Below are 55,894 nucleotides of genomic sequence, written 5' to 3'. Positions count from 1 at the left end.
GAAAACAGGATGCCGCCATACTTTACCTCTGACTGCAGGACCCGAGGCAAGCGCGATTTCCCGTAGTCGGGTGACGATCACGAACTGATCGCCGCGATGAAGCTCGATCTCCCGCAGAAGGGTCTGGATCCGGTCATCCATCATGCCGCACCCGAAGCGATGACAAACGGCTTGAACTCCGGCGCGGGTTCGCGATTCGAGTAGATATAGAGCAGGACACCGTTCGGATCCTTTACGGCGAAGCCACGATCTCCCCATGGGTGATCCTCGATCGGCAACGCCGGGGCAAGGCCTGCTGCCCTGATCCGGCTATACTCGCCGTCGACGTCTGCGACGCAGAAATTGTAGGTGAGGCCTTCGGTGTTGCACACAGGCTGCCCCTGTTGCGGTTCCATGAACTGGAGGGACAGGCCTTGGCCGAGTTCCAGGCTGATGTACCAGCTGCAGTCAAACGTCAGCCGTGCGGCGAAATATGTCTGATAGAAGTCTCGCGACGCGGCGATCTGGGTGGTCGTGATGCAGGGCGAGGCAGTGGTCGGGCGCACAGGTGGGCTCCTCCTGAGTCATGGCGTTCGTGGGTTGCGTGGTCGGGCCGGGCGGCTAGGCGGGCGTGCCGGAACAGAGTTCGACAAGGCAGCCGTTGAGATCGCGAACATAGCCGACCACTTGCCCCCACGGCTTTTCTTCCGGCGGCTTCACCGGCGATGCTCCGGCCGAAACAGCCTTTTCATAGGCCTCGTGCGGTGCAGAGCAGACCAGCGCGATTTCGAACCCGGCGGCAAGATCGCCTGCGGTTCGCGCGAACAGCAAGACCATTCAGCTCCGCCATGGTTTCGCTGGCAAAGGCCAGAGCCGTCACACCCGTCTCCATCTCCGCATAGAGGCTGCTTTCGTGTACGAACCTGCGCTTCAGACCAAAGGCAGCCTCATAAAACGAGACCGTTGCCGGCACATCGGGAACATAGAGGATTGTGTATCCGAAACGGACGGCCATGGTTCGTCTCCAAGGGTTACTCGCCGCCGAAGTCGGCAACGCGCTAAGCGCGCTACCCGAAGCAGCGCGAACGGTTACGGGCGATCATCATTCATTGCCAGGCTCTGATCTTGAACAATTCGGACATCAGTCCGAGATCGTCACCAGTGTGACTTCGGGCAAGCGCGCCGGCGAGAACCCGCCCAGGCGCCGGAAGACCCGGGTCATGTGGGATTGGTCGGCGAAACCGGCTTCGAACGCGGCATCCGCAGGACTGAGATGGTGATCCCGCAACAGCCGCAAGGCGCGATGGAACTGGATGATGGCGGCAAACGCCTTCGGCGTGAGCCCAGTTGCGCGAAGGAGAACGCGTCTGGCGGTGCGCTCGGAGACACCGTGCATCGCGGCAAGCTCGGCGATGCGCAGCCGCCCGCCCGAGGCGTGCAGCGCGCTTATGATGTTGCGGCCGAGCGGCGCCACTTCAAAGTCGCTCTCGGCATCACGCTTGCGGACAAACCGCACCAGGCGGCCGGCAAGCTCCTGCTGGTCCGATGCCGGCACGCAAAGGGCGGCCATGTCGGGCCATTGACCCAGAACCGCTGCGCCGATCAGGGCGTCACCGTGCAACCGGATCGGCTCCAGGCCCAGAATTCTCTGGAAATGGCCAGGTCGCAGGCGCACGCCGACGAAGGCGGCGCCGGGTTCCAGCGGAACATCGCAATAGCCCGTGGTTGGACCGGTCACGATCGGCGTCAGCTCGCGGAGTGGCAGGGAAATCGGAGGATGATGTCGCATCGCCCATCCGGCAGGACCCGGTAGCTGCCCTCGTTGCGACTGACAGACGCCCAGACGGCTTCGATCCCGGCATTGGCGTCGGCCAGATGGGGAAGTTCCGTATAGCGGCCAAGCGTCATGATGCTCTATCCAAGTGCGCTTGATCGCCTTTGAATAGAGGGCGTCGGCGACCGGCAATCCTTACAGGTAGAGCTGCCGGATATCCAGCCACAACGGCCAAACACTGGCCGCGCCCTGATTGGCCGCGACCATGATCCTGGCTTCGACGACGTCAGGCAGCCGCGGGGTCGAGCACGCCCATATCGATGTCGGTCAACTCGACGCGACGTTCGAGCGCGAGGCCAGCCTCGTCGAACAGGTGGCAATCGACTGCCTTGATGCCTGTCTGGATGGTCTCCTCCGGTCGCACAGCTGCTGTTCCCGGCAGCATGGCACAGAAGTTCTCGCCCTCACCACCGATAGCCGCATAGGCGACCGTATGGGCGCCGAGCCGTTCGATGACCGTTGGCGTCACCTTGAGGGTCAGGTCGCCGGACCCGAGCATGATATGCTCCGGCCGCACGCCAAGCGTCAGCGTGCGCCCGGCAAGGCCGCTTTGCGGGGTGACGGGGATGACCGCCGTCTGCCCCTTGTAATCGACCTCGACGCCGGCATCGCTGACGCCCTTGCAGGTGACCGGCAGGAAGTTCATCTTCGGGTTGCCGATGAAGCCGGCAACGAAGGTATTGGCCGGCTTGTGGTAGAGCTCGAGCGGCGCGCCGGTCTGGGCAATCTCACCGGCATTGAGAACGACGATCCGGTCCGCCATCGTCATCGCTTCGACCTGGTCGTGCGTGACGTAGATCATCGTTGCTTTCAGTTGCCGGTGCAGTTTCGCCAGTTCGATGCGCATGTCGGCCCGAAGGGCCGCATCGAGGTTTGAGAGCGGCTCGTCAAATAGGAAGATCTTCGGCTCGCGCACGATCGCCCGCCCGATCGCGACACGTTGGCGCTGGCCACCCGAAAGCATGCCCGGCTTCTGCTGCAGCCGCTGGTCCAGGTGCAGGATGCGCGCGGCATGCTCCACCTTGGCTTTCAATTTCTCCTCGGCCATCTTTTCCACGCGAAGCGGAAAGGCGATGTTCTCGAAGACCGACATGTGCGGATAGAGCGCGTAGGACTGGAAGACCATGGCGATCCCGCGCTTGACCGGCGGCAGATCGTTGACGCGCTTGTTCTCGATCAGGATGTCCCCCGAGCTGGTCTCGTCGAGACCAGCGATCATCCTGAGCAAGGTCGATTTGCCGCAACCGGAGGGCCCGACGAAAACGACGAACTCACCGTTCCTGACTTCGAGATCGATGCTTTTCAGCACCTCGAACGTCCCGTAGAATTTCTGAACCCGATTGAGATTGAGCTGTCCCAAGAAACTGTCTCCGGCCACCGGCGAGAAGCGGCTCATTTATAGCAGAGTTAGGTGGGGCCGCGAACCGATCTTGTCGGCGCGCGGCCCCGGTGGCCTTACTTGTACTCTTCGAGGCTGGAAGCCGCCTTCTTCAAGGCGTCGGCCGGCTCGGCCTTGCCGGTCACGACCGACTGAACCATCTCGATGATGACGTTCTGGAAGCCCTTGTAGTCGGTAAAGAGCGGCTCGGGACCACCATAGGTGATGCCGTCGATGAACGGCTTCCAATAGGGATCCTTCTTGACGAACTCATCGACCATCGGCGACGGACGCAGCGGCGTCAGGCCGGCGCCGCCCTGAAGCTCGTATTCGCCCTGCGGTCCTGGCGAGGTGATGAACTTGGCGAATTCGATCGCCTTCTCCTCAACGCCCGAGCCCTTGAAGATCGCCAGGCTGTCGGTGATGAGCAGCGTGCCCTCGCCCTTTGCTTCTGGGCCGAGCGGCAGCGGTGCTACGCCCCAGTTGACCTTGGTTTCCTTCAGGCGCGTTGCGGCACCCGAGCCCGCCTGGATCATGCCGACCTTGCCGTCAAGGAAGATGGCGCGGATTTCGTTCTGTTCGTAGGCGGTGGCGCCTTCAACAGAGAAAGGCGTGATGTCCTTGTAGGCCTGCAGCGCTGCGAGCACCTGCGGGCTGTCGATGACGATCTTGTCGCCGTCGATGACCTTGCCGTTGTTGGTGTACACCCAGTGCATGAACTGGTGCATGGTGTTGTCGAAGGTCTTGGCCGGCAGGCCGTAACCGGCAATGCCGGTCTTTTCCTTGATCGTCTTGGCGAATTCGATCTCTTCAGCCCAGGTTTTCGGCGGCGTTTCCGGATCGAGGCCGGCCTGCTTGAACAGGTCCTTGTTCCAGTAGAGCGCCTTGGTCGAGAAGGCGATCGGAACGCCCCACTGGTTGTCGTCGAAGGTCACGGTATCGACGATGTTGGGGTAGTAGGTCTTCTTTTCGTCGTCCGTCATCGGCACGGGAACGATAAGGTCGTTCTGTGCAAATTCCTTCAGCGTGCGCGACCCGACATAGGCCATGGCGACCGGTGTGCCGGCGGCGGCAAGGGTCGTTGCCTTGTCCTGGCACTGGGCCCAGCCGACGACTTCAGGCGTTACCTTCCAGCCCGGGTTCTTCTCTTCCCACTGCTTGATGTACTTCTGGTGGACCGCATCCATGGTGTCGCCGCAGTAGATCCAGCTGATCTCCTGGTCGGCCGCCTTGGCGGTCACGGCGCCCAGCGCGGTCGAGCCGAGCAGGGCAAGGGCGAGCACCCCCGTCTTGAATTGAATAGACACGTTTTTATGCTCCCGTTCTCTGGTGGTTGACTTAAGTCTTATTGTTTCACCGCGCCCGCGGTGAGCCCGCTGACGAGATAGCGTTGCAAGAGGAAGATCACGACGACGGCCGGCGCGATGCCGACGAAGCTTGCCGCCATCAGTTCGTTCCAGACCACCTCCTGGCGTCCGAAATAGGCAAACAGCCCGACGGGAAGCGGCATGTATTCGCTCTTGGAATTGAAGGTCAGCGCGTAGATGAACTGCTGGGCATAGGCACCGATGAAGGTGGTGATCGCCACCACGGTGATGCCGGGCATGGCGATCGGCAGGATCACCCGGCGCAGCGTATAGAAGTGGCTGGCGCCGTCGACGAAGGCGGCCTCGTCCAGTTCACGCGGGATGCGCATCATGTAGGTGCGCAACAGCCAGATCGCCGACGGGATCAGGAAGGCAACGCCCGGCACGATCATGGCCAGATAAGTGTTGAGGACGCCGAAGGTGCGCATCAGCCGGAAGAGCGGGATCAGCAGCACCGCGCCCGAAAACATGTTGACGGCAAGGAATGCCCCCAAAAGCACGCCGGCGCCACGGAAGTTGAAGCGGGCGAAGGCATAGGCAGCGGGTATGACCAGCACCAGCACGATGGCCGTGACGATGGTGGAGATGAAGAAGGAATTGAAGATGTAGCGGGCAAAGCCCGGCACGCTCTCCCACATCGTAAAGTAGGCGGCGAACGAGCCGTTTTCCGGCCAGAAGCGATAGGGTGACGAGAACAGCAGCCCGAGCGGCTTCAGCGACACCAGAAAGCCCTCGACGAAGGGCGCCAGGATAAAGCACAGGAACACGAAGATACCGGCATAGATTCCGACAAGCTCGTACCAGCGGTAGCGATTGATCAGGGCAGGCTGGCTCATTTCTGTTCCCCCTGAGAAAGGCGGCTCGTCACCCGGAAATAGGCAAAGCAGAAGATCGACAGGAAGATGCAGATCAGCACGGCGCGCGCTGCCCCTTCGCCATACTTCTTCGACCCGATCGCGGTGCGATAGGTGTCGATGATCATCGTCGTCGTCTCACCGTTGGGTCCACCCTGGGTGAGGATCCAGATGATATCGAACGAGTTGAAGGTCGCGATCAGCGACAGCATCGACATGGTGATCAGCGACGGCACGAGCAGAGGCAACGTGATGCGGCGGAAGCGATAGAAACGCCCTGCCCCATCGGTCCACGCGGCCTCATAGAGATCCTGCGGGATCGCCTGCATGGCTGCCAGCATATAGAGCGTCACTAGCGGCACGCCGATCCACACGTCCGTGATGATCGTCGCCCAGAAGGCAGTCTCTCCGCGGGCGAGGAAGGCGATCGGCCCGTTCGACAACCCCATGTTCTGCAGCACGCCGGAGATCATCCCGAACTGGCCGTTGTACATCCAGCCCCACATGAAGATGCCGATGGCCATCGGCACGATCCATGGCGGCATGGTGAGCAGGCGGAAAAGCGCCCGGCCGGGCACGGCCGCGTTCAGCATCGTTGCGCCGAAAACGCCGATGATCATCTTGATCGACACCGAAAAAAACGTCCAGATGAAGGTCCGGAAGATGACCTCGGCGAAGGTCTCGTTGAAGATCTTGTCATAGTTGGTCCAGCCGACCCAATTGGTCGTCTTCTTCAGCGACGCGTCCGTAAACGACAGGATGAAGGTGTCGACCAGCGGATAGGCGACGATCACCGTGACGTAAAGAACAGCAGGAAGAAGCAGGATCCAGGCGAAGATGACTGTGCTGCGTTGAACACTCATCCGTCGCCTCCCCTTACGCCGCGCGGGAATGCAGGGCTTCGTCGAAACGGTCCCATATGGGCCGGAGGTCTATGACGCTCTTCTTGCGCCGAGCCTCGTCCATGGAGAGCGCCAGAATGCCGGCTTCCAGCGCATCGCGCGTCGAAACCGGCAGAGGTCGGCCGTCGCGGACGTGGCCGATGATGTCGGTTGCCATCTGCTCGTCGGCACCATAGTGCTGCGACAGTTCGGTGGCCTTGTACTTGTTCTCGATGACCTTCTTGCCGGTCAGCATCTCGTGCACGTCGAAGTAACCGCGGATGAAATCGCCCTCGGCCATGCCGCGCGAGCCCATGATGCAGAAGCGGCGGAACTGATCCGGCACGTTGAGATTGGTGTGGAAGTTCATGCCGACGCCGTTGGCGTATTCGACGATCGCCACCTGGTAGTCGATGATGTCGCCGTCGCTGTCGAAGACCTTGTCGGACCCCATCCAGCCGCTCGGCTTGCGATGGAAGAGTTCGAGGTCGTTGATGCCTTCGCGGGCCGGGTCGTTGGCAGGGATGAAGCTCTTGCGGCCGCCGAAGCTTGCGACGCGTTCCGGCCGGGCTCCGACGACGCCATTGTAGAGGTCGAGGTCGTGGCAGCATTTCTCCAGCATAAAGCTGCCGGAATAGCGCTCGTAGCGGCGCCAGTCGCGCATGAAGAAGGCGCCATGGTAGGGCTCGATGTGCTCGGAAGCCTCGATCGAGACCACCTGCCCTAGCTTGCCTTCGGCAAGCGCCTGGCGGAGGTCGCGGTACATCGGCGCGTAGCGCAGCACGAGACCGACCATCAGCCGCTCATGGCCAAACTTCGCCATCAGCGCTGCGAGTTCCAGGCTTTCCTGGATCGTGGTGACGATCGGTTTTTCGCTGAAGACCTTCAGGCCGGCTTCAAGGCCGATCCGGATGTGGTCGAGGTGCATGTGGTTGGGCGAGCCGATCATCAGGAGATCGAGCTTCTCGTTGGCGATCAGTTCTTCGGGCGTCGCGTAGGCCTTGCCAGGCGAGATGCCTTTTTCGGTGAGCGTGGCCAGACCGGCCGGGTTCGGATCGACGTATCCGGCGATTTCGAAGCTCTCGTCCATGGCCTTGAAGACATAGCCGAGATAACCCAAACGGAATCCGAGTCCGATGATGCCAACTTTCATGCTCGTCCTGTTCCCCTGCCTTTTGGCGTAATTTATTTTCGCAGACTGGGACAGTTTTTTCAGGCCGTCAACTCAAATCCGCATATTTTGTAAAATTGTGAAATTCATTTTCATATCTCAGGCAAATGCCGACAAAGCAGGCATTCTACAGACAACCAAGAAGGGTGCACGCATCGCAACTCTACGGCAGGAGGAAAGCGGTCCAGACCACTGCACGTTGCGTGAGGGGTCGCTGATCCACTTAGCTCCTCCGTCGGAGACGATCGCGCAAGCGTAGCAGTGTCAGCAAGGTCCGCGCCAGAACGGGTGACGGGATCTTGGGATGATCGCCGACCGTCCCCTTGCGCGCTAACGGCGCCCGCGGATCGATCAGGAACGCGACGATCAGCGCGTTGCCGATGCCGACGAGGTCCAATGGTCCGTCCGACTGGTGGAGCCCCTGATCTCCCTCGTCAAACCGGACGCCCCCGACTTCCACCGAACCGGAGAACACATAGAAGTAAAGGTGCCTCCCCTCCTTCCGGGGAAACGCCACCTTTCCCGTCGCCTCGAGCCTGAGATCGAAGAAATCGATGGCGTTGCGGAAGTAGAATGGCGCTCCCTCCCCCTCGGCCCCAACGAGATGCCGCCAGCAATTGAGGGGCGCCGGCTCGATCGGACCGTACTGAATGTTTGGCGGGAGATCGACGCTATGGGGGCGCACGAGAATTTGCAGCATGCGCAGCGGAGGATCACCAGACAAGGTTTCCTCCGAATGCCAGAAGCTTTGCCCGGCGTTCATCACCATCAGATGCGCGCGATCGGTGACCAGTCTGCCGGTCGCCCGGTCGTCGTGGCGCATGACCCCTTCCGGCACCCATGACAGGATCTCGTCGTTCCTGTGCTCGTGCATGGCGACCAGCCTGCCAGGATCCAATATCGTTTCAGCGACCATCGCGAGCGGTCCGTAGCCATGATCGCGCGGCCATGGCAACAGCCAGCCGGGCATGTTGAGCCTGACCTTGAATCCACCCATGTCCCTGACAACAGGACTTTTGGCGCCGCGGTAGAGCATCGGCCATCCTAACACGGGTGACCGCAGTTTGCTGCGACAGCCGGCCGATTGCCCGGCCGCGCGTCGCCACCGCCTGCGCCTAGCGCCCCATCCGCGCAGCAAGCTTCCGCTCCGCCGCCTGCAACCCATCGTGCAAAAGCACCGCAAGCGTTGCGACGATCAGGCCGCCCTGGACGACGAAGGAAAGGTTGTTCGATTGCAGCCCGGCGATGATTACTTCGCCGAGTGTTTTTGCGGCGACCGTCGATCCGATCGTGGCGGTTGCCAGGCTGATGACGACCGAAAGCCGGATACCCGCCAGGATCACCGGCATCGCCAGCGGCAACTCCACCTTGAGAAGCCGCTGGCCGCTGGTCATGCCGGCGCCGCGCGCCGCCTCCATGACGGAGGAAGGCAAGGTCGTCAGCCCCGTCAGCGCATTCTCGAAAATCGGCAGCAGGCCATAGAGAAAAAGCGCGATCAGCGTCGGCTTTTCGCCGAAACCGAAGATCGGAACAGCGAGCGCAAGAACCGCGACGGGCGGAAAGGTCTGACCGATATTCACCAGGCTGCGCGACAGCGGCAGGAATTCTGCTCCGGACGTGCGCGTGACGAGAATGGCAAGCGCAAGCGCAACCAGCGCGGCCGCTGCCACCGCCAGCGCCACCGTGCGCAGATGCAAGAACGTCAGCTGCAGCAGGCTTCCCTGGTTGTAGATGACGGGGGCGTTGTCCTGCACCAGCGGCCGCAGCAGCGGCTCGAACCAATGGGGCTGCAGCAGGAACGCGACGAGAACCAGGAAAACCGCGATGCGAATGAGAGTGGCGAGCTTCGGCATCAGGCTGGACCGGCCGCGCGTTTGGCCAACCCCTCCAGGCTGACCCTGCCGATTACGGCGCCGTCGGGACCTGCCACCGGCAACGCATCTCGTCCGGACCAGAGGAGTTCGGCCAGGGCTTCCCTTTGGCTGGCATCGCTCGATATCGGCGCGCCTTCGGCGGCCCCGGGCTCAACCGCGCTCGAGACCGGCGCGATCGCGAGCAGGCGGTAGGGCCGTTCGCCCGCCCCGATCAGGCTTTCGACGAAGGGCGTGGCCGGTTTCAGCAGCATTTCGGCGGGGGTCGCGTACTGCACCACTTTGCCCTTGTCCATGACGGCAATGCGATCGGCGAGGTGAAAGGCCTCTTCCATATCGTGGGTGACGAGAATGATCGTCGTCTGGAAGTGTTTCTGGATGGCAAGCAGGTCGTCCTGCGCCTTGGCGCGGATGATCGGATCGAGCGCCCCGAAGGGCTCGTCCATCAAGAGCACCTTCGGCTCGGCGGCAAGCGCCCGGGCAACGCCCACACGCTGCTGCTGGCCGCCGGAAAGCTCGTGTGGGAAGCGTGGACCGAAATCGGCGGGATCGAGTTGGAAAAGGCGCAGGAGTTCTTCCACCTTCGCATCGATGCGCGCCCGTTCCCATCCGAGCAAGGTCGGCACGGTCGCGATGTTCTGGGCTACGGTGCGATGGGGAAACAGACCGTGCCCCTGGATTGCATAGCCGATCCGCCGGCGCAACTCATAACCGGGCAGCGAACGATTGTCCTCGCCATCGAGACGGATCGCGCCCGAGGTCGGCTCAACCAGCCGGTTGACCATGCGCAAGAGCGTGGTCTTGCCGGAGCCGGAGGTGCCGACGACGACGGTGACGGTGCGCGGCGCGATCGTCAGGCTGACGTCGTCGACAACGGTGCTTTCGCCATATCGCTTGGTGATGTTCTCGATCTCGATCATGCGGCCTCTGCCTGCCTGGTGTTGGGTGTGGCCATCTCGATCACCGCGTCGAGTACGATCGCCGCGGCGAACGCCAGCACGACCGTCGGGACGGCGCCGAGCAGCACGAGGTCCATCGCGGTCTGACCGACGCCCTGAAAGACGAAGACGCCGAAGCCGCCGCCGCCGATCAACGCGGCAATGGTCGCAAGGCCGATATTCTGGACGAGCACGATGCGGATGCCGGTGAGGATCACCGGGAAGGCCAGCGGAAATTCGATGCCGACCAGCCGCTGCCAATCGGTCATGCCGATGCCACGCGCGGCATCATTCGCGTCCCGCGGAACGCCTGCCAGACCGACGACGGTGTTGGCGACGACAGGCAGCAGCGAATAGAGAAAGAGCGCAACAAAGGCCGGGGCAACACCGATGCCACGAATGCCGATCGCAGCCGCACCCGGCACATGGAGGGCGATCCAGCCGAGCGGCGCGATGAGAATGCCGAAGAGCGCAATCGACGGGATCGTCTGGATCGCGTTCAGGACGCCGAGCAACCCATCGCGCAGCCGCGTGACGCGGTGGCAGAGGATGCCGAGCGGGATGCCGACGAGGGTCGCAGCCACGAGCGAACCGAGCGCCAGGGTCACATGCTTGCGGCCCTCCGCCCAAAACGTGTCCACCCGGCTTGCATATTCCTTGAGAATCGACAGGCCGTCCCAGGCGCCGGCAAGAAGGATGGCCGAAGCAAAGGCCAGCACGACGGCGAGAACGACGATGCGCACGAAGGGCGCCGGGCGCAGTCGCGTCAAGGCGTCGGCAGCGAGCAGCCCGAAGGCAAAGAGCATGATCCAGAAGCCCGAAGCCGGCGAGACGCGGGCATAGGTGTTGGCTTCGGGTGTCAGATGCGTGGCGGCAACGCCTATGCCGAGCGCCAGCGCGGCGAGCGCGACAAAGGCGGCAGCGAGACGCAGGTAAGCGGGCGATCGGACCAGCGCGACGATGACCGCGCAGACCACGATGCCCAACAGCACGGCACTCCACCCCGAAGGCAGGCCGTCGGCCACCGACTTGACCTCACCGGCGACGATACGGTTGGCACGAAACGTTGCAAAAGGCGCTATGAAGGCGCCGCCGAGCGCCAGGGCCGCAATGATCGCTCCGAGCTTGTCAAAGCGGAGTGCTTTCAAACCACATTCCCTCCCCGCCTGTGCCGGCGCATCTCCGGCACCTGCAGGCCTATCCCCGGAACGCCAGCCATCCGACCAGCGTCCCGGATCTCCGTCAACTTATTTCAGAAAGCCGTTCTTCTTCAGGAAGTCCTCGGCGACCGCCTTGGCCGGTTCGCCGCCGACCTGCACGCGACCGTTCAGGTCTTGCAGCGTCACCAGGTCCAGTTTCTCGAACACGGGCTTCAAGAGTTCCTCGATCTGCGGGTTTTCCTTGAGCACCGCTTCGCGAATGATCGGGGCCGGCTGATAGACGGGCTGGACGGCCTTGTCGTCTTCCAGGACCACGAGGCCGGACGGGGCGATGCCGCCGTCGGTGCCATAGACCATGGCTGCGTTCGCACCGTTGGTCTGGTTCGCCGCGGCCGCGATCGTTGCCGCGGTATCACCGCCGGAAAGCGTGATCAGTTGGTCCTGCTTCAAGGTGAAGCCGTAGGTGGTTTGGAACGCCGGCAGTGCGGCGGCGGAATTCACGAATTCCGACGACGCCGCAAGCACGACCTTGCCGCCGCCAGCGATGTACTTGCCGAAATCGCTCAGCGTCTTCAGCTTGTTTTCGTCAGCGACTTCCTTGCGCAGGCCGATCGCCCAGGTGTTGTTGGCCGGCGATGGCGTCAGCCAGACGATCTTGTTGGCATCGTAGTCTAGCTTCTTGGCCGTCTGGTAACCCTTGGCAGCATCCTTCCAGACCGGATCGTCGGCCTTTTCGAAGAAGAAGGCGGCATTACCCGTATATTCCGGATAGATGTCGATCTCGCCGGCGGTGATCGCCTTGCGTACGACCGGCGTCGCCCCAAGCTGGACGCGATCGACCGTCTTGATGTTGTTGGCGTTGAGCACGGCAAGGATGATGTTGCCGAGCACCCCGCCCTCCGTGTCGATCTTCGAGGATACGACCACATCGGCGCTCGCCGCGGCGGCAGTCAAGGTGAAGGCAAGGGCAGTTCCGATAAGCAGTCTGGTCAGGCGCATAGGTTTCTCCTCGGATTTCGATGCGCAAGTTTGATCACGGAACGTCCGCTCCGTCGGGGCAAGCCATTCCATATATGTCAGCCCCCGGCAAAAAATAGGGTTGCATCCAGAGACTGTGGCAGGCGAATATTTTCCTACATTGATAAACACGATCGAAAGCATAGACTACCGTTTTTGGCGGTAGCTGATTGGGCGTTGCAATCGCCGGCGTTGTCGGCCACTCTGATCGCGGCCCGCCAGAAACATCCGCTTTCACTCTTGGTTGCGATGCCGCTCGACCCGAACCGCTTGGGGGCTGGTGGCTTGGGTTCGCCCGGCGAACGTTCGGGGACACGATGTCGATCTATTTTCTGACGCTCATTATCGGCGTGGTCGCTGGCCTGCGCACCATGACCGCACCCGCCGCCGTCAGTATTGGCGCAGCCGCGGGATGGCTGCCGCTCAGCGGTACCTGGGCGGCCTTCATGGGCTTTCGCTTCACACCTTACATCTTCGGCCTTCTGGCCCTAGTTGAGTTCGTCACCGACCAATTGCCGAGCACACCGAGCCGAAAGGTGCCGCAACAGTTCGGCGCCCGCATCGTCAGCGGCGCCTTCTGCGGGGCCGCGCTCGGATTGACCGGACATGCTATGCTCCAAGGAATGGTCGCCGGCGTCATCGGTGCCGTCATCGGCACGCTCGGCGGCTATGAAGCCCGCAAGCGCCTCGTCGCGGCCATCGGCGGCAAGGACCTGCCGATCGCCCTTCTCGAGGATGCTGTTGCCGTTCTCCTCGCACTCTGGGTGGTGTCCTCGGTCTCATGACGAAACATTTCGACGCAATCATCATCGGTGCCGGCCAGGCCGGCCCATCGCTTGCCGGCCGGCTGACGGCAGCGGGCAAAACCGTCGCGCTGATCGAGCGCAAGCACTTCGGCGGCACCTGCGTCAACACCGGCTGCATGCCGACCAAGGCGATGGTCGCGAGCGCCTATGCCGCGCATCTGGCGCGACGGGGCGCGGACTATGGCGTGACGACCGGTCCCATCACCATCGACTTTACCCGCGTCATGGCGCGCAAGGACACGGTGCGGTTCACGTCCCGGGGAAACATCGAAAACTGGCTGAAAGGCATGGAGAACTGCACCGTCTTCGAAGGCCATGCGCGCTTCGAAAGCCCGCATGAGATCCGAGTCGGCGACGCGCTGCTCTCGGCCGACCAGATCTTTCTGAATGTCGGCGGACGCGCCGCAACCCCGGATTTCCCTGGTGTCGCCGAGGTGCCCTATCTCACCAACGTCTCGATCATGGATCTCGACACCCTGCCCCGCCACCTGATCGTCGTCGGCGGCAGCTATATCGGACTCGAGTTTGCGCAGATGTTCCGTCGCTTCGGCTCCGAGGTTACCGTAATCGAGAAGGGGCCGCGGCTAATCGGCCGGGAGGATGCGGACGTTTCCGACGCCATTCTCGCGATCCTCGAAAAAGAGGGCATCCAGTTTCGCCTCAATGCCGAATGCATCCGCTTTGCCAGGAGCGGCGACGATGTCGTCGCCGGCGTGGATTGCACGGCGGGCGCACCCGAGATCGTCGGCTCTCACCTGCTGCTGGCAACCGGCCGCCGGCCGAACACGGACGACCTCGATCTCGGCCGGAGCGGCGCCAAGACTGACGCCCGCGGCTATGTTGAAGTCGACGAGACGCTCAGGACCAACGTGCCGCACATCTTCGCGATGGGCGACTGCAATGGCCGCGGCGCCTTCACCCATACGGCCTATAACGACTTCGAGATTATCGCCGCCAATCTGCTCGACGGAGAGGCGCGGAAGGTCAGCGATCGCATTTCAACCTACGGCCTATTTATCGATCCGCCGCTCGGCCGCGCCGGCATGACCGAGACCGAGGCGCGCAAGTCGGGGCGCAAGCTGCTCATCGGTACGAGGCCGATGACCCGCGTCGGCCGCGCCGTGGAAAAGGGCGAGACCGAAGGCTTCATGAAGGTGATCGTCGACGCCGACAGCAAGGAGATCCTCGGTGCATCGATCCTCGGAACGAGCGGCGACGAGGCAGTGCAGAGCATCCTCGACGTGATGTATGCGGGCAAGCCATACACGACGATCACGCACGCGGTTCATATCCACCCAACCGTGTCGGAACTGATCCCGACGGTCTTTGGAGACATGCACCCGGCGACCTGAGCGGCCGGGCAATTGATGCCGCGCGCTTAAACGAGCGCTGCGCGTGCGAGCTGGTAGAAATAGGTCGCGCCGCGCTCAAGGATGTCGTCGTTGAAATCGTAGCGGGTTGTGTGCAGCCCGCTGCTGTCGCCATTACCGATCAGCACATAGGCGCCCGGCACCTTTTCCAGCAGGAAGGAGAAGTCCTCGCTGCCCATCAGCGGCTCGGGCAGTTCGACATAGGCATCCGCGCCGAATGTGTCGGCGATCACCGCACGCGCATTCTCGACCGCCTCGGCATCGTTGATCGTCGCGGGATAACCGACCTGCCAGTCAAAGACGGCTTCGGCGTTGTAGCTTTCCGCCTGCAGGCGGGCGATCTGCTCGACGCGCTCCTGCAACTGCTTGCGGACGACAGGATCCATCGCGCGCATGCTGATTTCCAGCACTGCGGTATCCGGAATGATATTCGAGGCCGAACCCGCCTGGAACGAGCCGACCGTCAACACGGACGGCTGGTGCGGCGACACATTGCGCGACACCAGCGTCTGCAGCGCCATCACCACGCTGGAACCGACGACGACCGGGTCGACCGTCAGTTCGGGCTGGGCGCCGTGGCCGCCCTTACCCTTGATCGCCAGCGTCAGCACGTCGATCGATGCCGCCATGGCACCGGCGCGGCTGGAGAACTGGCCGACCGGAAGACCCGGCCAGTTGTGAAGCGCATAAACCCGCTCGCAAGGGAAGCGCTCGAAAAGGCCGTCTTCGATCATCAGCTTGCCGCCGCCGAAGTTTTCCTCGGCCGGCTGGAAGATCAGATGAACCGTACCGTTGAAGCTTTCGTCCTTCGACAGCGCCCAGGCGGCACCGAGCAACATGCTGGTGTGGCCGTCATGGCCGCAGGCATGCATCGCGCCCGGATGCTTGCTCTGGTAAGCAAGACCGGTTTCCTCCTGCATCGGCAGCGCGTCCATGTCGGCGCGAAAGCCGATGGCGCGGTTGCTGTTGCCACGCTTCAGCGTCGCAACGATGCCGGTTGTCGCAAGACCGCGGGTGACCTCGAAGCCCCAGGACTGCAGCAGTCCCGCAACGAACTCGGAGGTCTTCACCTCGGAAAGGCCGATCTCGGGCATTTCGTGCAGCTTGTGGCGGATATCGACGAGTTCGGGCAGGAACTCGGAAAAATTGGTGTCGCGCATCGGGGCCTCCTCAAGCCATCTGCAGGAACTGGCGCAGGCGCGCCGATTGCGGGTCACGCATCATCTGCTGGGGGGCGCCGCGTTCTTCGACCAAACCCTTGTGCAGGAAGATCACTTCGCTGGAGATATCACGGGCGAGTGACATTTCATGGGTGACCATCACCATGGTGCGGCCCTCTTCGGCGAGCTTCTTGATGACGAGCAGCACCTCGTTGACGAGTTCCGGATCAAGCGCCGAGGTCGGCTCGTCGAAAAGCATCACCTCAGGCTTCATCGCCAGCGCCCGGGCAATTGCCGCGCGCTGCTGCTGACCGCCCGAGAGCTGATTCGGATAGTGGTCGCGCTTGGGCGTGATGCCGACCTTCTCCATCAGCAGTTCGGCTTCGCCGATCGCATCCTTCTTGGTCATGCCGAGCACGTGGATCGGCCCTTCGATGATGTTTTCGAGAATGGTCTTGTGGGACCAGAGGTTGAAGCTCTGGAACACCATGCCGAGGCGCGTGCGGATATGTTCGAGCTGCCGCTTGTCGGCTGCATGGAACTTGCCGTCCTTGCCCTTGACGGTGCGGATCACCTCGCCCGAGACGGAGATCTCGCCCTCGTCCGGCGTCTCCAGATAGTTGATGCAGCGCAGAAGCGTGCTCTTGCCCGAGCCGCTGCTGCCGATCAGCGAGATGACGTCGCCGGACTTCGCCTCGAAGGAGACGCCTTTCAGCACCTCGACGGACCCGAAGCTCTTGTGAATGTTCTTCACCGAAAGCGCTGATGCGACCATGTTCATTCCTCTCGCGCGCCGTGGCGCGTCTCCTCTTTATGCCTTCGCCGTGCGGTAGCGCGTGAGCCGCTTCTCGACGACGCCCATGATGCGCGTCAGGATGAACACGACGGTGAAATAGATGATGCCGGCGGCAATCAGCGGTTCGAAGATCAGCAGCGACTGGCGCTGCAGCATGCGGGCGGTGCCCATGACCTCAAGAATGGTGATGGTCGAGGCAAGCGACGTCGTCTTCAGCAGGATGATCAGGTCACCCGTCAAAACCGGCAGGCACGAGCGGAACGCCTGCGGCAGGGTGATGCGGCGCAGGACCATCGACGAGCGCATGCCGATCGATTTTGCCGCCTCGATCTGGCCGCGCGGGATCGCCTTGATCGCGCCGCGGATGACCTCGGCATTGTAGGAAGCCTGGTTGAGGCTGAGTGCAAAGATCGCATACCACAGGCCGTCACGCAGATAGGGCCAGAGGAAGCTATGGCGCACCCAGGTGCCGGGTAGGATTTGCCCGAGGCCGTAATAGATCAGGTAGATCTGCACCAGAAGCGGCGTGCCGCGGAAGGCGAAGGTGAAGACATAGGCCGGAACCGAAAGCACGCGGCGACCGGAAAGCCGGGCGAGCGCCACGAGCGTGCCGATGACAAGGCCGAAGACGCCGGCGACCGCCGTCAGAAGCAGCGTGAGCGGTGTCGCCTTGATCAGCGCCGGCAGGAAGCCGACGACGTTGGAGATCGTTTCCATCAGTTGTGCCCCCGATTGAGGCGGCGCTCGATCTGGGCGATCACCAGGACGGAAACGAGCGTAATTGCCAGAAACAGAATGGCCGTCAGCCCGTAGAAGAAGATGTACTGCTTGGTGCCTGCCGCCGCGCGATAGCCCGTGTAGAGCAGCTCGCTGAAGGAGCCGAGCACGCTGATGATGGCGCTTTCCTTGGTGATAGACAGCCAGAGATTGCCCATGCCGGGGACCGCGTGGCGCATCATCTGCGGGAAGATGATGCGGGTGAAGACCTTGCGCCTGTTCATGCCGATCGAAACCGCCGCCTCGATCTGGCCCGGCGGCACGGAGAGGAAGGCCGAGCGCAGCACCTCGGTCATGAAGGCGCCGGAAACAAAGGCGAGCGCGATGATCGCCGCCCAGAACGAGCTGAACTGAAAGGTTTCGGCAACGAGCCCGAAGTGCTTCAACAGCCGCTCGGCACCGCTCGCGACCGAGAAATAGAGAAGCAGGATGACGAGCAACTCAGGCAGCGAGCGCACGACCGTCGTGTAGATATCGGCAAGGAAACGCGGGATCCGGTGCTTCGACAGTTTGCCGGCAGCGCCCAGGAAGCCGAAGAGAACCGCAACCGCATAGGCGACCACGGAGACCTGCAGGGTCATCACCAGGCCCCAGGCGAAATCGTCGCCCCAGCCCTCGCCGCCCCAGGCAAGCAATTGCCAGTAATAGTCCATCCGTCGTTACCTGTTCCCGATTGTCTCGTCAGCCCCTACGCCGCTGCCCGATCGGTGCGGGCAAGGTGGCTGTAGCGGTTGCTGCGATGGTGCCCCGGCGCTGCGGCCGGTTTTGGCGAATGAGGGCGGCGACGCTGGCCGCCGCCCTCCGAAATTCGGTTTACTTCTTGCCGAAGATCCACTTGTCGACGAGCTTCTGCGTCGTGCCGTCCTTTTCGAGCGCGGCAAGGCCGGCATTGACCTTGTCGAGGGTCGCAGCGTCACCCTTGCGGACGGCATAGGCGACGCCTTCGCCGAGCGTGACGTTCTTCGGCACTTCGACCTTGACCTCGTAGTCGGCGCCTTCAGGCGTCTTCAGGAAGGTCTGGATGTAGAGGTCGGGGATGAGCACGTAGTCGACGCGACCGGCGATGAGGTCGGCGACCGAGTTGTCGGCGGTGTCGTAGCTCTTGGCTTCGGCGCCGGTCAGGTACTTGGCGACATAGGCCGACTGCACGCTCGACGTCTGCACGCCGATGATCTTGCCCTCGACGCTTGCCGGGTCGATGATCTTGCCAGAACCGTCGGCGGCGTCGGCCGTCTTGATCTCGCTCGTGTCACCCTTGGAGCCAACGAAGGACGTGCCTTCGGTGTAATAGGGCGTCGAGAAATCGACGACCTGGCGGCGCTCGTCGGTGATCGAGAAGGCGCCGATGATGAAATCGACCTTGTTTTCCTTCAGCGACGGGATGAGACCGTCCCAGGCCATCTGGTTGATGTCGCACTTGACGGCCATCTTCTCGCAGAGCGCGCGGGAGAGATCGGCTTCAAGGCCCTCCCACTCGCCGCCGGCGTTCACCTGGGTGAAGGGCATGTAGGGCTCCGGCGTCATGCCGAGGCGCAGCGTCTCCTCGGCAAACGCGCTGCCGGCAGCCATGGAAAGGGCGATCCCTGCGAACAGGGCGGTCTTCAACGTCTTCATAATGTTCCTCCTCGGGGATTGCGTCGGGTCAGAGCGTGTTGCTGAACCAGCGTAGCGACATGCAGGAAAGACCTGCGTCGATCTTGCCGATCTCCGTCGTCTTCATCGGCACGACCTTGTAGCCGAGCTTGTGGAGCATCTCGATCGTGCGCGGGAAGTCCGAGCCGACCATGACGACGTCGTTGACGCGCAGCGCATTCGCTGCCGGCTCTTCGCCTTCGGGAATGATCACCTGCTTGAAGCGCTCGAAGGCGCCGGACTTGGCGAGGCGCGCGGTCGAAAGCACGGTCTCGTCGTCGAGCAGCGAGCAATCGGTCTTGAAGTGCAGCACGCCTTCAGGCGTGGCGACGATCTCGCTTTTGCGACCGAGCTTGGTCAGGCAGGCCTGAAGTGCTTCGGCGCCAACCTTGTTGGTACGGGCCGAAAGACCGATCATCACGCTTTCGCGGGTGGTCAGAACGTCGCCGCCATCGGCAAAGCCGGTGCCTGGCAGATCGAGAACCGTTTCGAACATGGCGCGAAGCGTCGGCTCGATCTCCGGCGTTTCCTTGACGCGGGTTTCGGCACCCGGACGCAAGAGGATCGCGCCTTCGGTGAAGACCAGCGCCGGATCTTCGACGAAGATCGAGTCCGGGAAGGCTTCGAGCGCCGGCAGCACCGTCACCTTGACGCCCGCGTCCTTCATCGCCGCGATATAGGCATCGTGTTCTGCCTTTACACCTTCGAAGGTGGGGTTGCCGCGGTCATCGGCGCGAAGGCCGTTGACGACCGACTTCGACGGGGTGCGGACGATGATGTTGTTGAACTGGTAGACGGGGCGTGACTGCGACATTTGTAGACCTTTGGCTTGGATGAGGTGCTTCTATCGATCGGACATGGCGGCGTAAAGCGGTTGCTTGTTCACGTTTTCCCGACGTGACAGGTGAACGCCAGCGAGCATGCAGCGCACGGAGCCGCCCGCGAGCTCGATGGTCGGAACGTCGAAGGCGAGAACACGGGCAGAGACTTCGAGCGCCTTGATCTGGTCGGCGCGGAGCGAGGCGAGCGCGCGAGCCGACATGACCACGACGCGGCCATCGGCACCGTCGAGTTCGATGGCATTGCCGGCGAAGTTCTCGATTTGCTCCAGCGTCAGATCGATGACCTGGCGGCCGGTTTCCTCAAGCCGCAAGCAGATCTCCTGGCGACGGGCGAGATCCGGGATCATGCTCGTGCCGATCAGCGCAAACTCGGTGCCGATGCACATCAGCACGTTGGTGTGGTAGATCGAGTTGCCCTGGCGATCGACCGCGCCGAAGATCATCGGCTCGAAATTGAAGTGGGTGCAGAAGCGTTCTAGCGCCACTTCATTGGTGCGGTTGGAACGTGCGGCATAGGCGACGCGACCGATATGGTCGAGCACCATGGCGCCCGTGCCTTCGAGATAGACGCCGTCCTTTTCAAGGCCGGAGTAATCGATCACGTCCTGAACGCGGTACTCGTTCTTCAGCATCTCGATGATGTCGGAGCGGCGCTCGCTTTGACGGCTTTCCGAATACATCGGATAGATCGCGACATGGCCACCCGAATGGGTCGAGAACCAGTTGTTGGGGAACACCGAGTCCGGCCGCGTCGTCGTCTCGTCTTCGAAGAGATGGACTGCGACGCCGGCGTTCGAAAGCCCGTCGGCCATGCGGCTGACTTCGTCATAGGCGGCCTTGGCGATCGCAGTCGGCTGGCGCGCCGCGTCGGTCGCCTGGAAGGCATTGTCCTTGGCCGTCATCGGGTTGGGGCCGAAGTGGTGCGGGCGGATCATCACGACGCCCTTCGGCGCCTGTACGGACAGTCTCTTCATGTTATGCGGCACTCCGCTCGGCAGGGACCGCCGGCTGCTGCCGGAACAGGCCGTAGAGATCGCGCGGATGGTCCGGCTGGGTCGTCAGGTCGAGCTCGGTGTAGAATGCGGTACCCTGGATCTTGTCGCGCAGGAAGCGCAGGGCCGAGAAGTCTTCGGTAGCAAAACCGACGGAATCGAAGATGGTGATCTGGGCGCTCGAGCGACGGCCTTCGGCCTCGCCGGCAATCACCTGCCAGAGTTCGGTGACCGGGAAGTCCGGCGCCATCTGCTGGATCTCGCCCTCGATGCGGGTCTGTTCCGGATATTCGACGAAGACGTCGGCGCGGCGCAGGATGTCCCCCTGCAACTCCGTCTTGCCGGGGCAATCGCCGCCAACGGCGTTGATGTGAACGCCGGCGCCCACCATGTTGTCGGAGAGGATCGTGGCATTGCGCTTGTCGGCCGTGACGGTCGTGATGATGTCCGCGCCAGCAACCGCTTCTTCCGCCGTGGTTGCGACGACGATGTCGAAGTCCATATCCGAGAGGTTGTTGCAGAACTTGGCGGCGGCTTCCGCATCGATATCGAAGACCTGAAGGCGCTTGACGCCAAGAAGGGCGCGGAAGGCGAGCGCCTGGAATTCGGACTGGGCGCCGAGACCGATGATCGCCATCGAGCGGGCATCAGGACGTGCGAGGTACTTCGCGGCAAGCGCCGATGTCGCCGCCGTGCGCAGTCCCGTCATGATCGTCATTTCGGAAACGAGACAGGGGTAGCCGGTGCTGACGTCGGAAAGAACGCCGAAGGCGGTCACCGTCTGCAGGCCGACATTGGGGTTCTTCGGATGGCCGTTGACGTATTTGAAGCCGTAGTGCTCGCCGTCCGAGGTCGGCATCAACTCGATGACGCCGGTCTTCGAGTGGCTGGCCAGCCGCGGAGTTTTTTCGAAAACGTTCCACCGGCGGAAATCGTCTTCGATGTATTCCGCAAGACCCACAAGAAACGTCTCAATGCCGATCGATTTGACCAGCTCGATTACGTTGCCGACACCGACATACTGAACCACGTTTAAAACTCCATCGGAGAAATTCGATGAAGTCAGCCTAGGCTTGCAAGAAGTGAGTTGAAATTTTAAACCTGCGCAAAATTACAGGACATATTGAGCAATTTGCGCAATCGTAATATACACCTTTCATGCATATCTTCGATGACCTCGACCACCAGCTCATCTCGCTCCTGCGAGAAGACGGGCGCGCGCCCTACTCCAAGATCGCTGCGGTGCTCGGCATATCGAGGGCGACCGTGCAGACTCGCATCGACCGGCTGCTCGAAAGCGGCGCGGTCCTGGGCTTCACGCTGCGCGTGCGGCAGGATTATGACGATCGCGCCATCCGTGCGATCATGATGATCGAGGTGAGCGGCCGAAACACCACCAAGGTGATCAAATACCTGCGCGGCCTGCCGGAACTTTATGCCCTGCACACCACCAACGGCGGTTGGGACCTGGTCGCCGAAATCCGCGCCAACAGCCTCAGCGATTTCGACCGCATCCTGCGCGAAGTGCGCGACGTCGAGGGCGTGTCGAACAGCGAAACGAGCATTCTGCTCAGCACCGTCTGACGCTCCTACCCATCATCTGCGCAGCTCGCGCACGACCAAGACAGGCATGACCATGAGCCATATCCCCCAGATCGACTACGACACCGCCTCGGATGAAATCCGCGCCGCCCACGACGAGGAGGTGCGCGTGCGTGGCCGCATGACCAACATGAAGCGCACGCTTTTACATTCGCCGGTCGCGCACCGGATCTATGCGGAATGGTTCACGCTCCGCGAGGAACTACGCCCTACCCTCGACGACAGGGCGATCTGGTTCCTCTCCCATTCCATTTCGGAGGCCATGAAATCCCCAATCGCCATGGGCTTCTTTCGTCGCGCCTTCGCCAATGCCGGCATCGATTTTCACACGGACGTGCCGAGCGAAGACGAACAGCGCCTGATCGCGTTCGGCCGCGCCATCGTCGCCGACAGCAATGCCGTTACGGAGGAAATCTGGGTTGGCCTCAAGGCACGCTACGACGCCAAGGCGCTGGTCGACCTCGTCGCTTTCTCCGGTATCATGGTGGCGACGGCGCTTTTCAACAATGTCGTCGAAGTGGAGTTCGACAAGGAACTGGAACCCTTCGTCGATTGAGACAGTGAAGAGCAGCGTGACAAACGATATGACAATCAGGCGCGCGACCGTCGCGGATGCGTCAAGCCTTGCGGCGATCAGCCTGGAAGTCTGGCTGAACACGTATATCAGGGATGGCGTCAACGCATTCTTTGCCGATTATGCGCTGCAGCACTTTACCACCGCGCGCTTCGAAGAAATTCTGGGCGACCGCAACGAGACCGTCTGGGTTTCGCAGAACGTTGTCGGTATCGACGGCTTCTTGCGCATGTCCGCGAATTCGCCGGCACCGGTCGATATCGCCTCCGACCTGGAAATCACGACGCTCTATGTCCAGCCCCGTCACCATGGTCGCGGCCTCGGCAAGGCACTCCTGAAGACCGGCCTGCAATTCTGCCTGGACACGGGCCAGCTAGGCACCTGGCTGGCGGTGAACGCCGAAAACGAAAAAGCCACGGCCTTCTACCTCGCGAGTGGCTTTGAGATGGCGGGACAAACCCATTTCACGATCGGCGACAAGGCTTACCCCAACCACGTTCTTCAGTTTCGCTTGGACCGCTGATCGCTTCGAACAGCGCCTTCACACCAAGAAACGGTTGACGTCGATCGCTTGCGTGTATATACACACATTATGTCTCGTTGCTATTGTGCCCTCTTACGCAAAGCCACCCGGCGAGTGACGTCAGTCTATGACGACGCGCTGCAGCCGATTGGTCTTAACCTTGCCCAGTTCAGCCTGCTTCGACACATCGCGCGCGATGAACCGATCTCGATGACCGAGCTTGGCCGCAAGATCGAACTCGAGCGATCGACGGTCAGCCGCAACGTCAAAGTGCTGGAGGGAATGGGATTGACCGCAACTGGAAGCGGAAAGGATCAGCGGGAGGCCATTGTCGAGCTTACGGAGAGCGGCCACCGGATACTGGCTGACGGCGCGCCGCTCTGGCAGGCCGCTCAGGACAAGATCGAGGCGCGGCTGGGAGCCGACGCCGCCGCCCAGCTGGAGGACCTGCTGCTGGCGCTCTAGCGCCTCGTTTCCAGACCAACTTTCTGGTCGCAGTCTGCGACTTGAGGCCAGAAGAATCCGGGCAGCCTAAGCTGCCAGGAACCGGCAGAAAACTGCCAAACAACAGTTCAATCTGCGACCTGCGCTCCGAAAGCCCGCGCAGCGCTGTCGCACGCCCTAAAAACACCGACGAAAGGAAGTCGACGATGCTCGGTCCGGCGCTTGCGCGTTATCTTGCCAGACGCAATATCCACTACGGCTGGGCTGTCGCCGCCGTCACCTTCCTGGTCATGCTTTCGACAGCGGGCGCCATGGGCTCGGCCGGCGTGCTCATCAAACCGCTCGAGACCGAATTCGGCTGGACCAATGCGCAAATCTCGCTGGCGCTCGCCATCCGGCTTTGCCTTTTCGGTCTGCTCGGTCCGTTCGCAGCCTCGTTCATGAACCATTTCGGCGTGCGCCCGGTCGTGTCTACGGCGCTGATCCTGATCATCTCCGGCATCGCCGCCTCGTTCTACATGACGGAACTCTGGCACCTGGTGGCGATCTGGGGCGTCGTGCTCGGCGTGGGTACCGGCATGACGGCGCTGGTGCTCGGCGCGACGGTCGCAACGCGCTGGTTCGACAAACGGCGCGGGCTCGTCGTCGGGCTGATGACCGCCAGCAACGCCACCGGCCAGCTGGTCTTCCTGCCGTTGCTCGCTTCTCTCACCGAAACGATCGGCTGGCGCTCGGCGCTGACGCTGATCATCGTCATCCTGCTTGCGGCCTTCACCCTGGTCCTGCTTCTGATGCAGGATCGCCCTGGGGACCTTGGCCTTGCGCCCTTCGGCGGCAAGCAAATGGTGGCGGCGCCGCCGAAGGCGAAGAGCTTCGGGGAACTGCTGATGGCACCGATCCGGGCGCTTTCCGACGCCGCCAAGACCAACACCTTCTGGGTGCTGTTTGCGACCTTCTTCGTCTGCGGCTTCAGCACCAACGGGCTGATCCAGACCCATTGGGTTTCGATCTGCGGCGATGTTGGTATTGCCCCCGTCGCAGCAGCCAGCCTGCTGGCGCTGATCGGCGTATTCGATCTGATCGGCACCATCGGTTCCGGCTGGCTCTCGGACCGTTATGACAACCGCTGGCTGCTCTTCTGGTTCTACGGCCTTCGCGGCCTGTCGCTGATGTTCCTGCCGTTCAGCGGCTTCAACATCTACACGCTGTCGATCTTTGCGATCTTCTACGGCCTGGATTGGGTCGCGACGGTACCGCCGACGGTGAAACTTTCGGCCGAACGCTTCGGTCCGGAACGCGCCGCCCTCGTCTTCGGCTGGGTCTTCACCGGTCACCAGCTGGGTGCGGCCAGTGCGACCTTCCTCGCAGGCGCCAGCCGGACGTCGCTTGAAACCTATACGCCGGCGCTGATTGCCGCCGGGATGCTCTGCATTGTCGCGGCCCTGCTGGTGCTGACGATCGGTCGGCGTCAACCGGAGGCGCTTACGCCGCAACCGGCCTGAGTCCTTCTGCCAGTTGCATCGAAAAGGGCGGGCTGCCAATGGCAGCCCGCCCTTTTGTTGGACGCTGAGACCCAATGAACGTCAGTGGGCAAACTCGGTCACGAATTCCGGATTGCCGCGGATCGTATTGCTAACGGTGCAGATCTCGTTTTCGGCGGCTTCCGCGATCGCATGGCGGACCGTGTCGTCAAAATCACCCTTGATGTCGAAGACGATGTTGAATTTTGCGACGCGGGACGGCTCGTCATGGGCTTTCTCGCCCGTCACCTTGGCACTCACTTCCGTCAGCCGGTCGAGCACGCCAAAACGGCTGGCGGCGATGCGGGCGCTCAGCACCAGGCAGCTTGCGAGCGACGCATAGAGCAGATCGAGCGGGCCGTAGCCCGCCTGCGACGGGCCGGTGACGATATCGAGTTCACCACCGGTGACCGAGGTCACATGCGGAAAGCCGGTCTTGCCGACCACAGCCGTCGCACCGGTTTCCCGCGTTCTCACCTTCACATCCGCCATGTCGTAAAACCTTCCCAGAACTTATCAAACCGATCGGTAGAAACACGTCGCCCCAGGCCGGAAGGCCCAGGGCGTTTTGATATGTGCGCCTTTTTCTCATCGGCGCAAGGGCGATCGCTGGCGGATCAGTTCTTCTTCACCAGGCGGTAGAAGACATAGTCCGAGATGGCGCCATTGACGTAGCCTTCGACCTTGTCCTTCATCGCGACCTGGGTCGCGGCCTGGAACATGATCACGATCGGCGACTTTTCCTGCACCTTGCGCTGCAGGTCGACATAAAGCGCGTCGCGCTTGGCCGGATCGGCTTCCTTGAGGGCTGCCTTGGTCGCTTCGTTGAGTTCCGCCGGAACCGCCCAGCCGTTACGCCAGGTGGTCGTCGACTGATACTTGTCGTCGGCGTTGTCTTCGTTATAGGCGAAGGCCTTGGCGTTCGAATGCGGGTCCATGAAGTCCGGGCCCCAATAGAGCAGCATCGCTTCGTGGGTGCGCGCGCGGTACTTGGTGATGACCTGGCTACCGGTGCCCGGGATGATCTCGAAGTTGATCCCGGCTTCGGCGAAGGACGCCTGCAGTGACTGCGCCATGTCGGTGAACGGCGTCGAGTTGATGACGTCGAGGGTCACCTTGATCGGCGTCTTGATGCCGGCATCGGCCAGGATCTTCTTCGCCTTCTCGACGTCGTAGCTGTAGGGGGTCTCGTCGAGCGAGCCCGGGAAGCCCTTCGGCCAGAAGGCCTGGTGAACTTCCATCTGGCCCTTGAGGAAGCTGTCGGTCATGCCCTTGTAGTCGACCAGGTAGCGGGCGGCTTCCCAGACGGCTTCCGGCTGCAGTGCCGCGTCCTTCTGGTTGAACGACAGGAAGTGTACGGCGGCCTGCGGATAGGATTCGACCTTCACGCCGTCCTTGCCTTCAAGACCCGAAACCTGGTCCGGGGTCAGGTTCTTCGCCATGTCGACGTCGCCGGTCTGCAGCATCAGCTGCTGGGTTGCGGCTTCGGCCACGTGACGGATGATGACGCCCTTGATAACAGGAGCGCCACCGAAGTAGTTCGGGTTGCTCGCAAGGTTGAGCAGCTCGCCGGCGCGGAAGGCCTTGAGCACGAACGGGCCGGTGCCGGCCGAATTGGCCTTGAGCCACGCATTGCCGAAGTCGCCATCGGCCTCGTTGGCCTTGACGGTTTCCGCGTCGATCACCGAAGCCGGGCGAGCGGCGAGAACGTTGAGAACGAAGGCCGACGAGAAGTCGCCGTCATACTTGACCGTGACCTTGTTACCTTCGGCGGTCACCATCTTGTCGATGTTTTCGGGCGTCCAGCCGAGCTGCGTCAGGATGAAGGCCGGCGCCTTGTTGAGAACGACGACGCGCTTGAAGGAGTAGACGACGTCTTCGCCACGCAGCGGATTGCCGGAGGAAAAGGTAACGCCATCACGCAGCGTGAAGGTGATCGTCTTTGCCGCATCGTCGACCGTCCATTCGGAGGCAAGACCCGGCGCCAGCTTCTTCACGTCGGGCGCATCGTACTGCACCAGGCGGTCATAGGTCTGGGTGACGTATTCGCCCGAGGAGAACTCGTAGGCCTCGGCCGGGTCGATGCTGACGATGTCGTCGATATTCTGGGCAACGACCAACACATCGGCTGGCGTTTCGGCGAGTGCGGCCGGCGCCACGCTCATCATCAGGGACGCCGCGAAGACCGCGGCCTTGAACATTCTCATCATCATTCTCCTATTTTCGATGAGGCTTGGTTTTTGTCGGTGCCGGCTTCAGCGCCGATTGCGGCTGACCGGTCTCGTTGGATTGGGAAGCGCGGGGCCGGAAGAGCGGCAGGGTGCCGGTCCAGATCAACCGCACGGGTGCGTCTGTCTTGTTCCACCAGTAGTGGGGCTGGATGCCGCGGAAGTGCAGGCCGTCGCCAGGCGAAAGCATGGTGTCGTCGCCATCGAGCCCGAAGAGGATCTCGCCTTCGAGCATGTAGACGAGCTCTTCGCCCTCATGGCTGAAGACCTCGGAGCGATGCCCCGGCGGAATGGTGATGACGAAACTCGAAAGCTGGTTGCCGGCGAAATCCGCGCCAATGCGCTCATAGGAAACAGGCGAGCCGCCGACCGAAAACACCATGCGCCCCTCGGCGCGCGAAAGCCCGGTGTCGATCGCCGGTGCCAGGATGAAATGGTTGAGTTCGGCGCCCAGGCCTTGCGCAATCTGGGCCAGTGTGCCGAGCGAGGGCATGGCAAGATCGCGCTCGATCTGGCTCAAATAGCCGACCGAAACGCCCGCTGCGTCGCTGAGCGTCTGCAGGGTCATATGCATCTGCCGGCGGCGCGCACGCACCAGCGCGCCCACCTTCGGCTGCCCTGCCCCGGCCGATTTGCCCGAAGCGGCCTGCGTATCCTCTGACGGATCGCTCACAGCGGTTATTCCTCCCGTTTCCGCCCCAGTAAAATTTTTTTGATTTAAGCAAACTTATTTATATACTCCAAGCAAATTTTTGCGGTATCGACAAGTGAGACCGCAAGCGAAGAGGGATGGTGACGCCACGTGGCAAACGACAGCACGACAGCAGCAGCGCCGGCGCGCCGCGCCGCCAGACCCAGTCGGGGACGGCAGCGCCTTCTTTCACTGGCAGGCTTCCTGGTAACGCTTGCGATAACCTTCCTCGGCCTGCTCGCAATCACCTTCTTCATCGGCCGCATCGTGCCGATCGACCCGGTTCTGGCTGTCGTCGGCGACCGCGCACCCGTCGCCGTCTATGAGCGCGTGCGCCAGGAAATGGGGCTCGACCAGCCGCTGATCACGCAGTTCGTCAGCTACGTACGTGACGTCGCCACCTTCAATTTCGGAACATCGGTTTCGACGGGCAAGCCGGTTATCGAGGACCTCGCTCGCGTCTTCCCGGCAACACTCGAAATGGCGACGCTCGGCATCATGCTCGGCGTGCTGATCGGCGTGCCGCTCGGTGTTTTTGCCGCCGCCCGCCGTGGCTCCTGGCTCGATCAGGGCATCCGCGTCATCGGTCTGCTCGGTTATTCGGTGCCTGCCTTCTGGCTCGGTCTCGTCGGCCTGGCGATTTTCTACGCGAAGCTGAAATGGGTCGGCGGCCCCGGCCGTGTCGACATCTTTTACGACGGCATGGTGTCGCCGGTCACGGGCCTGATCCTTGTCGACAGCATCATTGCTGGCGAATGGGAGATCTTCCGCAACGCCGTCTGGCACCTGATCCTGCCGGCGTCCTGCCTCGGCTTCTTCTCGCTCGCCTATATCGCCCGCATGACGCGCTCCTTCATGCTCGACCAGCTGAGCCAGGAATATGTGACGACCGCCCGGGTCAAAGGCGTGCCGGAGCGCCTGGTCATCTGGCGCCATGCCTTCCGGCCGATCCGCGTGCCGCTGATCACCGTTATCGGCCTGTCCTATGCCGGCCTGCTCGAAGGCTCCGTGATGATCGAGACGATCTTCTCCTGGCCCGGCATCGGCAACTACCTGACCGTCGCTCTGCTCAATGCCGACATGTCGGCCGTGCTCGGCTCGACCCTCGTCATCGGCGCGGTCTTCATCGGCATCAACAAGATTTCGGACGTGCTCTACCGCGTGCTCGATCCGCGTGCACGCTAAGGGAGGAGCGACCATGACCACACTTCGCGACTGGCTGATCGACGACAGCCCCGCCTCGCCGATGCAGGCGCGCCTCGGGCGCTTCTATCGCATCTTCGGCGCGCTGATGCGCAATCCGCTCGCCGTTGTCGGCGCCGTCATCATCCTCGTTCTGGTGCTGACCGCGCTCTTTGCGCCGTGGCTCGCCACCCATGATCCGCTGCGCCAGTCGCTGAGCGAACGCCTGCTGCCGCCGAGTGCTGCCCACTGGATGGGAACCGACGAACTCGGCCGCGACATCTGGTCCCGCGTTGTCTACGGTTCACGCATCACGCTGGCCATCGTCACGCTGGTTGCAGTGCTCGCAGCCCCCGCCGGCCTGGTGATCGGCGTGGCCGCCGGTTATTTCGGTGGCTGGGTCGACCGTATCCTGATGGGCATTACCGATATCTTCCTGTCGCTGCCGAAGCTCATCCTGGCGCTTGCCTTCGTTGCAGCCCTTGGCCCCGGCATCGAGAACGCGATCATCGCCATCGCGATCACCTCCTGGCCCGGCTATGCCCGTGTCGCTCGTGCGGAGACGCTGACCTTCAAGAACTCCGAATTCATTTCGGCGGTGCGTCTGCTCGGCGCGTCGAGCCTCCGGGTCAATCTCGGCCACGTGCTCCCGCTCTGCACCTCATCGATGATTGTCCGCGTCACGCTCGACATGGCCGGCATCATCCTGACGGCTGCCGGTCTCGGCTTCATCGGACTTGGCGCTCAGCCGCCACTTCCCGAATGGGGCGCGATGATCTCGCGCGGTCGCTCCTTCATTCTCGATCAGTGGTGGGTCGCGACCATGCCCGGCTTTGCCATCATTCTCGTTAGCCTCGGCTTCTGCTTCCTCGGTGATGGCCTGCGCGACGTGCTCGATCCGAAGAGCGGGGAGCAGCGCTGATGAGCAATCTTCTCGAAGTCGAAAACCTGCGCGTCACCTTCCCGACGCCCCGCGGTGATCTCGAAGTCGTGCGCGGCATCTCCTTCACCCTCGGCCGCGAACGCCTCGGCATCGTCGGCGAGAGCGGCTCGGGCAAGTCGATGACCGGTCGCTCGATCCTGCAGCTGATCCGGGCACCGGGTCGGGTCACCGCCGACAAGCTCGTCTTCGACGGCGTCGACCTCCTGAAGCAGTCCGAGCGGCAGATGCGCGCCATCCGCGGCGCCCGCATTTCCATGGTGATGCAAGACCCGAAGTTCTCGCTGAACCCGGTCATGACCATCGGCGAGCAGATCGCCGAAGCGTTGCTGACGCACCAGAAGCTGCCGCGCCGCGAGGTCAACGCGCGCGTGCTTACGATGCTGGAATCGGTGCGCATTGCAGATCCGGAACGCGTCGCCAAGCTCTACCCGCACGAAGTCTCCGGTGGCATGGGCCAACGCGTGATGATCGCGATGATGCTGATCCCCGAGCCGGACCTTCTGATCGCCGACGAGCCGACCTCGGCGCTCGACGTTTCCGTCCAGGCCCAGGTGCTCGACATCATCGACGAACTGGTGAAACGCAAGGGCATGGGCCTGATCTTCATCAGCCACGACCTCAATCTCGTCTCCAGCTATTGCGACCGCATCCTCGTGATGAACACCGGCGAGGTGGTCGAGGAATGCAAGGCCGGCGAACTGATGGCGGCCAAGCACCCCTATACGCGCGGGCTGATCGCCTCCATTCCGCGCCTCGATGAAACACGGGACGAGCTGCCGGTGCTCGACCGCAGCGCATGGGCCAAGGCATGACCGCGCTCTCTCTGAAGAACCTCGACATCTCGTACGGCGACGTGCAGATCACCCACAACGTCAATCTCGATATCGCCGACGGCGAGAGCTTTGCCCTTGTCGGCGAAAGCGGCTCGGGAAAATCGACGGTGCTGAAGGCAATCGCAGGTCTCGCGCCGGAATGGACCGGCGAGATCACCGTGCTCGGCTCGCCCCGCGGCCACGGCATCGACCGCGCCTTTTCGCGTCAGTGCCAGATGGTGTTCCAGGATCCCTACGGCTCGCTGCATCCGCGAAAGACGGTCGACGCCACGCTCGGCGAAGCGCTGACGATCCACGGCATCGGCGACCGCAACGCCCGCATCGAGGAGGTCATGACCTCGGTCGGCCTCGATCGCAAGTTCCGCTTCCGCTTTCCGCACCAGCTCTCGGGCGGCCAGCGCCAGCGCGTGGCAATCGCCCGGGCGCTGATGCTGAAGCCGAAGGTGCTCTTACTCGACGAGCCGACATCCGCGCTCGACGTTTCGGTCCAGGCCGAAATCCTCAACCTGTTGAAGCGCCTCCGGCGCGAGCAGAACCTCACCTTCCTGATGGTCACCCACAACCTGGCGGTCGTCTCCTTCCTCTGCGATCGCCTCGCTGTCATGCGCCAGGGCCGGATCGTCGAGATTGCCGATGTCGCCGACCTCAAGCGCGGTGACCTCAAGGATCCCTATTCGCGCGAGCTGATGCAGATCAGCGCCGCGCATGCCAACTAGGATGGGACAACACCGACGATTTATCGTCTGTCCCCTTCTAAGATATCGAGTAACCCCAAGGACATAGCATGAACAGTGAACAGATCGCTGCCGCGCTGGCGGAATTCGACGCGGCCATTGCCAAGACCACCGATGCCGATGCGGTATGGACCGCATTGCAGACGCTTAGCCGCCAGGTGATCGGCGCCAAGCTCTTCACCATCATGACCGTAGATATGGTCAACGAAGTCGCGCGCCGCGCCTACACCTCGCACCCCGCGGAGTACCCGACCTCGGGCACCAAGCCGATCCGCTACGACAGCTGGTTCGACATCGTGCACAAGGCGCACCAGACCTTCGTCGCCAACACCATCGCCGATATCGCCAAGGTTTTCCCGGACCACGAGACGATCTGGTCGCTCGGCTGCGGCTCGGTTGCCAACATCCCGGTCGTTGTCGGCGGCGAGCTGCTCGGCACCGTCAACTGCCTCGACGTCGAGCATCACTACACGCCGGAGCGCGTGGCACTCTCCAAGCACCTGGAGCTGCCGGCGAAGCTCGCCTTCCTCGCCGCAGCACGCGCCGAGAAGAAGTAAGACAGCAGGCCGGAGGCGTCATCGCCTTCGGCCATCCATCCGCTCAGCGGCCGATCGCCCCACCGGTTTCCTTCAGGAAGAAATGCATTTTCTCCGTCTCGATCGGCACCGCGATCTGATCGTCGGGGCCGATGCGTGACGCGGCGTGAACCTGCGCCGTGAAAGCGGCAGGCCCGACCCGGCCAAGAGCCAGCGTATGCGGGCCGAGCGGTTCGATATCGCGCACGATCAGCCTGACTGTTGGCGCATTGGCGTCCGTCGCCATCGTATGTTCCGGCCGGATGCCGAGCACGACCGCTTTTCCGACGTAGGCGCCGAGTTTTTCGGCGCGGTTTTCCGGGATAGCCACGGCCACGTCCCCATCCGCTATGAACTGCATCCCTCCATCGCCGCGCTCCAGCCGCCCCTCGAGGAAATTCATGCTCGGCGCACCGATGAAGGCGGCGACGAAAAGATTGGCGGGGGCCTCATAGAGCGTGATCGGATCGGCCGCCTGCTCGATGCGGCCCTGGTTCATGACGACGACGCGGTCGGCCATGGTCATGGCTTCCACCTGATCGTGGGTCACGTAAACGGCAGTCGTCTGAAGACGCCGGTGCAAGAGCTTGATTTCGGTGCGCATTTCGATGCGAAGTTTGGCATCTAGGTTCGACAACGGCTCGTCGAAGAGGAAGACATCCGGCTGGCGTACGATCGCCCGGCCGATCGCCACGCGCTGGCGCTGGCCGCCCGAAAGTGCGCTCGGCTTGCGATTGAGATAGGCGCCGAGGTTGAGGATGCGAGCGGCATCCGTTACCGCCTTTTCGATCTCCGCCTTCGGCGTGCCGCGCACCTTCATGCCGTAGCCGATGTTCTCGGCGACCGTCATGTGCGGATAGAGCGCGTAATTCTGAAACACCATGGAGCAATTGCGCAGGCCCGGTCTGAGATCGGTCACGTCGCGATCGCCAATCCGGATCGAACCCGAAGTCGCAGTTTCGAGGCCGGCAATCATCCTGAGCGTCGTCGTCTTGCCGCAGCCGGAGGGACCGACGAGCACGACGAACTCACGATCGGCAATGTCGAGATCGAGCGGCGGAATGACGGTGACGCTCCCGAAGGACTTGGTGATCTGCTGCAATCGGACCTGTGACATGCTGTAGCCTCTGATGCTGTCTGTGCCCGGTCTCGCCGGGGACGGTGGCGCCCGCCCCGATCGTTTCGGGGCGGGCGTGGGTTCGTTACTGCTGCGGCAGGCCCATCGAGGCGCGATAGGCGGCAAGCTGCTTGTCGCGGCCGAACTCGTCGGTCAGCTTGTTCCACTGTTCCGCGACGCTATCGAGCGCCTCTTGCGGCGTCACTTCGCCGGCAAGCGCCTTGGAAAGCTCGATCTCCAGCACTTCGGTATAGGAGAAGTAGCCGGGAAGGCGCATGTCGAGCGCGATGTTCTTGGCGGTCACCGCCTCCTTCTGCGCACCAAGATATTCCTTCGCCTCACGCTCGGAGAAGATCTTCGACCAGAGATCGAGATTGGTCGTGTGCGAGATGCGGTAAGGGTTCACACCGGTACCGCCGGCAATCGCCGCCTGGCCCGAGACGGCCGGGCTCGTCAGATACTGGATGTAGTTCCAGGCCGCTTCCTGCTTGGTCGAGGTCGCGGGAACCGCGGCCTGCCAACCGCCGAAGGCCATGAAGGAGGTCTGGACGACGTGGTCGAACTTGTCCCACTTCTTGGTCTTGTAGTTCCAGATCTCGTCCGATCCCGGCAGCGATGCCGAGCCGACATTGCCGGCCACCTTCGACTGCTTCGGGTCGGCGCCGATGACGCCGGTATCACCCCAGCCGATCGATTCCGCCACCTGGCCGCCGGCAAAAGCGGCGTTCACTTCGCCGAAGGAGAAGTTCAGCGCGTTCGGCGGCGCGAGCTTTGAGGCGCGGATGTATTCCTCGAGGCCACGGACCCAGCCGGGATTGTTGACCTGCGCATCCATTGTTTCCGGGTTGAAGAACATGGCGCCCGGGTTGTCCGGGTGGCTGGTATAACCGGCGACGTGGCTGAACAGGAACCAGAATTGCTGGCCGCCACGCCGGAAGGCTTCCGCCGTGCCCCAGAGGTTGTTCGAGGGCTGGTTGAAGTATTCGGCGATGTCCAGATACTGCTTCCAGGTCTTCGGCGGCGCCAGATCGTAACCGTACTTTTCCTTGAAGGCCTTCTGGTTGTCGGCGTTCTCGAAGAGGTCGATGCGGTAGCTGTAGGTATGGGCGTCGCCGTCCATCGTCTGCGACAGCACCTTGCCGTTCCAGACCATCAGCTGTTCGCGGTAGACGGGCGCGATATCGTCCCAGTCGGCGCCCTTCTGCATGTCGGCCGGCATTTCCGACAGGAAGTCGGTGAAATCAGGGGCCCAGGCCGGTGCAAAGGCGATCACGTCGAAAGCGTCTTCGCCAGAGGTCAGCGAGGTCACGATCTTCGGATAGAGCTCCGACCACGGGAACTCGACGACCTTGACCTTGCCGCAGGTCTTTTCCTCCCAGCCTTTGGCCGCAAGCTGCAGCGCCGAGGCAATGTAAGGACCGGTCTGTGTGGTCGCCGTCAGTTCGACGCCGGTGTAATCCGGGTCGCAGGCGAGCGCCGTTCCCGCGCTCCCCGATGCGAGTGCGGCGAGAGATGCAGATGCCAGTAGCAATTTCCTCATTCTATCCTCCCTGTGAATGAATGCATGCCAAAGCGGTTGGTTACTTGATCGCTCCAAGAAGCAGGCCGGAGCGCATGAGCCGGCTCAAAAGCCCGGCCATGACCATCATCGGAATGATGGCAACGAGTGCGGCAGCGGAAATCGCCCACCATTCGTCGCCGCGCTGGCTGTTCTGGCCGGCAACGAGAATGGGCAGCGTCTGCCATTTGGAGTTGGTCAGGAACAGCGCGAACAGGAACTCGTTCCAGACGAAGGCGAGCGTGATCATGAAGGTGGCGATCAGACCCGGCTTCGACATCGGCAGCACAATGCCGAAGAAGATCCGCCACGACGGCACGTTGTCGACCATCGCCGCCTCCTCGACCTCCACCGGCAGCGCCTCGAAGAAGTCGCGCATCAGCCAGATGACGATCGGCAGCGAGAAAGCGATATAGGCGAAGGTGAGGCCGATATAGCTGTCGACCAGCTTGAAGCCGAGTTTGCCCATCTCGGTGTACATCAGGTAGAGCGCAAAGGCAGCGACGATCGGCGGGAACATGCGCTGGCTGACGAACCAGAAGACGATGTCGTTGTTGCCGAGTTCCGGCCCCGGAAGGCGAAAGCGGCTCGAGATCACCGCAAGCGCGAGCGCTGCGACAAAGGCATAGACCAGCGAGATGCCCTGGCCGTAGCCAAGCACATGGCGGCCGAGCAGGAAGCCGCCGAAGGCGATCACCACGAAGATCAGTGCCGAGAGCAGGCGAAAGCGGAAGGTGAAGCGCACCAGCGCATAGGCTGCCATGGCGCCGATGAAGGTCGCGGCGATCGACGCCGAAAGGCCGATGATTGTCGAGGCCAGGAAGGTGTTGAAGAACTGGCCACGCTGGCCCGACAACAGCTCGCTCCAGGCCGTCAAGCTCGGTTCGAAATCAACGAAGGGCAGATAGGTCGGCCCGCCGACGACGGCGATCGGCGTCTTGAACGAGGTGATCAGCACCCAATAGAGCGGAAAGAAGGTGATGGCGAGCCAGACGAGGCAGCCGCCGAGCGCCAGCCAGCGCCGTTTCCCTTTGAGAGTGCGCACGCTCATTTGTGCTTCTCCAGATAGGGCTTGAGGATGGCGAGATAGACGAGACCGATGACTGTGATGACAATCAGGAACAGGAAGGAAAGCGCCGAGGTGTAGCCGAGATTGAACTTCTTGAAGCCTTCCTGATAGGCAAACAGCGTCAGCGTCTCGGTCGATATCCCCGGCCCGCCGCCGGTCATGACGAAGACCGTGTCGATGATCTTGTAGCTCTCGATCAGGCGGATGAAGACCACGGCGACCGAGATCGGCAGGAGCATAGGAAAGGTGATGTCGCGGAACTGCTGCCATGGCGTGGCATTTTCGAGCGCGGCCGCCTCGTAGACGTCGTCGGGCAAGGTCTGTAGCCCGGCAAGCAGCATGAGGATGACGAAAGGCGTCCATTGCCAGACCTCGACGGCAATGATCGAGCCGAGCGCCCAGCTGGTCTGGGTGAGGAACGGCAGGTTGGGGAACCCGATTGCCGTCATCAGCTCGTTGAGCGGGCCCATCGTCGGGTTCAGCACCTGGCGGGCGATCAGCGCGACGGCGACCGGCGCCACCAGCATCGGCAGCAGGAAGCTGACGCGGAAGATGCCCTCTCCCGGCACTCTTGAATTCAACGCCAACGCCACCGAAAGGCCGATCACATATTGCAGCCCGACGGAGATGAAGGCGATCAGCGTCGTCGTTCCCGCCACATGCCAGAACCGCGGGTTCTGCAGGAGATCGAGATAGTTGCCAAAGCCGACGAAGCGGGCCGGCGTCGGCGGCACGAGCCGCATGCTCATGAAGCTGGTCGTCAGCGAATAGACGAGCGGGAAGATCGAGATCATCAGCACGATGATCAGCGCCGGCCAGATGAAGAAGTGCTTGATCGGGTCGTTGCGCGTCATGCGGACGCCCCGCGCGCAAGCAGCGCCTCGATCTCGGCCAGCGTCGGCATGGCGGGCGCGGTGCCGCGGCGGGTGACCGCGATGCCGGCGGTGGCGCAGCCGAAGCGTACAGCGTCAACGGGTGAAAGGTCGCGGGCGAGCGCTGCGGAGAAGCCTCCGACAAAAGCGTCCCCCGCCCCGGTCGTGTCGATTACCGGCCCGCTGGCGATCGCCGGCACCAGCACCGACCGCTCGTGGTTGTGATAGAGCACGCCGCGTTCACCGAGCGTGATCAGCGCCGTTTTCGCACCCTTCTTCAGGATCGCGTCACCGGCACGACGAACGTCGTCTTCCGTGGCGAGCGCGAAACCGACGATGGCTGCGGCTTCCGTCTCGTTCGGCACAAGATAATCGCAGAGCGGATAGATCGCATCCGGGAAGGCTTCGGCCGGCGCCGGGTTGAAGACGGTGATGACGCCCGCCGCATGGGCAATTTCGAGCGCCCGCCGAGCGGCGGCCACCGGCTGCTCCAATTGGGTGACGAAGATGCGCGAACCTTCGATCGTCTCGCGCGCGGCCTCGACATCGTCGATCCCGATCGAGCCGGCGGCTCCCGGATAGACGATGATGGCGTTTTCGCCGTTCTGGTCGTTGACATAGATGAAGGCAGCCCCTGTCGGCAGATCGTCCATCTCAACGATCTTCGGCGTCACGCCGGCCTCGGCATAGGTGCGCAGCGCCATCTCGCCAAAGGTGTCGCGGCCGAGCTTGGAGATGAAGGAAACGGGACTTCCCGCCCGAGCACAGGCAACCGCCTGGTTCGAGCCCTTGCCACCCGGCCCGACGGAAAAGCCGCTGCCGGTAATCGTTTCACCGACAACCGGCATGCGCCGCGCCAGATAGGCCGTGTCGGCCACGAAGATGCCAAGGATCGAAACACCAGTCTTCATTCAAGCCTCCCCCTGCGACCGCACCGCAAGCAAAGCGGCGTGTCCAAGCAATCTCTCGCGATTTCATCTGTCGTCTCGTGCCGCGCGGCGACCGCGCGGTCCGTCAGGTCTTGGGCGGAATGACGCCCTTGGTGAACAGGAAGCAGCCATAGAAGCGCGTCTCGCCCGTGGTGATGACGCAATAGGCCTTCTTGGCTTCCTCGTAGAACTTGAAGCGCTCGATGCCGTACATCGGCGCCGATTTACCCTCAGCGCGATCGATTATCGCCTGCACTTCCTGCTGCACGGGCAGCACTTCGTCGGGCGCACCCATCACCTCCATGCGCCCGGCCGAAGGCTGCAGCGGCGTATCGAGCGGCAGCACGGAAAGCACCGCTTCGACGGCACGCGCGGCCGAGACGTTGTCGATGCGCAACAGCGTGCCCAGCGTGGTCTTGCGGGCAATGGCGTCGGACGGGAAGTTGGTGTCGGAAATGACCAGCGTGTCGCCGTGTCCCATGGACCTGAGCGCGTGCAGCACATCGGCGTTCAGCGCCGGATCGATATTCTTCAGCATACAGTCCTCCTCCTGGCGCGCTCCGGTTTCCGTGGCGCGCAATGCATTCCCCCTTGCAGGCGAACGCGTCTCCCTACTGTTCACTTGTCCCACAGCGCGGGCCGGCTCCCCCCCGCCCCGCGCGTGGTGGCTCTCCTACTCGCCGTAGGGGATCCAGATGTTCTTGACGTCCGTCGCGCGGCGCAGATAGGCCGGGCCTTCTGCCGCCTCGCGATCGAGCCAGTTCATCGCCTTTCCGTAGTCGACAAAGGTGCGCTTCAGGTTGCCGACCGAGAGCCTCTCCACGAGGGTCGAAAGTTCCGCCGAGCCGAAAGCCCAGAGCGCATCGACGTCGTTGTGGCTTGCGAGCGTCTTTGCCAGTTCGATCGTCGAACCGGTGACGATGTTGACGACACCGGCCGGGACGTCTGATGTTTCGAGCACCGTATAGAAATCGGTGGCCGCCAGCGGATGCTGTTCGCTCGGCACCACGACGACACGGTTGCCGGTGGCGATCAGCGGCGCGACCAGGCTGATCATAGCGAGCAGCGGCGCTTCCGGCGGGCAAACGACGCCGACGACGCCGATCGCCTCGGGGATCGCAAGTGCTACGCCGCGAAGCGGCGGCTGGTGGATCGCGCCTTCGTACTTGTCGGCCCAGGCGCCATAGGTGAAGAGGCGTGCGATCGAGGCTTCGACTTCCGCCTTGGCGTTGGCCGCAGACGCGCCGGTCATGTCGGCGATCCGATCGGCGAATTCGCCCGCACGGCCACTCAGGTTTTCGGCGATGTAGTAGAGGATCTGCGCGCGGTTGTGCGTCGTTGCCGACGACCAGCCGGATGCGGCTTGCGCTGCGACGACTGCGTTGCGGATGTCCTTGCGGTTGCCCTCGCCGACCTCGCCAAGCACCTTGCCCTTGGGCGAGAGCACGTTGCGGTTATAGTTGCCATCCGGCCGTGCCTGCTTGCCGCCAATGAAAAGCTTGGCGGTACGGTCGACGTCAGGCATGGCGAAATCGCCAGCCACGGGCTTCAATGCCGGTTCGACGGCGGCGGGACGCAGCTTGCGGCCGGCCCAAGCTTTCGGCTTCAGATATTCGTAGCAGCCCTCGCGACCACCCTCGCGGCCGAAGCCGGATTCGCGCTTGCCGCCGAAACCGGCAGACGCATCGAAGAGGTTAGTCGCATTGACCCAAACCACACCGGCGACGAGCTTGGCCGCGACATGCAATGCCAGGCCGATCGTCTCGCTCCAGACGCTGGCGGCAAGGCCGTAGCGCGTATGGTTGGCAAGCTGGATCGCCTCTTCCGGGGTGCGGAAGGTCATGGAGACGGCGACGGGGCCGAAGATCTCTTCCGTCGCAACGATCGAGGTCGGCTGCACGCCGGTGAGCAGGGTCGGCGGATAGAAGCTGCCGCCCTTCGGCAGTTCGATCTTCGGCTGATGCAGCGCTGCTCCTTCGGAGACGCCCTTGGCGACCAGGTCTTCGATCCGCTGCAACTGCACCGGCGCGACGATTGCCGCCATGTCGATCGCCTTGTCGAGCGGATGGCCGACGCGCAGCGTCTGCATGCGGCGCTTCAGGCGCTCGTAGAACAGCGGTGCCACGCCTTCCTGCACGAGGATGCGCGAGCCGGCGCAGCAAACCTGGCCCTGGTTGAACCAGATGGCGTCAACCACGCCTTCGACGGCGCCGTCGATATCAGCGTCGTCGAAGACGATGAAGGGTGACTTGCCGCCGAGTTCGAGCGTCAGCGACTTGCCGGTGCCGGCGGTGCGCTCACGGATGAGGCGGCCGACTTCGGTCGAGCCGGTAAAAGCGATCTTGTCGATGTCCGCATGCTCGACAATAAGCGCGCCGGTTTCACCTTCGCCGGTAACGACGTTGAGCACGCCGGCCGGAAGACCTGCTGCAGCGGCCAGTTCGGCAAAGAGCAGCGCCGTCAGCGGCGTGAATTCCGCCGGTTTCAGGATCACGGTGTTACCGAGCGCCAGAGCGGGCGCGACCTTCCAGGCGAGCATCAGGAACGGGAAGTTCCAGGGAATGACCTGGCCGACGACGCCGACCGGAACCTGATCGGCAAATTCGGTTTCCTGCAGCTGCGCCCAGCCGGCATGGTGATAGAAGTGGCGGGCGGCCAGCGGCACGTCGATGTCGCGGGTTTCGCGGATCGGCTTGCCGTTGTCGATCGCCTCGACCACGGCGATCAGGCGCGCGTGGCGCTGGATCATGCGAGCGAGCGCATAGAGATGGCGGGCGCGGGCATGGCCCGGCAGCTTCGCCCAGGCGGCTTGCGCCTTGCGGGCAGCGGCGACGGCGTCGTCAACATCCTTGGCACCGCCGAGCGCGATCTTGGCGAGCAGCTTGCCGGTTGCCGGCTCGTTCGTCTCGAAGGTCTTGCCGGACGCGGAAGCGACGAAGGCGCCGTTGATGAAGTGGCCGAATTCGCCCTTGTGGCGCGCCAGCCACTGGCGGGCTTCCGTGTCGGCTTCCGGTGCTGGACCATAGGACATTTCGTCAAAATACCTTGCGACAGTCATCGGGATCATCCAATCGGGTGACGGTTGAGGGCCGAGTAGGCGCCGGTAACGTGGTGTTCGAGCTGGCGCTCGATATCGGCAAGCAGGCTCGATGCGCCGATGCGGAAGAGATCCGGCTCGAGCCATTCGCGCCCGAGCTCGTCCTTCATCAGGAACTGGTAGTTCAAGATGTCCTTCGCCGCAGAAATGCCGCCGGCCGGCTTGTAGCCGACCTTGAGGCCGGTCTGCTCCTGATAGGCCCTAATCATGCGCAGCATGATGAGCGTCACCAGCAGCGTCGCGTTGACGCCTTCCTTGCCGGTCGAGGTCTTGATGAAGTCGGCACCGGCCATCATGCAAACGAGCGAGGCGCGCGCGACGTTGCGCAGCGTCTTCAGGTCGCCGGTCGCAAGAATCGCCTTCACATGGGCATCACCGCAGGCGGCACGGAAATCGCGCATCTCGTCGTAGAGCGCCTGCCAATTGCCGGTCAGCACATGCTCGCGGGTAATGACGATGTCGATTTCCTTGGCGCCATCGGCGACAGAGGCTTCGATCTCGCGCAGCTTCACATCATGCGGGATGAGGCCGGCCGGAAATCCGGTGGAGACGGCAGCAACAGGGATACCGGACCCTTCGAGCGCCTCAACGGCGGTCGAGACGAAGCGATGATAGACGCAGACAGCGCCCGTCGTGATGCCGCGACCGCCCATGCCGAGCGCGTCGAGCAGATCCTGGCGCACCGGTTGGCGCGCCTTGGCGCAGAGCCGCTTGACGCGCTCCATCGTGTCGTCGCCATTGAGCGTCGTGAGGTCGATGCAGGTAACAGCCTTCAAGAGCCAGGCGGCCTGCGCGTCCTTCTTCACCGTGCGGCGACCGGGCAGCGTCGCAACGCGACGCTCGGCGGCCGACAGATTGACACGCTGGTCCAGCACCCAGCCAAGATCGAGATCGATGCCGTTGTTGCGCGGCCAGTTATGGCCCGCCGCCGGAGAATGCGCGGCCTTCGGCGCGCCAGTTTTCACAGCAAGGTCTTCCAAGCGATGGCTCCTTGAACTCCCTGTCACGACCAGCCGCACTCGAGCACAGCCGCCGAGAACTCATTTTTGTTATTTTTCTATCGAATTTTTGTGACTATTCCATCAAGAACAGAGAGTGTCAAGCGAGACACCGCCGTTTTGACGATTTCGTAATATTTTTGCGGATGCCGCCTTCACAGGCCCGGCAGCTGCGTTTCGCCCTCTTCGGTGATGATAGAGCGAAAAACGCCGATTGGCGCGAAAAAAGCCGGCTTCAGCTTGCCGATCTTGCTGAGGTCGACGACCAGATGGCTCTCGCGCGCCAGCGAGATGACCTTCTGCTTCACCGACACTTCGTGGAAATGCACGCAGGTCGCACCACGCGCCGGATCGATGCCGGCGGCCGACAGGAATGCGACGTTGATGCCGAGCGAATCGAGAGTCTCCAGACCGGAGTTGCCGGAAAAAGACGCAGACGAAGGGTGATAGACGCCACCAAGCATGACGATCCGGACATTCGGCTTATGGGTCAGCTTCTCCGCCACGTTCAGAGAATAACACACTGCTGTTATTGAATAATTCTCGGGAACGAGGTCGACGAGATATTCGAGTGTGGTGCCGCAATCGATGAAGATCGTCTCGTCCGGGCGGATATGGCGCGCCGCGTGGACACAGGCCTCGCGCTTGGCGGCAGCGTGGCTGTCGGCCTCGCGTGCCAGCTCGTAGGGCGCATCGCCTTCGATCTCCGACGCCGGCACGATATGTCCGCCGAGAAAAGCAAACTGTCCGGGATTGTCGGCAACGTCACGACGGATCGTCATTTCAGAGACGCCGAGCAGGGCCGCGGCGTCGCGCAAGTGCAAGACTCTCCGTCCTGAAAGGGCATCGGCGAGCTGGATGATGCGGGCTGTCTTGCGGCTGACCATAATTTCTTTCGTGTCCGACGAGTTCTGCAGCCGTTCATGGCGTGAACAGGTTTTGTGAAAAATATCACAAACCCTCTCCCCCAAGCAAGAGGAGTCACATTGATTGAAAGCGACCTGATCGCGGCCGGGGAGCCGATCGCCAAAAATGACAACGGCGGACCAACCGGCCCGCCGCTCCACTGTCGTCATATCAATCGGCGTGAAGAAGCGGACGAGGCGCTATCACGCGCTGATCGGAGCCGCTCGGTCGGAAAGCCAGCCCACCGTCTCCGGTTCAAGCAAGCCGTCCAGTTCCTGCGCGACGCGACGGTGATAGGCATCGATCCAGGTCCGCTCGGCCGCCGTCAGCAAGCCGAAATCGGCCAGCCGCAGATCGATCGGCACCAGCGTCAGGCTGCGGAAGCTCAGGAAACCGTCGCCGTCGTCGACCACCTCCACCTGGTTTTCGATGCGGATGCCGTAGGCGCCGGCCTTGTAGTAGCCCGGCTCGATCGTCGTCACCATGCCCGGCTTCAGCTCGATCTCGTTGACGCGGCGATCGAAGCGCTGCGGCTGTTCGTGGACCGAGAGAAAGTGACCGACCCCATGGCCGGTGCCGTGGTCATAGTCGAGACCAAGATCCCAGAGCGGGCGGCGGGCAAAAGCGTCGAGCTGGTGGCCGAAACTTCCCCTGGGGAATTTCAGCGATGCCATGGAGATCAACCCCTTAAGGACGGCCGTGTAGGCCCGCCGGATCTCGTCGCTGACCGGACCGATCGCCGTCGTGCGCGTGGCATCGGTGGTGCCGGTCAGATACTGCCCGCCAGAATCGAGCAGATAGACACCGTCCTTGCGGATCAGCCCGTTGCTCGCCTCGGTGGCTGCGTAGTGACACATGGCGGCATGACCGCCGGCTGCCGAAATCGAGCGGAAGCTCGGCTCGACGAAACTTTCGGCCATCTGGCGATAGGCGAGGATACGCTCTTCCGCTTCCAGTTCGGTCACCGGTTTGCCGCTCGCCTCCCGTTCGGCGGCGTGCCGCTCGAGCCAGGCAAAGAAGCGAACCCAGGCGGCGCCGTCCAGACGGTGACAATCGCGGAAGCCCGAGAGCTCGGTCGTGTTCTTGTGCATCTTGGCGAGCGTGATCGGGCTCTTCGCGAGCTGCACGGTGCCGCCTGCGGCGCGTGTGGCATGGGCCGTGGCCGACGGGGCAAATCCGGGATCGATCAGCGCCGTGCGTCCGGCCGCCATCGCCCTGACGCGGTCGAGCAACTTGCCAGGCTCGGCAATGGCAACATCGTCAAGCTCGAAGTCCGAGAGGTCGTTCGGAAGCTTGCGATGATCGACCAGCCATTCCGTTTGCCCGGCGCGGTCGAAGATCAGGAAGGACTGCGGCATCGGGTTGAAGGCGACGTCGCGGCCGCGGACATTGAGGAACCACGCGATATTGTCCGGCTGCGCCTCGATCAAAAGATCGGCCCCCTGCTCCGCCAGCATGGCGGCGATGCGGCGCCTCTTCTCTCCAACACTTTCGCCGGCATTGGCGACCGGGAAGGCGGTAATCTTGCCGAGCGGTTTTTCCGGCTGGTCGGTCCAGATCGCGTCGACAAGATCCCCGTCGACAGGCGTCCAGACGCCACCCGCCAGCTCGACCGAGCGGCTGCAATCCGCATCCCAGGTGGACGGCAGCAGCATCGCATTGAAGCCGACGCGTTCGCCGTTGCGCAGATTGTTCTTCAGCCAATCCTTGAGCGGTGCATCATAGAAGTGTTCGATCGCGAAGGTGCCGAGATCCACTTCGTCGCGCACCTGCACCTGATAGCGACCATCGACGAAGATTGCGGCGCGGTCGCGCATGACGATCGCCACGCCGGCCGAGCCAGTGAAGCCGGTGACAAAGGCCAGTCGATGGTCGTGTGGCGCGCAGTATTCGCCCTGATGTTCGTCGAAGCGCGGCACGACGTAGCCGTCGAGCCCCGCTTCCGCAAGTTTGCGCCGCAGCGCGCCGATGCGGCCGGAGATATCCGGCCTTGCTCTCGTATCCATGATGTCTTTCCTATCGAGTGGAGTTTGAGGCGCCGCCGATCGTCTCGGCGAAATGGCAGGCGGTCATGCCCGATCCGACCGGGCGCAACGCCGGCTTTTCGCGGCGGCAGCGTTCGGTCGCGTGCGGGCAGCGCACGTGGAAGGGGCAGCCGGGCGGGATGGCGAGCGGGCTCGGCAGCTCACCCGACAGTGCCGGCGTGCGACGCCTGGCGCCCGGGTCAAGCGACGGTGCGGCAGCAAGCAGTCCCTTGGAATAGGGATGCATCGGCTTCGAAAACAGCGCCTCCGACGGGCCGATTTCGACGATGGCGCCGAGATAGATGACGGCGACGCGGTGCGAGACATGGCGTACGAGACGAAGGTCGTGGGCAACGAACAGCACTGTCAGCCCCAACTCGTCCTGAAGCTCGATCAGGAGATTGACGACCTGCGCCTGCACCGAAACGTCGAGCGCGGAAACGAGTTCGTCGGCGACCAGGCAAGTCGGTTCCAGCGACAGCGCCCGCGCAATGCCGATGCGCTGGCGCTGGCCGCCGGAGAACTCGTGCGGGAACTTATCCGCGGCCCCTTCGGGCAGCCGCACCAGATCCAGCAGCTCGTCGACGCGACGATCGATCGCCGCTCCATCGCGCATGCGATGCACCGTGATCGCCTCTCGCAAGGTATCGCGCACGGTCATGCGGGGGTTAAGCGAGGTATAGGGGTCCTGAAACATCATCTGGACGCGCCGGTTATAGGCGCGCCGCCGTGCCCCCTTGAGGCCGACGACGCTCTCGCCCTCGAACAAGATATCGCCTGATGTCGGCCGGTGCAGGCCGGCGATCAGGCGCGCAAGCGTGGACTTGCCGCAGCCGGATTCGCCGACGATCCCGAGCGTCTCGCCGGGCATCACTTCTAGGTCGATGCCGTTGACCGCCGAGACGACCTGCTGCGGGCGGCGGGCGAGCGTGTCGGAAAGCGAGCGCCGTTTCTCGAACTGGATCGACAGCGCACGCAGCGAAAGCAAAGGCGTTGTGCTTGCTGAAGTGGGCATGATCATTGCGCCGCCTCCCGCGGTCCGAAATGCGCTTGGGCATCTTCAAGATGATGGCAGGCAACGAGCCGCGACGAACCGATCGCTTCGAGCGCTGGCCGAATGTCAGGACATTCGCGTCCTGCGACCGGGCAGCGGGCGCTGAAGGCGCAGCCGCCTGGAAGCGCGTTCAACGCCGGCGGCGCGCCGGGGATCGAATAGAGCGGCGTTCGCGGCGCAACGTCGCGCGGGATCGAGCGCAACAACCCCAAGGAATAGGGATGGCGCGCGTCGGCGATCACATCCGTCGTCGTACCGACTTCGCAAAGCCTGCCACCATACATGACGGCCACGCGATCGCAGGTCTCGGCGACGACACCCATGTCATGGGTGACGAGGATCACCGCCATGCCGAGATCGCGGCTCAGCGACTGGATGAGCCTGAGGATCTGGTCCTGGATGGTGACATCGAGCGCCGTCGTCGGCTCGTCGGCCAACAGCAGCTTCGGATTGGAGGCAAGCGCAATGGCGATCATCACCCGCTGGCGCATACCGCCGGAGAACTCGTGCGGGAAATCGTCGAGACGATTGCGGGCGCCGGGGATGCCGACGAGATCGAGCAGTTCGATCGCGCGTGCCTTCCGCGCTTTTGCGTCGAGGTTCGTATGCGCCACGAGGTTTTCCTGGATCTGCAGGCCGACCGTCAGCAGTGGATTGAGCGACGACATCGGCTCCTGGAAGATCATCGCGATCTCGCGGCCGCGGATGCGCCGGAGACGCGCCTCGTCGAGCGGAACGAGGTCGCGGCCGTTCCAGAGGATTTCGCCGGCGACCCGGCCGCGCGGCCGGATGATGCCGAGGATCGAGCGCAGCGTGATGCTCTTGCCCGAGCCGGATTCGCCGACCAGCCCAAGGATCTCGCCCTGCCCCACCTGGAACGAGACGTCGTCCACCGCGACCAGTGGGCGATCTTGCGGGCCGAACTCGGTTCGAAGGTGCCTGACGTCGAGCACGACCGGTTTTTCTGTGCTTTTCATCTCAGCGCCCCTTCGGCCGAAGCAGATCGGCCAGCGCGTCGCCGACGAGGCTGAAGCCGAGCCCGGTCAGAACGATGGCGATGCCGGGCATCAGGCTCATCCACCAGGCCGTCATCAGGAAGTTGCGGCCCTCGGCGATCAAGACGCCCCATTCGGCAGCCGGCGGCTGTGCGCCGAGGCCGAGATAGCCGAGCGACGAGCCGAGCAGGATCGCGAGCGCCATATCGGTCATCCAGTAGACGAGGATCGGCGAGATCGCGTTCGGCAGCAGATGGCGGAAGATGATGCGGCGATCGGAGTAGCCGAGAACCCGGCCGGCGGCGGCATAGTCGTTGGCCTTCTGCGCCATGATTTCGGCGCGCGTCAGCCGGGCGTAATAGACCCAGTTCACCGCGGTGATCGCCACATACATGTTGACGAGGCCAGGCCCCAGCACCGCGACGATCGCGATCACCAGCACCAGGAAGGGAAAGGTGATGATCGCGTCGACGCAACGGCCGAAGATCACGTCGGCAATGCCGCCGTAGTAACCGACGAAGGCGCCAACGGTGAGGCCGATTAAAAGCGCGAAGATCGTCGCGAAGAAGGCCATCTGCATGTCGACGCGATAGGCCCAGATGACGCGCGAGAGCACATCGCGGCCGAAATTGTCGGTGCCGAAGGGATGCGCAAGGCTCGGCCCCTGCTGGATCGCCTGAAGGTCGAAGGCAAGCGGGTCGTAAGGAGCAAAGAGCTGAGGGAACACCGCAAGCGCCAGCGACAGGCCGAGAATGACAATGCCGATCACGAAAGAAGGACGGGCGAAGGCGCGTGCCAGAAAGGCGGCGAGCCGTCCCCGCGTCCGCGAATGGGTGAGAGTCAGGACCGTCATGATTGGCGAAGCCTCGGATCGAGCCAGGATTGCACGACATCCGTCAAGAGGAAGACGACGGAGACGAGCACGGCGAAGGTGAGCGTCAGGCCCTGGATCAGCGGATAGTCGCGGGCAAAAATCGCCTCCAGCATCAGCCGGCCGACACCAGGAATGGCAAAAACCGTCTCGGTCACCAGCGTGCCGCTCATCAGGTTGCCGATCGACAACCCCAGCAGAGTGACCGTCGAAACGAGCGCATTGCGCAACACGTGCCGGGTCATGATGATACGCGGCGAAAGCCCCTTGGCCCGCGCGAACTGCACATAGTCGGCGTCGAGCACCTCGATCAGCGAGGCGCGCAGATTGCGCAGGATGATCGCCGACGTATAGAGCGCGACGCTGAGCGCGGGCAGGATCAGGTGATAGAGATTGGCGAAAAAGGTCTTGCCGTAGCCGCCGACCGGAAACCAGCGCAACTGCGCCGCAAGCACGGTGAGCAGCAGGAGCCCGATGTAAAAGACGGGCATGGAAAGACCGACCTGAAAGACGCTGCGGATGGCAACATCGACAGGGCTGTTGACGCGCGCTGCCGCGAGGAAGGCGAGCGGCCCGGCGAGGAACACAGCAAGCACGACCGCATAGAGCGCCAGGAAGATCGTCGTCGGCAACCGGCTGAGAATGACCTCGGTCACCGGCGCCTTCAACATGATCGAGCGGCCGAGATCGCCGGCCAGCGTGTTCTTGACGAAGACGAGGAACTGCACCGGCAACGGCTCATCGAGACCGAGATTGTGCCGGATCTGTTCAAGCTGCGCATCGGTCGCCTTGGCCTCGGCCATGGCGATGGCCGGATCTCCCGGCAAAAGGCGCACGAGCAGGAAGATGAAGATCATCACCAACAGGAACGTCGGGATGATCTGCAGCAGCCGTGCAACGAGATAGGAAAGTGAGGGCATGGTTCCAACCTTCAACGGAGAACCGGGCGGCTTGCCGCCCGGCTTTCGCAGATCCTTCCGCTATCAGTCGGCGCGCCAGGCTTCAGAGAAGTCATTGGCGCCGAGCGGCGTCTGGACGTAGCCTTCGATCGATTTCGAGACGGCGACGGCAAACGGCGTTTCGAACAGGAAGAGCAACGGTGCCTCGGCCGCGTAGATCTCCTGCATGCGCTTGTATTCGTCCTTGCGCTTGGCCGGATCGGTCTCGACGTTGGAGGCCTCGAACAGCGTGTTGAATTCCTGGTTGTTCCAGCCGGTGCCGACGGCCTGACGCTGCTTGTAATAGCCGAGCCAGCCGGTCACCTGCGCCGGGTCGTTGACGTCGTTCGCCCAGCCATAGGAGTGGATGTCGAAATCGCCGGACCGGTTCTTCTCGCCGCGGGTCGGGTTGTCGACCTGCTCGACCTTGAGGTTGACGCCGAGTGGCGCCCACATCTGCTGAAGTGCGGTAAACAATGTTGCGTCGTCGGCACTGCCGGCAAGCGTGGTGAGCTTAACCTCGAAGCCGCCGCTGAGGCCGGCTTCCGACAGCAACTGCTTGGCCTTTTCCGGATCGTAGGGGTAAAGCGGCGCCGGACCGTAATGCAGCTGCGTCGCAGCCGACATCAGCGAGGTCATCGGCTTGCCGGTATCGAAGGTCACGAGCTTGATCAGCACGCTCTTGTCGGTCGCATAGTTCAGCGCCTGGCGCACCTTGACGTCGGCAAGCGGGTTCTTCGCGCCGTCCTTCTTTGCCTCGCGCGTATTGATCGGCGCGTAGACGATGCGGGTCGAGGGGAAGAGCTCCATCTTGAGGTTCGGATCGGCGCCGAGCTCGCCGACACGGGCAAACGGAATGAACTCGGCGGCGTCGACTTCGCCGGCCTGAAGCTTGAGGATGCGGGTCGCGTCATCTGGAATGACGAGGAATTCCACCCGGTCGAGATAGGGCAGCGGCTTGCCGTCTTCGCCCTGGCGCCAGTAGTTCGGGTTGCGTTCGAAGCTCATGCTCGAGCCCTGCACATGGCTCTTCATGACGAAGGGCCCCGATGTCACCGGACCAGCCGAGAAGAAGGCGCGCGCCTTTTCCTGGTCGGTCGCGCCGGCCGCCTTTTCGAAGGCTGCCTTTGGCATGATGCCGGTGTTGAAAGTTGCAAGGATCGAGATGATCGTCGGGTCGGGATTTTTCAGCGACACAGTGATCTTGTTGCCATCGGCCGTGACCGCTTCGACTGCGCCGAGCAGCCCCGCCCAGGGGCCGAGTTCGGCATTGCGTGCCCGATCCAGCGAGAAGACGACGTCGGCGCCGGTAAGGTCGGAGCCGTCGGAAAACTTGAGGCCGCTTCGAAGCGTCAGGGTGATGGTCTTGCCATCTGCCGAAACCTCGTGAGCCTCGGCGAGACCCGGCACGATCGAACCATCAGGACCGTTGCGGAGCAGCGTTTCGTAGAGACCGTTCACCATCCAGAGATCGGGATTGCGGTCGGCGTAAACGGGATCGATGACGGTCGAGTCGTCGTAGCGGGCGAATGTCATCGCGCCACCGCGTTCGATCGCAAACGCCGAGGTGGCCGCAAGCAGACCCAGCGTCGTGCCGAGCAGAATAGGCAATATAGGTTTCATCTCACTCCTCCTTTTGACTGCAGCCGACATCGATCGCGCGCTGAACACGCTTATTGGATATTGGATCCAATTTTTCTTAGTGTTTTTTGCCGCCGACGGATTGCCGCGAAGACGTTCTTGTAGTTCCCCTTTTCAAGAAGGCTGGCATACGATCTGATCGGCTTGCCGAACCAACTTTAGCTGGACTAAAGTACATCGATAGACGTGAGTCAAGCGGAAAGAAAGTCATGCCACTGAAGATCGAAGAGGCGCCCGGAGCCCATGAAGGCGCCTCCCTCCCCGAAGCCTCGACACCCGCCTCGCTCGGGCAAATGCTCAGAGCCCGCCGCAAGGAAATCGGCAAGACCATGAAGGACGTGGCGCGCGAGGCGGGGCTGACGGAAGGCTTCATCAGCCAGATCGAGCGCGGCATTTCCACCCCGTCGCTAATCTCGCTGTACAACGTCGCCAATGCGCTCGGCACCAGCGTCGACACCTTCCTGTCGCAGCCGCCGCAGCATTCGCATTCGATGGTCTCGCACGCAGGGGAACGCCCCGGCTACAATGTCGAGACCAAGGAGCGCGTCTACGAACTGATCGAACGCGGCTTTCCGGGCGCGGCGCTCAACGGCTGCATCACCCATATGCCGCCGGGCTATGCGTCGGAACTGACCAGCCACGAGGGCGAGGACTTCCTTTACCTGATCGAGGGCGAGATGCTCTACCAGATCGATGGCAAGGACTATCTGCTGAAGGCCGGCGACACGCTGCACTTCCCCGCCTCGCTGCCGCACCGCGCCCGCAATGTCGGCGCGGGACCGGCCCGCGAACTCTGGGTCGGCACCACCCGGATCATCAAGGAAGACTGAACCGGCAGAACAATCCAAAGGCCTGGGCCGAAAGGTACGGGCCGCAACGAGGCGGCCCGCAAAGGCAGACCTTACTGCTTGCGCGGCCAGGTGTCGGCAAGGCGATAGCCGGCCGGCCACGGATCGGCCGGGTCGAGCATCACCTGGTGCGTGCCGGTGATCCAGGCGCGTCCGGAGATCTCAGGCACGATCGCCGGGCGTCCGCCGACCGTCGTTTCGCCGACGATGCGGCAATTGAAGGTCGAATCGATGATCGAGTGGCCGCTGAAGCGCTGGCCGACCTTCATCAGCCCACGCGCGTGCAGCACCGCCATGCGCGCCGAGCAGCCGGTGCCGGTCGGCGAGCGGTCGAGCTTGGCCGGCTGGATGACCACGGTGTTGCGGCCATGCAGAATGCCGTCCTTTTCTTCGACCGGCATCGTCAGCTGGCAGAAGGAGATATGATCCCATTCCGGATTTTCCGGATGGGTGAAGCCGAGCTGTTCGTTGGCCGCGCGGGTGATCTTGATACCGGTTTCGGCAAGCTCGCGCGCCTCGTCTGGCGTCACCGAGAAACCAAGAGCGCGAGCGTCGGTGATGACGAAGCTGTCGCCGCCATAGGCGGTATCGACCGTCAGCGTGCCCAGACCCTCGACTTCGAGCTTGGCGTCGAGCTTGTCGGCAAAGGACGGCACGTTGGTGACGGTGATGCGCTCGGCCTTGCCGTTGCGGCATTCGGCAACGACGTTGACCAGTCCACCGGGCGCTTCCAGCACCATGCGCGTTTCCGGCTCCTGCATCGGTACGATGCCGCTGTCGAGCAGAACGGTGGAGACGCAGATCGAATTCGAACCGGACATCGGCGGCGTATCTTCGGGCTCCATGATGATGAAGCCCATGGTCGCGCGCGGGTCCTTCGGCGGCACAAGCAGATTGATGTGGCGGAAGACGCCACCGCGCGGCTCGTTGAGCACGAAATTGCGCAGCGTCTGGTCTTCGGCGATGAAGCGGCGCTGTTCCCAGAGCGTGTTTCCAGGCGGCGGCGCGACGCCGCCGACGATGACGTCGCCGACTTCCCCTTCCGCGTGGCAGGAAACGATATGAACGACCTTGTTGCTGCGCATGCGCTTTCTCCTTCCGTGACGGTGGACGGACGCCACCCGGGCGCGCCCTTCACTTGCGGCCGCTCCCCCATTTCACCGGGTGACGCGATGGCGTCGCCCGTCGACGAAACGACTCTTAGAAAAATTGGATCCAATATACAATCTGAAAATACTCATAATCCAAATCCGGCCAGAGGCCTGCAAACGTACGCCGTGACAGTCCGCCGACCGGCTTGTCGGCAGCGACGTCGAAATAGCTGCGCTTTGAGTTCGATCAGCGACATGGAAGCGCCTCGAGCACACCTCAAGGCCTCACATGAACCCCGGATTGCGGGGCAGATAGCGCGTCCAGTCGCCATAACCGGGAGACGCCATCAGCAGCATTGGAAACGTGATCCGCATCCCCTGATTGACCGCAAGGCTCAAAGCGCCGTCGCATGCCCCGGGCAAGAAGGCCGAAATCCTCTCAGACGTGCCCGCGGCGGCCAATCGCAACGCGGCCGCGAAGGCATCTTGAACATTGTCGGGCCACAGGACGGCGAGTGGGCCGATGTGCCCGTTGGCGCCGATATAGCCGTATCCGGCAGGATCGCTGCCGGCGTAAAACAGAAACCCTCGGGTTGCCAGATCGCCAAGCAGGTAGCGATGGTGCTTGTCCCGCGATACGCCGATGGCGCAGCGATCGACCGTCGCCAGCGTCTCCATGGTCGCTGCATCGGGTTCGATCGGCACGGCGCGCAGGACCGCCTCCGGCAACATCCGCACTGCCTCCCGCCTGGCATCGAAAAAATAGATCGGCGTGCGCGGAAAGAAGCCGTGTCGCATGTAGAGCCCCTGCGACACCCGATTGAAGGTGAAGGTGATCAGCGCCTTGTGGGCTGCGCCTGACTTGCGCGCATGTTCCAGAGTTCGTTCCAGCAGCGAATTTCCGATGCCCCGGCCCTGTTGAGCGGGATCGACGAACAACTGGGCGAGAAACCAGAGATCCCCGCAAGTCCAACTCCAGGCGCATCCGACGATGCCCCCGCCCTCTTCGGCCACCCAGAGGCCGTCCGGATCGTCCCTAAGGCAAAAAAGCTGAAAATTGGGAGGGCTTGTCGCCGCCATCGGGCCGAAGCCGTGCCGAATGGTAAGATCGTTGATGCTTGAGACGACCAGTGCATCGGTCGCAGCCAATTCGTCGGCTTGAGCGGGCCTGTAAACGAGCGGCATTGGTAACACCACGAGAGGTTTCCAAGACAAGGCTGGCTTCGCAGGCTCGACCATATCACGCTCTGCCGCTCCGCTTCATCAGAGACCTTTCCTCCGTCAGACGATTTCCGGCTCCGGCGACGAGATCGTCGCGCCTACTTTCCAAAGCTCTGTTGCCCGGCGCCCGGATTGGACCTATGACCGTTGACCAACAGCGCGAAAACGCTTCCGAATTCGCCGTGCCGAGAGGCTTGGCCAGCGGGGTTTGAACAGGATGAAACTCGACGCCGTCGATGTCAGGCAAGCCGCCTCAGCGGCCGATATCGTCTATGAGGCCTTGCGCAAGGCGATCATCGAAGGCGACCTTGCCGAAGGCGAGAACCTGCGCCAGGACCACATCGCCCAGATGTTCAACACCAGCCGCATTCCGGTGCGCGAGGCGCTTTCGCGGCTGGAGCAGCATGGGCTGATTACCACCGAGCGCTATAAGGGCGCCGTTGTCGCCGGCCTCTCGATTGAGGAAATCGAGGAGATTTTCGAGTTCCGCGCACTGATCGAGGCTGAGGTCATTCGGCTTGCCGTACCCAGTCTCGACCGCCGTACGCTGGACCTTGCACGCCAGCATTGCGAGGAATTCGAGCAGGAGGAAAATTCCGACCGCTGGGGCGAAATCAACCGCAACTTCCACTACAGCCTCTACGAGGCAGCACGTCGCCCCTATTACCTGCAGATCGTTCGCGCCTCTCTCGATCGCATCGACCGTTACCTGCGGGCGCAGCTGACGCTAACCTCGGGCGTCGCGCGTGCGCGCCGCGAACACAAGGCGATCCTGGATGCCTGTGTGGCGCGCGACGCCGAGCGGGCCAGCGCCTTGACGCGCGATCATATCCTCGATGCCGGTCGCTCGCTGACCGTCTTCCTGAGAGAACAAAGAGGCTAGCGGCGCGGTTTCTCCCGCGGCTTTGGCCGACCGTCATAATAGTTTGATTTACATATCGTTTTATCGTGTTTCATTCCGGATCGATGCTCGATCCTTCACAGCAGTGCTCCCGCTGAAATTGCGCCGCACGTCGACTGCTCTCCGGTTGACAAGCGGGGCGGAAGCCTGAAAAGTGAAGCCTCTATCGAGACCGGCAGCGTTGGGAGGACTTGATGTCTGTGCGCGCGTTTTTCGGCCTTTCCACCCTCTTCCTGTCGCTTTTGACCGCCGGCATCCCCGCCGTTGCCCAGGAGAGTGGACGGCAGATCGAGATCACTCAGGACGGCGATTATTTCGGTTTCGACCTCAGGACCGAACAGAACGTCTCGCTCGACGAATGCCAGCAGACATGCATCGCGGACCAGGCCTGCCGCGCCTTCACCTACAATCCCAAGGTGAAGTGGTGCTTCCTCAAGTCCGACTATAACCAGCTCAACACCTTCCCCGGCGCCATCGCCGGCAAGGTCGTGCAGCCGCAGGTCACACAAGCCGACATCGGGGCGCCGCCGCGCCTGAAATTCCTGTCGGATCAGTTGCTGCAGGACGCCCGCAACACCAAGGCCAATCTTACCCTTGCCGACGATCAGCAGGGCATGGGCGTCAATACGCTCATCGACATGGCACGCGGCCAGGCCGGCATGGGCAATATCGAAAATGCGCTGAAGGCCTTCCAGGGCGCGTTGGCGATCAATCCTGATGACGCCGAACTCTGGCTGGAGGCGGCGCGAACCGCGAACCGCATCACCAACAATTCAAGCGTATCGATCCAGGCGGCGATCGCCGCGATCAACGGCTACGAGCTGACCCGCACCACCGAGAGCCGGGCGCATGCGCTTGCCGTCATGGCCAAATCGCTGGAAGGCGCCGAGAATTTCCGCGCCGCACTGAACGCCTACAAGGCGAGCCTGGAACTGGTGAAGGCAAAATCGGTCGAGGCAGCCTATCTCGACCTCAAGCAGCGCAAGGGCTTCCGCGTCGTCGAACATACGATCGATTCCGACGCTGCGACGCCGCGCGCCTGCGTGCAGTTCTCCGAGCAGCTTTTGAAGAGCGGCGCCGACTACGCCTC

The 55,894-nt window shown here is 62.7% G+C and carries 59 protein-coding genes (2 of these 59 running past the window's edge); 15 read left to right on the top strand and 44 right to left on the bottom strand.

Annotated features, from left to right (window positions below; genetic code table 11):
* The 16 genes from IB262_RS22565 to IB262_RS22495 form a co-directional block, all read right to left on the bottom strand.
* A protein-coding gene (locus IB262_RS22565; protein ID WP_192493795.1) for a DUF1801 domain-containing protein crosses the window boundary here: on the bottom strand, positions 1-50 show its 5' end (the start). The gene continues 208 nt to the left of window position 1, outside the view; the window shows 50 of its 258 coding nt (coding positions 1-50); the start codon lies at positions 48-50; its stop codon lies beyond the left edge, outside the window.
* A gap of 90 nt (positions 51-140) precedes the next feature.
* Entirely contained in the window at positions 141-545 is a 405-nt protein-coding gene (locus tag IB262_RS36715) for a VOC family protein (RefSeq protein WP_060530306.1), read from the bottom strand.
* Positions 546-600: 55 nt separating this feature from the next.
* Positions 601-816, bottom strand: coding sequence for a VOC family protein (locus IB262_RS35995; RefSeq protein WP_246802687.1), 216 nt, complete (start codon positions 814-816; stop codon positions 601-603).
* A complete protein-coding gene (locus tag IB262_RS36710; protein WP_348646925.1) occupies positions 728-994 on the bottom strand; it encodes a VOC family protein in 267 nt (88 codons plus the stop codon). Before IB262_RS36710 ends, IB262_RS35995 begins: the two co-directional genes overlap by 89 nt.
* A gap of 126 nt (positions 995-1,120) precedes the next feature.
* Complete coding sequence (locus IB262_RS36705; RefSeq protein WP_192493794.1) at positions 1,121-1,717, bottom strand: helix-turn-helix transcriptional regulator; 597 nt, start codon at positions 1,715-1,717, stop codon at positions 1,121-1,123.
* Positions 1,718-1,725: 8 nt separating this feature from the next.
* The gene (locus tag IB262_RS22545) at positions 1,726-1,887 is read right to left on the bottom strand and encodes a hypothetical protein (protein WP_192493793.1); all 162 of its coding nucleotides are present in this window, start codon (positions 1,885-1,887) and stop codon (positions 1,726-1,728) included.
* 152 nt (positions 1,888-2,039) lie between these two features.
* Positions 2,040-3,173: a sn-glycerol-3-phosphate ABC transporter ATP-binding protein UgpC gene (gene ugpC / locus IB262_RS22540; protein WP_034799536.1), complete on the bottom strand. Its 1,134-nt coding sequence runs from the start codon at positions 3,171-3,173 to the stop codon at positions 2,040-2,042.
* A gap of 95 nt (positions 3,174-3,268) precedes the next feature.
* Positions 3,269-4,498: an ABC transporter substrate-binding protein gene (locus IB262_RS22535; RefSeq protein WP_034799533.1), complete on the bottom strand. Its 1,230-nt coding sequence runs from the start codon at positions 4,496-4,498 to the stop codon at positions 3,269-3,271.
* Between the two features lie 38 nt (positions 4,499-4,536).
* Positions 4,537-5,394, bottom strand: coding sequence for a carbohydrate ABC transporter permease (locus tag IB262_RS22530; RefSeq protein WP_034799530.1), 858 nt, complete (start codon positions 5,392-5,394; stop codon positions 4,537-4,539).
* The gene (locus IB262_RS22525; RefSeq protein WP_034799524.1) at positions 5,391-6,275 is read right to left on the bottom strand and encodes a sugar ABC transporter permease; all 885 of its coding nucleotides are present in this window, start codon (positions 6,273-6,275) and stop codon (positions 5,391-5,393) included. Before IB262_RS22525 ends, IB262_RS22530 begins: the two co-directional genes overlap by 4 nt.
* A 13-nt stretch (positions 6,276-6,288) precedes the next feature.
* On the bottom strand, positions 6,289-7,446 hold the full coding sequence (locus tag IB262_RS22520) for a Gfo/Idh/MocA family oxidoreductase (RefSeq protein ID WP_034799520.1): 1,158 nt from the start codon (positions 7,444-7,446) through the stop codon (positions 6,289-6,291).
* A gap of 241 nt (positions 7,447-7,687) precedes the next feature.
* A complete protein-coding gene (locus IB262_RS22515) occupies positions 7,688-8,500 on the bottom strand; it encodes a pirin family protein (protein ID WP_192493792.1) in 813 nt (270 codons plus the stop codon).
* Positions 8,501-8,579: 79 nt separating this feature from the next.
* Positions 8,580-9,317, bottom strand: coding sequence for an ABC transporter permease (locus IB262_RS22510; RefSeq protein ID WP_060518250.1), 738 nt, complete (start codon positions 9,315-9,317; stop codon positions 8,580-8,582).
* On the bottom strand, positions 9,317-10,255 hold the full coding sequence (locus tag IB262_RS22505; RefSeq protein ID WP_034799514.1) for an ABC transporter ATP-binding protein: 939 nt from the start codon (positions 10,253-10,255) through the stop codon (positions 9,317-9,319). The genes IB262_RS22510 and IB262_RS22505 overlap by 1 nt, the downstream gene beginning before the upstream one ends.
* A complete protein-coding gene (locus IB262_RS22500) occupies positions 10,252-11,421 on the bottom strand; it encodes an ABC transporter permease (protein ID WP_089043765.1) in 1,170 nt (389 codons plus the stop codon). Before IB262_RS22500 ends, IB262_RS22505 begins: the two co-directional genes overlap by 4 nt.
* Positions 11,422-11,520: 99 nt before the next feature.
* Positions 11,521-12,432, bottom strand: a complete 912-nt coding sequence (locus tag IB262_RS22495; RefSeq protein WP_089043764.1) for an ABC transporter substrate-binding protein — start codon at positions 12,430-12,432, stop codon at positions 11,521-11,523.
* Positions 12,433-12,767: 335 nt separating this feature from the next.
* Between IB262_RS22495 and IB262_RS22490 the strand changes: the two genes are divergently transcribed.
* Complete coding sequence (locus IB262_RS22490; protein ID WP_089043763.1) at positions 12,768-13,235, top strand: DUF4126 domain-containing protein; 468 nt, start codon at positions 12,768-12,770, stop codon at positions 13,233-13,235.
* The gene (locus IB262_RS22485; protein WP_089043762.1) at positions 13,232-14,608 is read left to right on the top strand and encodes an FAD-containing oxidoreductase; all 1,377 of its coding nucleotides are present in this window, start codon (positions 13,232-13,234) and stop codon (positions 14,606-14,608) included. The genes IB262_RS22490 and IB262_RS22485 overlap by 4 nt, the downstream gene beginning before the upstream one ends.
* Before the next feature lie 26 nt (positions 14,609-14,634).
* Here the strand turns inward: IB262_RS22485 and IB262_RS22480 are convergent, their stop codons facing one another.
* The 8 genes from IB262_RS22480 to IB262_RS22445 all read right to left on the bottom strand — a co-directional run bounded on the left by IB262_RS22480 (position 14,635) and on the right by IB262_RS22445 (position 21,891).
* Positions 14,635-15,786, bottom strand: a complete 1,152-nt coding sequence (locus IB262_RS22480) for a M20 aminoacylase family protein (protein ID WP_192493791.1) — start codon at positions 15,784-15,786, stop codon at positions 14,635-14,637.
* Positions 15,787-15,796: 10 nt separating this feature from the next.
* Positions 15,797-16,561, bottom strand: a complete 765-nt coding sequence (locus IB262_RS22475) for an ATP-binding cassette domain-containing protein (RefSeq protein ID WP_090426603.1) — start codon at positions 16,559-16,561, stop codon at positions 15,797-15,799.
* Positions 16,562-16,597: 36 nt separating this feature from the next.
* Entirely contained in the window at positions 16,598-17,299 is a 702-nt protein-coding gene (locus IB262_RS22470; protein ID WP_060586196.1) for an ABC transporter permease subunit, read from the bottom strand.
* Positions 17,299-18,012 (bottom strand): ABC transporter permease subunit, encoded by a 714-nt coding sequence (locus IB262_RS22465; protein WP_034799489.1) that lies wholly within the window; start codon positions 18,010-18,012, stop codon positions 17,299-17,301. Before IB262_RS22465 ends, IB262_RS22470 begins: the two co-directional genes overlap by 1 nt.
* A gap of 160 nt (positions 18,013-18,172) precedes the next feature.
* On the bottom strand, positions 18,173-18,973 hold the full coding sequence (locus IB262_RS22460; RefSeq protein ID WP_034799485.1) for a transporter substrate-binding domain-containing protein: 801 nt from the start codon (positions 18,971-18,973) through the stop codon (positions 18,173-18,175).
* 28 nt (positions 18,974-19,001) lie between these two features.
* Positions 19,002-19,805, bottom strand: coding sequence for an arginine deiminase family protein (locus IB262_RS22455; protein WP_192493790.1), 804 nt, complete (start codon positions 19,803-19,805; stop codon positions 19,002-19,004).
* 30 nt (positions 19,806-19,835) lie between these two features.
* The gene (locus tag IB262_RS22450) at positions 19,836-20,807 is read right to left on the bottom strand and encodes an arginine deiminase-related protein (protein ID WP_034799479.1); all 972 of its coding nucleotides are present in this window, start codon (positions 20,805-20,807) and stop codon (positions 19,836-19,838) included.
* A gap of 1 nt (position 20,808) precedes the next feature.
* Positions 20,809-21,891 (bottom strand): ornithine cyclodeaminase, encoded by a 1,083-nt coding sequence (locus IB262_RS22445; RefSeq protein WP_060530301.1) that lies wholly within the window; start codon positions 21,889-21,891, stop codon positions 20,809-20,811.
* A gap of 92 nt (positions 21,892-21,983) precedes the next feature.
* Between IB262_RS22445 and IB262_RS22440 the strand changes: the two genes are divergently transcribed.
* From IB262_RS22440 to IB262_RS22420, 5 genes are all read left to right on the top strand, one after another.
* Positions 21,984-22,409 carry an Lrp/AsnC family transcriptional regulator gene (locus IB262_RS22440; RefSeq protein ID WP_034799473.1) on the top strand — a complete coding sequence of 142 codons (426 nt, stop codon included), beginning with the start codon at positions 21,984-21,986 and terminating at the stop codon, positions 22,407-22,409.
* A gap of 52 nt (positions 22,410-22,461) precedes the next feature.
* Positions 22,462-22,983 carry a hypothetical protein gene (locus tag IB262_RS22435; protein ID WP_034799759.1) on the top strand — a complete coding sequence of 174 codons (522 nt, stop codon included), beginning with the start codon at positions 22,462-22,464 and terminating at the stop codon, positions 22,981-22,983.
* Positions 22,984-23,011: 28 nt separating this feature from the next.
* Positions 23,012-23,524: a GNAT family N-acetyltransferase gene (locus IB262_RS22430; protein WP_090295911.1), complete on the top strand. Its 513-nt coding sequence runs from the start codon at positions 23,012-23,014 to the stop codon at positions 23,522-23,524.
* 69 nt (positions 23,525-23,593) lie between these two features.
* Positions 23,594-23,989: a MarR family winged helix-turn-helix transcriptional regulator gene (locus IB262_RS22425; protein WP_034799468.1), complete on the top strand. Its 396-nt coding sequence runs from the start codon at positions 23,594-23,596 to the stop codon at positions 23,987-23,989.
* Between the two features lie 185 nt (positions 23,990-24,174).
* The gene (locus IB262_RS22420) at positions 24,175-25,470 is read left to right on the top strand and encodes an MFS transporter (protein ID WP_034799465.1); all 1,296 of its coding nucleotides are present in this window, start codon (positions 24,175-24,177) and stop codon (positions 25,468-25,470) included.
* A gap of 81 nt (positions 25,471-25,551) precedes the next feature.
* Here the strand turns inward: IB262_RS22420 and IB262_RS22415 are convergent, their stop codons facing one another.
* From IB262_RS22415 to IB262_RS22405, 3 genes are all read right to left on the bottom strand, one after another.
* The gene (locus tag IB262_RS22415; protein ID WP_060518277.1) at positions 25,552-25,980 is read right to left on the bottom strand and encodes an OsmC family protein; all 429 of its coding nucleotides are present in this window, start codon (positions 25,978-25,980) and stop codon (positions 25,552-25,554) included.
* A 125-nt stretch (positions 25,981-26,105) separates the two neighbouring features.
* A complete protein-coding gene (locus IB262_RS22410; RefSeq protein WP_060518279.1) occupies positions 26,106-27,695 on the bottom strand; it encodes an ABC transporter substrate-binding protein in 1,590 nt (529 codons plus the stop codon).
* A gap of 10 nt (positions 27,696-27,705) precedes the next feature.
* Positions 27,706-28,389 (bottom strand): XRE family transcriptional regulator, encoded by a 684-nt coding sequence (locus IB262_RS22405; RefSeq protein WP_034799462.1) that lies wholly within the window; start codon positions 28,387-28,389, stop codon positions 27,706-27,708.
* 210 nt (positions 28,390-28,599) lie between these two features.
* Between IB262_RS22405 and IB262_RS22400 the strand changes: the two genes are divergently transcribed.
* The 5 genes from IB262_RS22400 (at position 28,600) to IB262_RS22380 (ending at position 32,656) form a co-directional block, all read left to right on the top strand.
* Entirely contained in the window at positions 28,600-29,592 is a 993-nt protein-coding gene (locus IB262_RS22400) for an ABC transporter permease (RefSeq protein ID WP_034799755.1), read from the top strand.
* A gap of 13 nt (positions 29,593-29,605) precedes the next feature.
* Positions 29,606-30,511 (top strand): ABC transporter permease, encoded by a 906-nt coding sequence (locus tag IB262_RS22395; RefSeq protein WP_034799460.1) that lies wholly within the window; start codon positions 29,606-29,608, stop codon positions 30,509-30,511.
* Positions 30,511-31,344: an ABC transporter ATP-binding protein gene (locus IB262_RS22390; protein ID WP_034799458.1), complete on the top strand. Its 834-nt coding sequence runs from the start codon at positions 30,511-30,513 to the stop codon at positions 31,342-31,344. Before IB262_RS22395 ends, IB262_RS22390 begins: the two co-directional genes overlap by 1 nt.
* On the top strand, positions 31,341-32,081 hold the full coding sequence (locus IB262_RS22385; protein WP_060586295.1) for an ABC transporter ATP-binding protein: 741 nt from the start codon (positions 31,341-31,343) through the stop codon (positions 32,079-32,081). Before IB262_RS22390 ends, IB262_RS22385 begins: the two co-directional genes overlap by 4 nt.
* Before the next feature lie 68 nt (positions 32,082-32,149).
* Positions 32,150-32,656 (top strand): GAF domain-containing protein, encoded by a 507-nt coding sequence (locus tag IB262_RS22380; RefSeq protein WP_034799456.1) that lies wholly within the window; start codon positions 32,150-32,152, stop codon positions 32,654-32,656.
* A 43-nt stretch (positions 32,657-32,699) separates the two neighbouring features.
* Here IB262_RS22380 and ugpC (IB262_RS22375) read toward each other — a convergent pair whose 3' ends face one another.
* From ugpC (IB262_RS22375) to IB262_RS22305, 15 genes are all read right to left on the bottom strand, one after another.
* Positions 32,700-33,791, bottom strand: a complete 1,092-nt coding sequence (ugpC, locus tag IB262_RS22375) for a sn-glycerol-3-phosphate ABC transporter ATP-binding protein UgpC (RefSeq protein WP_034799453.1) — start codon at positions 33,789-33,791, stop codon at positions 32,700-32,702.
* A gap of 85 nt (positions 33,792-33,876) precedes the next feature.
* Positions 33,877-35,331 carry an extracellular solute-binding protein gene (locus tag IB262_RS22370; RefSeq protein WP_113079849.1) on the bottom strand — a complete coding sequence of 485 codons (1,455 nt, stop codon included), beginning with the start codon at positions 35,329-35,331 and terminating at the stop codon, positions 33,877-33,879.
* A 40-nt stretch (positions 35,332-35,371) separates the two neighbouring features.
* Positions 35,372-36,400 carry a carbohydrate ABC transporter permease gene (locus IB262_RS22365; protein ID WP_034799447.1) on the bottom strand — a complete coding sequence of 343 codons (1,029 nt, stop codon included), beginning with the start codon at positions 36,398-36,400 and terminating at the stop codon, positions 35,372-35,374.
* Positions 36,397-37,272, bottom strand: a complete 876-nt coding sequence (locus IB262_RS22360; protein WP_034799444.1) for a sugar ABC transporter permease — start codon at positions 37,270-37,272, stop codon at positions 36,397-36,399. Before IB262_RS22360 ends, IB262_RS22365 begins: the two co-directional genes overlap by 4 nt.
* Positions 37,269-38,201 (bottom strand): ribokinase, encoded by a 933-nt coding sequence (rbsK, locus tag IB262_RS22355; RefSeq protein WP_112772148.1) that lies wholly within the window; start codon positions 38,199-38,201, stop codon positions 37,269-37,271. The genes IB262_RS22360 and rbsK overlap by 4 nt, the downstream gene beginning before the upstream one ends.
* Positions 38,202-38,304: 103 nt before the next feature.
* On the bottom strand, positions 38,305-38,757 hold the full coding sequence (locus tag IB262_RS22350) for an RbsD/FucU family protein (RefSeq protein ID WP_112772147.1): 453 nt from the start codon (positions 38,755-38,757) through the stop codon (positions 38,305-38,307).
* Positions 38,758-38,892: 135 nt separating this feature from the next.
* Positions 38,893-41,277 carry an aldehyde dehydrogenase family protein gene (locus tag IB262_RS22345; protein WP_192493789.1) on the bottom strand — a complete coding sequence of 795 codons (2,385 nt, stop codon included), beginning with the start codon at positions 41,275-41,277 and terminating at the stop codon, positions 38,893-38,895.
* Between the two features lie 5 nt (positions 41,278-41,282).
* Positions 41,283-42,296, bottom strand: a complete 1,014-nt coding sequence (deoC, locus tag IB262_RS22340) for a deoxyribose-phosphate aldolase (RefSeq protein WP_112772145.1) — start codon at positions 42,294-42,296, stop codon at positions 41,283-41,285.
* 173 nt (positions 42,297-42,469) lie between these two features.
* Entirely contained in the window at positions 42,470-43,201 is a 732-nt protein-coding gene (locus tag IB262_RS22335) for a DeoR family transcriptional regulator (protein ID WP_034799429.1), read from the bottom strand.
* A 222-nt stretch (positions 43,202-43,423) separates the two neighbouring features.
* Entirely contained in the window at positions 43,424-45,226 is a 1,803-nt protein-coding gene (locus IB262_RS22330; protein WP_192493788.1) for an aminopeptidase P family protein, read from the bottom strand.
* Positions 45,227-45,236: 10 nt separating this feature from the next.
* Complete coding sequence (locus tag IB262_RS22325) at positions 45,237-46,265, bottom strand: oligopeptide/dipeptide ABC transporter ATP-binding protein (RefSeq protein ID WP_034799423.1); 1,029 nt, start codon at positions 46,263-46,265, stop codon at positions 45,237-45,239.
* Positions 46,262-47,275 carry an ABC transporter ATP-binding protein gene (locus tag IB262_RS22320; protein WP_034799420.1) on the bottom strand — a complete coding sequence of 338 codons (1,014 nt, stop codon included), beginning with the start codon at positions 47,273-47,275 and terminating at the stop codon, positions 46,262-46,264. The genes IB262_RS22325 and IB262_RS22320 overlap by 4 nt, the downstream gene beginning before the upstream one ends.
* A 1-nt stretch (position 47,276) precedes the next feature.
* Positions 47,277-48,146 (bottom strand): ABC transporter permease, encoded by an 870-nt coding sequence (locus IB262_RS22315; RefSeq protein ID WP_034799417.1) that lies wholly within the window; start codon positions 48,144-48,146, stop codon positions 47,277-47,279.
* Positions 48,143-49,084, bottom strand: a complete 942-nt coding sequence (locus tag IB262_RS22310) for an ABC transporter permease (protein ID WP_034799415.1) — start codon at positions 49,082-49,084, stop codon at positions 48,143-48,145. The genes IB262_RS22315 and IB262_RS22310 overlap by 4 nt, the downstream gene beginning before the upstream one ends.
* A 63-nt stretch (positions 49,085-49,147) precedes the next feature.
* Entirely contained in the window at positions 49,148-50,725 is a 1,578-nt protein-coding gene (locus IB262_RS22305; RefSeq protein WP_090426529.1) for an ABC transporter substrate-binding protein, read from the bottom strand.
* Between the two features lie 227 nt (positions 50,726-50,952).
* Between IB262_RS22305 and IB262_RS22300 the strand changes: the two genes are divergently transcribed.
* Complete coding sequence (locus IB262_RS22300) at positions 50,953-51,573, top strand: cupin domain-containing protein (protein ID WP_082566307.1); 621 nt, start codon at positions 50,953-50,955, stop codon at positions 51,571-51,573.
* Between the two features lie 71 nt (positions 51,574-51,644).
* On the opposite strand, the gene IB262_RS22295 is transcribed toward IB262_RS22300, so the two are convergent.
* Together IB262_RS22295 and IB262_RS22290 are read right to left on the bottom strand one after the other, a co-directional pair.
* Positions 51,645-52,676, bottom strand: coding sequence for a proline racemase family protein (locus IB262_RS22295; RefSeq protein ID WP_060586175.1), 1,032 nt, complete (start codon positions 52,674-52,676; stop codon positions 51,645-51,647).
* A gap of 291 nt (positions 52,677-52,967) precedes the next feature.
* On the bottom strand, positions 52,968-53,921 hold the full coding sequence (locus IB262_RS22290) for a GNAT family N-acetyltransferase (protein WP_318267419.1): 954 nt from the start codon (positions 53,919-53,921) through the stop codon (positions 52,968-52,970).
* 199 nt (positions 53,922-54,120) lie between these two features.
* Here IB262_RS22290 and IB262_RS22285 point away from each other — a divergent pair, with 199 nt between their 5' ends.
* Positions 54,121-54,786: a GntR family transcriptional regulator gene (locus IB262_RS22285; RefSeq protein WP_051659493.1), complete on the top strand. Its 666-nt coding sequence runs from the start codon at positions 54,121-54,123 to the stop codon at positions 54,784-54,786.
* Between the two features lie 218 nt (positions 54,787-55,004).
* Positions 55,005-55,894: the 5' portion of an alpha-2-macroglobulin family protein gene (locus tag IB262_RS22280; RefSeq protein WP_192493822.1), read on the top strand. The gene runs 4,561 nt beyond the window's last position; 890 of the gene's 5,451 nt are visible here — the first part of the coding sequence; it begins with the start codon at positions 55,005-55,007; its stop codon lies beyond the right edge, outside the window.

The sequence above is a fragment of the Ensifer sp. ENS02 genome, from assembly GCF_014851885.1.
Lineage (GTDB): Bacteria > Pseudomonadota > Alphaproteobacteria > Rhizobiales > Rhizobiaceae > Ensifer > Ensifer adhaerens.
This window is presented reverse-complemented; position numbering and strand designations above follow the sequence as displayed.

Coding starts and splice junctions, on each gene's coding strand:
- IB262_RS22530 (WP_034799530.1), bottom strand. CDS start 5,394: ATGAGCCAGCCTGCCCTGATCAATCGCTACCGCTGGTACGAGCTTGTC.
- IB262_RS22480 (WP_192493791.1), bottom strand. CDS start 15,786: ATGCGCGACACCAATTTTTCCGAGTTCCTGCCCGAACTCGTCGATATC.
- IB262_RS22345 (WP_192493789.1), bottom strand. CDS start 41,277: ATGACTGTCGCAAGGTATTTTGACGAAATGTCCTATGGTCCAGCACCG.
- IB262_RS22395 (WP_034799460.1), top strand. CDS start 29,606: ATGACCACACTTCGCGACTGGCTGATCGACGACAGCCCCGCCTCGCCG.
- IB262_RS22420 (WP_034799465.1), top strand. CDS start 24,175: ATGCTCGGTCCGGCGCTTGCGCGTTATCTTGCCAGACGCAATATCCAC.
- IB262_RS22470 (WP_060586196.1), bottom strand. CDS start 17,299: ATGGAAACGATCTCCAACGTCGTCGGCTTCCTGCCGGCGCTGATCAAG.
- IB262_RS36710 (WP_348646925.1), bottom strand. CDS start 994: ATGGCCGTCCGTTTCGGATACACAATCCTCTATGTTCCCGATGTGCCG.
- IB262_RS22440 (WP_034799473.1), top strand. CDS start 21,984: ATGCATATCTTCGATGACCTCGACCACCAGCTCATCTCGCTCCTGCGA.
- IB262_RS22390 (WP_034799458.1), top strand. CDS start 30,511: ATGAGCAATCTTCTCGAAGTCGAAAACCTGCGCGTCACCTTCCCGACG.
- IB262_RS22335 (WP_034799429.1), bottom strand. CDS start 43,201: ATGGTCAGCCGCAAGACAGCCCGCATCATCCAGCTCGCCGATGCCCTT.
- IB262_RS22305 (WP_090426529.1), bottom strand. CDS start 50,725: ATGAAACCTATATTGCCTATTCTGCTCGGCACGACGCTGGGTCTGCTT.
- IB262_RS22410 (WP_060518279.1), bottom strand. CDS start 27,695: ATGAGAATGTTCAAGGCCGCGGTCTTCGCGGCGTCCCTGATGATGAGC.
- IB262_RS22370 (WP_113079849.1), bottom strand. CDS start 35,331: ATGAGGAAATTGCTACTGGCATCTGCATCTCTCGCCGCACTCGCATCG.
- IB262_RS22455 (WP_192493790.1), bottom strand. CDS start 19,805: ATGTCGCAGTCACGCCCCGTCTACCAGTTCAACAACATCATCGTCCGC.
- IB262_RS22490 (WP_089043763.1), top strand. CDS start 12,768: ATGTCGATCTATTTTCTGACGCTCATTATCGGCGTGGTCGCTGGCCTG.
- IB262_RS22465 (WP_034799489.1), bottom strand. CDS start 18,012: ATGGACTATTACTGGCAATTGCTTGCCTGGGGCGGCGAGGGCTGGGGC.
- rbsK (WP_112772148.1), bottom strand. CDS start 38,201: ATGAAGACTGGTGTTTCGATCCTTGGCATCTTCGTGGCCGACACGGCC.
- IB262_RS22425 (WP_034799468.1), top strand. CDS start 23,594: ATGTCTCGTTGCTATTGTGCCCTCTTACGCAAAGCCACCCGGCGAGTG.
- IB262_RS22450 (WP_034799479.1), bottom strand. CDS start 20,807: ATGAAGAGACTGTCCGTACAGGCGCCGAAGGGCGTCGTGATGATCCGC.
- IB262_RS22515 (WP_192493792.1), bottom strand. CDS start 8,500: ATGCTCTACCGCGGCGCCAAAAGTCCTGTTGTCAGGGACATGGGTGGA.
- IB262_RS22310 (WP_034799415.1), bottom strand. CDS start 49,084: ATGCCCTCACTTTCCTATCTCGTTGCACGGCTGCTGCAGATCATCCCG.
- IB262_RS35995 (WP_246802687.1), bottom strand. CDS start 816: ATGGTCTTGCTGTTCGCGCGAACCGCAGGCGATCTTGCCGCCGGGTTC.
- IB262_RS22505 (WP_034799514.1), bottom strand. CDS start 10,255: ATGATCGAGATCGAGAACATCACCAAGCGATATGGCGAAAGCACCGTT.
- IB262_RS22290 (WP_318267419.1), bottom strand. CDS start 53,921: ATGGTCGAGCCTGCGAAGCCAGCCTTGTCTTGGAAACCTCTCGTGGTG.
- IB262_RS22460 (WP_034799485.1), bottom strand. CDS start 18,973: ATGAAGACGTTGAAGACCGCCCTGTTCGCAGGGATCGCCCTTTCCATG.
- IB262_RS22415 (WP_060518277.1), bottom strand. CDS start 25,980: ATGGCGGATGTGAAGGTGAGAACGCGGGAAACCGGTGCGACGGCTGTG.
- IB262_RS22330 (WP_192493788.1), bottom strand. CDS start 45,226: ATGGATACGAGAGCAAGGCCGGATATCTCCGGCCGCATCGGCGCGCTG.
- IB262_RS22350 (WP_112772147.1), bottom strand. CDS start 38,757: ATGCTGAAGAATATCGATCCGGCGCTGAACGCCGATGTGCTGCACGCG.
- IB262_RS22285 (WP_051659493.1), top strand. CDS start 54,121: ATGAAACTCGACGCCGTCGATGTCAGGCAAGCCGCCTCAGCGGCCGAT.
- IB262_RS22485 (WP_089043762.1), top strand. CDS start 13,232: ATGACGAAACATTTCGACGCAATCATCATCGGTGCCGGCCAGGCCGGC.
- IB262_RS22300 (WP_082566307.1), top strand. CDS start 50,953: ATGCCACTGAAGATCGAAGAGGCGCCCGGAGCCCATGAAGGCGCCTCC.
- IB262_RS22385 (WP_060586295.1), top strand. CDS start 31,341: ATGACCGCGCTCTCTCTGAAGAACCTCGACATCTCGTACGGCGACGTG.
- IB262_RS22435 (WP_034799759.1), top strand. CDS start 22,462: ATGAGCCATATCCCCCAGATCGACTACGACACCGCCTCGGATGAAATC.
- IB262_RS22365 (WP_034799447.1), bottom strand. CDS start 36,400: ATGAGCGTGCGCACTCTCAAAGGGAAACGGCGCTGGCTGGCGCTCGGC.
- IB262_RS22545 (WP_192493793.1), bottom strand. CDS start 1,887: ATGACGCTTGGCCGCTATACGGAACTTCCCCATCTGGCCGACGCCAAT.
- IB262_RS22475 (WP_090426603.1), bottom strand. CDS start 16,561: ATGGTCGCATCAGCGCTTTCGGTGAAGAACATTCACAAGAGCTTCGGG.
- IB262_RS22360 (WP_034799444.1), bottom strand. CDS start 37,272: ATGACGCGCAACGACCCGATCAAGCACTTCTTCATCTGGCCGGCGCTG.
- IB262_RS22430 (WP_090295911.1), top strand. CDS start 23,012: ATGACAATCAGGCGCGCGACCGTCGCGGATGCGTCAAGCCTTGCGGCG.
- IB262_RS22295 (WP_060586175.1), bottom strand. CDS start 52,676: ATGCGCAGCAACAAGGTCGTTCATATCGTTTCCTGCCACGCGGAAGGG.
- IB262_RS22320 (WP_034799420.1), bottom strand. CDS start 47,275: ATGAAAAGCACAGAAAAACCGGTCGTGCTCGACGTCAGGCACCTTCGA.
- IB262_RS22510 (WP_060518250.1), bottom strand. CDS start 9,317: ATGCCGAAGCTCGCCACTCTCATTCGCATCGCGGTTTTCCTGGTTCTC.
- IB262_RS22495 (WP_089043764.1), bottom strand. CDS start 12,432: ATGCGCCTGACCAGACTGCTTATCGGAACTGCCCTTGCCTTCACCTTG.
- IB262_RS22380 (WP_034799456.1), top strand. CDS start 32,150: ATGAACAGTGAACAGATCGCTGCCGCGCTGGCGGAATTCGACGCGGCC.
- IB262_RS22525 (WP_034799524.1), bottom strand. CDS start 6,275: ATGAGTGTTCAACGCAGCACAGTCATCTTCGCCTGGATCCTGCTTCTT.
- ugpC (WP_034799453.1), bottom strand. CDS start 33,791: ATGTCACAGGTCCGATTGCAGCAGATCACCAAGTCCTTCGGGAGCGTC.
- IB262_RS22520 (WP_034799520.1), bottom strand. CDS start 7,446: ATGAAAGTTGGCATCATCGGACTCGGATTCCGTTTGGGTTATCTCGGC.
- IB262_RS22325 (WP_034799423.1), bottom strand. CDS start 46,265: ATGATCATGCCCACTTCAGCAAGCACAACGCCTTTGCTTTCGCTGCGT.
- IB262_RS22315 (WP_034799417.1), bottom strand. CDS start 48,146: ATGACGGTCCTGACTCTCACCCATTCGCGGACGCGGGGACGGCTCGCC.